Raw genomic sequence first — 55183 nt, forward strand, 5'->3', positions numbered from 1 at the left:
CGATGGCGCAGACCGCCGAGGGCGCGCTCGACGAGGTCAGCAACAACCTGCAGCGCATGCGCGAGCTCGAAGTGCAGAAGACCAACGGCACCTATTCGGACAGCGACAAGGCCAACATCAAGTCGGAGCAGGATGCACTCGCCAAGCAGATTGCCAATGTCCTGACCAACACCACCTTCAACGGCGTCAAGCTGTTCGATGGCAGCGCCGGCACCAATACCGGCAAGGTCTCGATCCAGGCAGGTGCGAATGCCAGCGACAAGATCGAGTTGAACCTGGGCACCAGCCTCACCGATGTCGCGACCGGCTCCGGCTCGGCCGCGCTTGCCGGCGGCGTCGGCACGGTGGTCGTTTCGACGACGACGGGTACCATACCGAACACGACCACCACGGTTGCGGCAGCGGGCACGCTGCAGAATTACGACGATGCGATCTCGCTCGTCTCGAACCGTCGTGCCTCGCTCGGCGCGTCGCAGAACCAGCTGCAGTCGGCGGTCAACAACCTTACCTCGAACGCGACCAACCTGTCGGACGCCAAGAGCCGTATCGAAGACACCGATTTCTCGGCCGAAACGACCGCGCTGGCGAAGGCACAGATCCTCAGCCAGGCATCGACCGCGATGCTCAGCCAGGCAAACCAGAGCCAGCAGAGCGTCCTGAAGCTTCTCGGCTAACCCACTTACCGACGTCGGCACCGCCCCCCCACGGGTGTCGGCGTCGGTCGGATCCGTCCCGCGTCACCGCGAGGCGGCATGAAACCCCGGTGGCCTCGGCCGCCGGGGTTTCTGTTTATAGGGCACCGCGCGTCGTGGTCGGCGCGGGCTTTCCGGTGCGGCTTCAAGCCGGTACGCTCGTCCTCATGTTGCTGATCGTTGGAACCGTGCGCCTGCCAGCAGACCATATGGACGCGGCGCGACCGGTCATGAAGCGGATGGCCGACGCCAGTCGCGCGGAGGACGGGTGCGTCGAGTACGGCTATGCGGAGGACGTGTTCGAGCCCGGCCTCATCCATGTGAAGGAGATGTGGACCGATCAGGCCGCGTTGGACCGCCATTTCGCGTCAGTACACATCGCTGCATGGCGTGCAGCCTGGTCGAGCCTCGGCATCGGCGATCGCAACTTGCGCGTCTACGATGTCGGCGAACCGCGCGGGACTTAAGCGTGCGCTACATCTGCCTAGCAAGCGCCTTCTTTAATTTTGCATGTGCGGACGCCTTGATCTGGCACACCCTCGCCGAGCCCACGCCGAAGACTTCGCCGATTTCCTCGAGGTTCAGTTCCTCGACGTAATAGAGCTGGATCACCTGCGCCTCGCGTTCCGGTAACGCGGTGATCGCGGCGATCAAAGCCTCGCGCATGTCGCTGTCGGCGAGCTGCTCGAACGCATCCGGCGTGTCGTCGGCGAACCAAGGCAAGTCGTCCGCGTACATCTCGTCGATCGAATCGAAGCGGATCGCGTCGGCGGTGACGTAGTCGGTGCGGAGTTTCTCGATCGTCACGCCGATATGCTGCGCGATCATGTCTTCTCCCGGAGCTTTTCCCGTGCGGGCGGTCAGCGTCGAGATCGCCTCGGCGTACTGGCGACGGCGACGCATGGCGCCACGCGTCGATGTGGCCTGGCGGCGGAGTTCGTCGATCATGCTGCCGCGCAGGCGGGTGATGAGGTAGGTCTTGAACGGCATGCCGCGCTCGTCGAAATTCGCGGCGGCCTCAACCAGTGCGACCAGGCCGACCTGGATCAGGTCCTCGACCTCGACGCTGCTGCTCATGCTGCCGTGGACGTGCCAGGCTATCCGGCGGACGAGGGGGAGGTGCTGCTTCACCAATTGGTCCGCGTCGCCGCCCGGGCGTTGGTGCGGGCGGTAGGTGAGGGGCTGGCCTGCGAAGGGCTGGGCATCCGCGAACGCGCCACGCATCGGGAGCGCGCTCATGCTGCGAGCGCCTGTTGCGAGGCACCGATGACCGCGACGACTTCGACCGCCTTCTCCTCGGGCACTTCGAAGAACGACATGACCGGCGTATCGGGCAGGCACGTCCGCACCAGCTTGCGGATGGCGATGCGGATGGTCGGCTGGACGACCAACGCGAACGGTTTCGCCTCGGCGATCAGCGGTTCGGCGGCGCGTTGCAGCGCCTCGACGATGCGGCGGCCGAGATCGGGTTCGATGACGTGGCGGCGCGATTGATCGGCGCGCATCGCCTGGCCGAGCAGACCTTCCAATTGACCCTCCAACGTCATGACGCGCAGCGGTTCGCGCACGCCGCACAGTTTCTGGATGATGAGCGCGCCGAGCTCCGGACGGATCGTCTCGATGATCTCCTCGGCGTCCTGCGTACGCTGCGCCGCGACCGCGATCGCGCCTGCAATGCGACGGAATTCCTTGAGCGGGACGTTCTCGGCGAGCAGACCCTTCAGGACTTGCGTCAACGTCGTGATCGGCAGCGGCGCGAGCGCGGCGACTAGCTGCGCGGCACGTTCCTTGAGGCCGTCGAGCAGCGCCTGCACTTCGTCCTGGCCGAGCAGTTCGGAGGCGTTCTGGCCGAGCATGTGATTGAGGTGCGTCGCCATCACGGTGCCGGGGTCGACCACGAGATAGCCGGCGCCGGTCGCGGCATCGGCATCGCTCGCATCGACCCAGGTCGCGTCGAGCCCGAAGGTGGGGTCCTTGACCTTCTTGCCGAACAGGTCGCCGAACGCCTGCCCCGTATCGAGCGCGAGCATCTCGTCGGGCGATACTGTGTCCTCGCCGACGACGACGCCGTTGACCAGAATGCGGTAGACGTACGGGGCCAGGTTGATGTCGTCGCGAACGCGGACCTGCGGCACGACGAAGCCGAGTTCCTTCGACAGCTGGCGACGTACGCCGGTGATCCGGCTCATCAGCGGCGAGCCGCGACGCTCATCGGCAAGGGGGACCAGTCCGTAACCGATGTCGAGATTGACCTGCATGCCGTCGGTGACTTCCTCCCAGCCGATTTTCGACTGGTCGATCGTCTCGACGGGGACGACCACGACCGGGGCAGGGCGACGCTCGATCTGACGCAGCTTCCATGCGGCGAACCCGGCGATGGCCGCGGCGGGGAGGATCACCATGTGCGGCATGCCTGGCAGGATGCCGAGCAACGCGAGGATGACCGCAACCGGCGTCCAGGTGCGGGGGCTACCGAACTGGCCACCGATCTGGCCGGCGAGATCCTTGTCGGAGGTGACGCGGGTGACGATCGAGGCGGCGGCGATCGACAGCATCAGGCTCGGCAGCTGCGCGACGAGCGCGTCGCCGATCGCGAGCAGGATGTAGTTGTGCGCGGCGTCGGCGATCGTCATGCCGTGGCTGACGGGGCCGAGGATCAGGCCGCCGATGATGTTGGCGGCGAGGATCAGCATGGCCGCGACCGCATCGCCCTTCACGAACTTCGACGAGCCGTCCATCGAGCCGTAGAAATCGGCTTCGGTCGAGACATCGACGCGGCGTGCCTTGGCTTCATCAGGGGTGATGAGCCCGGCGTTTAGGTCGGCGTCGATCGCCATCTGCTTGCCGGGGAGGGCGTCGAGCGTGAAGCGCGCGCTGACTTCGGAGACGCGGCCGGCGCCCTTGGTGACGACGATCATGTTGATGATCATCAGGATCGCGAAGACGAAGATGCCGACGACGTAATCCCCGCCGATCAGGAACGTGCCGAACGCCTCGATGACGTGGCCCGCCGCGCTCTCGCCTTCATGGCCGTGGACCAGCACGATGCGGGTCGAAGCGACGTTCAGGCCGAGACGGAACAACGTCGCGAACAGGAGGACGGTCGGGAAGGCGGAGAAGTCGAGCGGCTTCTGTGCGTTGAGCGCGACCATCAGCACGGCGAGGCTGATCGCGATGTTCGCCACGAAGAAGATGTCGAGCATGAACGCCGGAATCGGCACGACCATGACCAGCACGAGCAGCAGGATCGCGAGCGGCAGGACCGACGCCCTGGCGTTGGAGAGGATGCGGTTCATGGCTTAGCCGCCCAACCTTGCGAGCATCATGTAGGCCAGGCGCGCGGTGTCGGGCGTCGGCCGTAGGATGCTGGCGGCGGCTTGCGTGGTACGGCCGGTGAACTTGTTCATCGCCGTGGTCGCCCAGGCAAGCGCGTCGTCGGCGCTTTCGTTGCTGCCGGTGATGACCGTGCTGCCGTTCATGTCGAGCGCCTGCGCAGCGTAGTTGGCGGGCGTCGCGGTCGCGGACGCACCGGCGGCGGCGCCACCGAGCTTGTCGGCGAAGCGGTCGTAGATCGCCGACAGCGTGCGCGGCTGGTTGTTCGAATCGTAGAAGACGTTGTGGTTCGCGCGCGCGGCGGCGGGGAACAGCGCCGCGCCGCTCGCCTGCGGGTTGGCCTGCATCGTCTTGAGGAACTTGGTCGCGCCGCCGAGGCCCATGAAATGCGCCATATAGAGGTCGGTGCCCGAGGCGGGACGGCCGAGCGTGCCTTCGAGCGACGCCTTGTTGTCCGAGGCGTATTCGGCGGCCATCAGCGAGGCGGCATTGGGATCGTTGCGCAGCGCGAGGATCGCCGCCTTGGTGCCGGCATCGCCGACCGAGAGGCGGCCGCTCGACGACTGGCCGATGCTGTCCGCGGCCCAGGCCATGCCGTGCTCGGCGCCGTGCTTCTTGACGACGGAGAGCCAGCTCTGTTCGATGAACTGATAGAGGCCCGATGCGCTCGACGTGCCGGCCTTGGCGTTGGCGTTCAGCCCGCTCTCGAGCTTTGCCTGGCCCAGCAGATAGTCGAAATCCACGCCCGTCTTGCTGCTCGCAAGCGCGATCGCGGACTGGATCCGGCCGGTAGTGATAGGATTGACGGTCATGCCCGTGTGCGGTGCCCCTGATTCAGGGGGTGCTGAGCAAGGGGCGTGCCAGTTTTGGTGCTTGGGGCTGCAACTAAGTCCGTCACCCCAGCGAAAGCTGGGGTCTCGTGCGGCAAGGGCGCGCTTTATTACGTGGATACCCCATGACGGATGGGTTGGGGCGACGCGTAGCGGCAGTATGACGGATTTTTGGGGAAGGGCGGCCGTGTCGGGCGCGCGCGATGTTACGCGTATGCCGCCCTGAGTCCCGGCCGATAGCCGGCAACGGCACCATCGCCGGTCAGGGTTTGCAGGCGGCGGCGAACATTTGCCGCCATCAAATTGGTGTAGATCCGGCAGGTCTCGTTGAGCCGGTTCGCCTCGTCCGCCAGCTCGCGGATCTCCGAGCCTGCAGGACCGGTACCGAGCAGGGCGACCTGTTCGATCCCGGCAAGCTTGTCGGCGGTCGCGCGCTCTAGGCTGGCGACGTCGTTCGACTTCAGCGCGGCGATCTCGGCATGCAGCGCGTCGATTACGCGGATCAGGGCATCACGCCGTTTCATTGGAATTCCACGAGAGCTTGAGCGCCATCAGCCGGTCGGCGATGGTGGCGGGGAGGATCGGGAAGGTGCCGCTGGCGATCGCCTTCTTGATCTCGGCAACCCGGCTCGCATCGATCGGCGGCGCCGAGGCCATCGACTTTGCGAGCGCGATCGAGTCCGAAACCACCGACGCAGGCGCCTTCGCCTGGAGCTGTACGGGCGTCTGCACCGTCGTCGTCGGCGTCGCGGCGGCGACGCGCGCGACGGAGCGATCTCCTGCTACTGACGGCTTCGCGCCGATCGAGTCCACCATGTCCGCATCCTCTAAATTGCGCTGACATCAGGAGAAACGGCCGCACGGCAAAAACCTTTAGGTAAATTAATCTGTTGACCGAAAATTAGTTCGACGAATTAGTTCGACCAGCCGGGCAGCGTCGCACGGCCGGCGTCGACGGCGATCGCCTGGACCGGCGTGCGGGTGTCGTCGACCTTGACCATGAAGCGCCCGCCGGGGGCCGCATCGCCCATCGCGACGCCTTCGCGACTGATCGAGAAGCCCTCGGTGCCAGCCTCGATCACGATCGGATCGCCGCGCTTGATGACCGGCGCGACCTTGGCAGCGGGCACGAACGACGCGGCGATTGCGGCGGGCGCGTTCGCCGGGCGGATGACCGGCACGAAGATCCGCCATGCCGGCCCAGCGCACGACACGACGACCGCATCATGCTGTTCGGATCGCCACGACAGCGACACGGTCGGGCAGGTCGCGAGCCGAAGCCGCGCGTCGACCGACGTGCGTGCGCCCCCCTCGGCACCGGTCGGGCGGCCGGTAAACGCGGCGACCGAGCGATCGAGCGCGGCGGTATCCTGGAAGCTCGCGGCCATGAGCAGGAACGGGATGATCATTGTGCTGTCCTAAGCGGTTCGCCGACAAAGGCGACGGAGACGATGGCGGCACGGCGGCCGGGCTTGGTGGCGGTGATGATGGCGACACGCGATGGCGCGACTGCGGCGAGTGCGGCGGCGACGGTGCGTGCGCGGTCGGCGGCGAGAATCGCGGCGCTGCCGGTGACGCGGTCGATATCGGCAGGCGTGCCGTCGGTCGAACCGGTGACGGTGAGCATCACGCGGGGGTCACGCGCCGCTTCCCGCGCCCAGGCGACGAGCGCGCCGGGGGTGGTCGGCAGGATCGCCGAGCCGGGTGCGAAATCGAGAATGCCCGCGGCAGCGACGGGCATCGGCGTCGGCTCGGTATCGTTCGCGCCGAAGCCTTCGCGGATGCCTTTTGCGAGGTCCTTTCCGCCGATATGCTGCGTCGCCTGCACCAGCACGAGGAAGCCGACCAGCAACAAGGCGAGGTCGGCGAGCGTGATCAGCCAGAGCGGCTTGCCGGTCGGCGCGTCCGGATATTCGCTGGCGTTCATGCGACGGTTGCCAGGGTCGGCGCGACATAGCCACGCGGCGTTTCGCGTTCGGCGAGCGCCACGAGCGGCGCTTCGATACGCGCGCGCTCGAATGCTTCGTTGCGGCCCTGCGCGCGCAGGCGGTTGGCGATCGGCATGAAGAGGAGGTTGGCGAACAGCGCGCCGTACAGCGTCGCGAGCAGGGCGACCGCCATCGCGCCACCGATCGCGCCGGGATCGCTCATCGTCGCGAACATCTGCGCGAGGCCGATCAGCGTGCCGACCATGCCCATCGCGGGCGCGACTTCGGCGGCGCCCGACCAGACGTCGGCGGCGGCGACGTGGCGTTCGATCCGCGCGCGACGGCGGTGCTGGACGAGCGTCGCGACGTCGCCTGCCGACGCACCGTCGACGATCGCGGCGATCGCGGCGGCGACGTCGGCGTCCGTGATGACCGAGCGATCGAGCGCCATCACGCCGTGACGCTTGGCGATGCGGGCGAGCGCAGTGATCTGGAGCAGCAGGGTGTCGGCGTCGAACCGTCCGCGGCCTAGCGTGGTGACGGCGGCGAGCGCGCGGCCGAGGTCGCGAAGCGGCGTGCGGAGGACGACCGCGAGGACGGTGCCGCCACCGACGATGGCGAGCGCTGCGGGGTCGAGCAGTTGGGCGAGCGTGATCATGTGTGCGGGGCGATGCAAGGGGCGGGCCAGTTGGGGACTGGTTGGCTTCGGCGTCATGCCGGACTCGTTCCGGCATCCACCGTTCCGCGTACTCGCTAGCCTCGAGTGTGTGGAGCGGTGGACCCCGGAACAAGTCCGGGGTGACGGAGTGGGTGGGGCGGGCGCCGTGGTCGTGCGCGCTTTTCACGAGCACCACCCCGGCGAAGGCCGGGGCCCAATTGGGGGACGTTGCTAACTGCGGACGCGCTTCGTTACTGCGACCTCTCCAATTGGGCCCCGGCCTTCGCCGGGGTGGTAGCTCTGATTTGGGAAGGGGACGCACGCCACTTTGGTGAACGGTGCTGCAAACATCGCAAGCGGCTTTTCCCACTTCCTTGTTCTCCCGCGAAGGCGGGAGCGCAGGCTGGATCCCCGCCTTCGTGGGGAAACAAGGGCGCGCGGGACAGCCGTTCGGTTTGCCGCCCCGGCCGAGCCAGCCGGCAACCGCCTTGCCGCCCACCCCTGCAACACCGGCAATCCATTGCCGTTCGCCTTGCCGCCCGCCTGCCTCCGACCGGCAAACCACCATCCCCCACCCGCGAAACGAAAACTGGCACGGCCATTGCTTATGTCCGGTTGCGCAATCGGTGCGCCAGGAGACGGGCTTGTGTCAGGCGACACGCTTTTCGGAGTTCACGGGGCGGCACTCGAGGTGCGGTCGCAGCGCATGGGTGTGCTGGCGTCGAACATCGCCAACGCCTCGACGCCCGGCTTCAAGGCGCGCGACATCGATTTCCAGGCCGCGCTCGCCTCCGTCGAGAATGACGGCAGCACGAACGCCGCGACCAAATACCGGATCCCGACGCAGACCTCGATGGATGGCAACACCGTCGAGCTGAGCCAGGAGCAGACCGCCTTCGCCGAGAACGCCGTCCAGTATCAGACGACGCTGTCGTTCCTGAACGGGCGGATCGGCCAGATCACGCGCGCGCTGAAGGGGGAATAAGATGTCCAACCAGCCCATGACGATCTTCCAGGTGGCCGGCCGCGCGATGTCCGCGCAGCTGATCCGGATGAATACGACCGCGTCGAACCTCGCCAATGCGGGCGGCACGACCGGCTCGGCCGAGACCGCGTACAAGACGATGAAGCCGGTGTTCCGCACCAGCTTCGACGCCGCGAGCGGCATGTCGACGGTCGATGTCGAGCGGGTCGTCACCGCCGGCGACGCGCCGACCAAGCGCTACGATCCCGACAATCCGATGGCCGACAAGGATGGCAACATCTTCGAAGCGGCGGTCGATGAAACCCGCGAGATGGTCGACATGATGGAGACCGCCCGCAGCTACCAGAACAACATCGAAGTGATGAACACCGCAAAGTCGCTCATCATCGATACCCTCAAGCTAGGCCGCTGATCATGGCAACCTCCTTCGATACCACGCTCAACACCCTCGGCATCACGCGCACGTCGACCGCCGCGGCGGCGACCACCACCACCAAGTCGTCCAGCTCGCTCGGCCAGTCCGACTTCCTGAAGCTGATGACCGCGCAGATGCAGAACCAGGACCCGTTCAACCCGGTCGACAACACCCAGATGGTCGCGCAGATGGCGCAGATCTCGACCACGTCGGGCATCTCCGAGATGAACACGACGCTGAAGGCGATGGCCGACAAGCTCGGCGTCACCAGCACCAGCGACGCGCTGTCCTATGTCGGCAAGACCGTGTTGACCGAGGGCAGCACCGCCTATGGCCGATCGGCGGGCGGTATCGCCGGGTCGGTCGAGCTGGCCGGCGCCGCGACCGACGTCAACGTCACGATCAGCGACGCGAACGGCGCGGTGCTGAAGACGATGTCGCTCGGCAAGCAGGCTGCCGGCACGATCGGCTACGACTGGGACGGCAAGGACACCGCCGGCGCGGATGCCGGCAGCGGCCCGTTCACGGTCGCGGTCAACGCGCAGAGCAACGGTACCACGGTCGGCGCGACGAGCCTGGTCTGGGCGCCCGTCCAGTCGGTGTCGACCACCACCGGCGCCGCCGTCCTCACGCTTCCCGGCCTCGGCGAAGTGCCCGCCACCGCCATCCGCCAGATCGGCTGAACCCAGACTTTCCAGGAGCTAAACCGCCATGTCTTTCTACACTTCGCTCTCGGGTCTGCAGGCGTCTCAAGCCGAGATGTCAACGATCTCGCACAACCTCGCGAACGTCGCGACCAACGGCTTCAAGAAGAGCCGCACCGAATTTGCCGACGTGATCGCCTCGAGCGTCTCGGTCGCGCCATCGCAGCAGATCGGCTCGGGCGCGATCGTCCAGGCCAATCGCCAGCAGTTCGCGCAAGGCAGCCTGATCCAGACCTCGAACAGCCTCGATCTCGCGGTGTCCGGCGACGGCTTCTTCGCGGTCAAGCCGAGCATCGAATCCGCCTCGATCAACTATACGCGCAACGGCGGCTTCCTGGTCGATTCGAACCGCTACGTCGTCGATTCGCAGGGTTCGCATCTGCAGGTGTTCCCGGTCGATGGCTCGAGCGCGGTGGTCGCGACCGGTTCCGATTCCGCGGTGAGCCTGCGCCTCCCCGAGACGAGCGGTACGCCGGTGCCGACCTCGGCGGTGACGATGACGCTCAACCTCAATGCCAATTCGGCGCTGCCGACGACGGCGACGTTCGATCGGTTCGACCCGTCGAGCTATAATCAGTCGGCGCAGACCACGGTGTACGATGCGAGCGGCAACGCGATGACGCTGACCAACTATTTCAAGCGCACGTCCGCGCCGACCACGACCGACGCGAACAGCACCTGGGAAGTCCACAGCTTCGTCGGCGACAAGGAGCTGACCACCGGCGGCACCGCCGGGACGTCGATGACGTTCGACTCTACCGGCAAGATGACCGCACCGACCGGTGCGATCGCCTATGACCAGTTCACCACCGCGAACTCGACCGATCCGCAGGCGATCGCCTTCACCTTCGGCAGCGGTACGACGCAGCTGTCGAGCGCGTTCAACGTCGCCTCGCGCACGCAGGATGGCAAGGCGGTCGGCCAGATCCAGGGTGTCACGGTCGACGAGAAGGGCCTCGTCAATGCGAGCTTCTCAAACGGCGACACGCAGGTGCTGGGCCAGGTGATGCTCGCCAACTTCTCCAATCCCGAAGGCTTGCGCCAGCTCGGCAGCAGCTATTGGCAGTCGACCGGCATCTCCGGCGAGGCCAAGCTCGGCGCGGCGGACACCAACGGTTTCGGCAAGCTGATGTCGGGGACGATCGAGGGATCGAACGTCGACATCACCGAGGAGCTGGTCAACCTGATCGCGGCCCAGCGCAACTTCCAGGCGAACTCGAAGGCGCTCGATACCGCCAACCAGATATCCGAAACGATCTTCAACATCCGCAGCTAAGCACAGACACGCAGGGGACCCTGAATGGACAAGCTGGTCTACACCGCGGCGACGGGCCTGCGCGCGCACATGGCGGCGCAGGCGGCGATCGCCAACAACATGGCGAACGCGTCGACCACCGGATTCCGCGCCGATCGCGTGGTGTTCGATCGGCTGAACCTGAAGGGCGACGGCTCGACGATCGAAGCGCGCGCGCCGACCTCGGAAGAGGTGACCGACGCCGATCGTTCGCCGGGTGCGATCCAGCTGACCGGGCGTCCGCTCGACGTCGCGATCACCGGCACCACGGCATGGCTCGCGGTGCAGGCGTCGGACGGGTCGGAGGCGTATACCCGCCGCGGCGATCTGGAGGTTGCACCGTCCGGCGTGCTGCAGACCGGCGACGGGCATCCAGTGATCGGCTCGGGGGGGCCGATCACCCTGCCGCCCTACCAGTCGCTGACGATCGCAGCCGACGGGACGATCTCGATCGTGCCGCAGGGTGGCGATGCGAAGAACCCGCAGGTGATCGACAAGCTCAAGCTCGCCGACACCAAGGGGTCGGACACGGTGAAGGGCCTCGACAATCTGCTGCGCGTGCGCGGCGGGGGCGCGCTGCCCGAAGACATGGACGCCAAGGTTCAGGGTGGCGCGATCGAAGGATCGAACGTCAACATGACGCAGGCGCTGGTCGACATGATCGAGAACCAGCGGTCCTACGAAGTCCAGGCCAACATGATGAAATCCGCCAAGGAAATCGACGAAAGCGGTGCATCTTTGATGCGCCTGCCGAGCTAGAAGGAACAGACCGATGTCATCCGCAGCCATGCATATCGCGCGCACCGGGCTCGACGCCCAGGACATGCGCATGCGCGTCATCTCGAACAATCTCGCCAACGTGAACACCACGGGGTTCAAGAAGGACCGTGCGGCGTTCGAGACGCTCGCCTACCAGACCATCACCACGCCCGGTACGCAGAGCACCGCCGAGACCAAATACGCGACCGGCCTCAACCTCGGCACCGGCGTCCGGATTCAGGGCACCGCGCGGATGGACACGCAGGGCGCGATGCAGACGACCGGCAACAGCCTCGATCTCGCGCTCGACGGCGACGGCTATTTCCAGGTGCAGATGCCCGGCGGCACGCTCGGCTATACCCGCGCCGGCAATTTCTCGCGCTCGGCGGAAGGCCTACTGGTCACCAGCGAAGGCTATCAGGTGCAGCCCGGCATCACCGTGCCCGAGGGTACGACCGGGATCACGATCGGTTCGGACGGCACCGTGTCGGCGACCGTCCCCGGCCAGACCGAGGCGAGCCAGATCGGCCAGATCCAGGTCGCGAACTTCCCGAACGGCGCAGGCCTGCAGGCGACCGGCGACAATTACCTGGTCGAGACCGCAGCGAGCGGCGCGGCCAATGTCGGCGTCGCGGGCCAGGACGGCCGCGGCAACATCAAGCAGGGCATGCTGGAGGCGTCGAACGTCAACGTCGTCGAGGAACTCGTCGACATGATCGAGACGCAGCGCGCGTACGAGGTCAATTCGAAGATGATCTCGGCGACCGACGACATGCTCAAATACGTCAACCAGAACATCTGATCCGGACCATGGCATCCAAGGCTCCCACTCCGTTCCGCTTTAGCGCGCACTGGATCGAGATCACGCTCGCCGCGGTCGCCGGTGCGCTCATCGTCGCCGGGCTCAGCCCGTCGTCGGCGGACGCCAGCCTCTTCGGCAAGAAGGCGCCGCCCGAGGATTTCTCGGTCGCGCGGCCTCTGCCGGTCCAGCCGGTGCCGGTCGTCGCGACGGGCTCGATCTTCCAGGCGCAGGACGGCTACGCGGCCCTCTATGAAGGGTGGCGCGCGCGGAAAGTCGGCGATCCCCTGACGATCGTGCTGGTCGAGCGGACCGCCGCGTCGAAATCGTCGGGCTCGAAGCTCGACAGCAGCGGGTCGGGCAGCATCACGCCGCCGACCACCGGGTTGCTCAATTTGTTCAACAAGACCGACGCGACGCTCAGCGGTGGCCGTACCTTCAACGGCACCGGTGCCGCCGACCAGGCGAACTCGCTGTCGGGCGAAGTCAGCGTGACGGTCGCGCAGGTCTATCCCAACGGCACGATGCTCGTGCAGGGGCAGAAGCGCGTGACGCTCAACCGCGGCGACGAGTTCCTGAAGATCAAGGGGCTGGTCCGCACCGCCGACATCGACGCGAACAACCGCATCCTGTCGACCCGTGTGGCCGACGCGCAGATCTCGTACACCGGCAAGGGCGACGTCGCCCGCGCCGGCCGCCAGGGGTGGCTCGGCCGCTTCTTCTCCGTCGTCAGCCCGTTCTAAGGCCTTGACCATGCGCTTCCTGCTCGCCCTTTTCGCATCGCTCCTGATCGCAGGCCCGGCCTCCGCCGACCGGATCAAGGATCTGGGCGGGTTCCAGGGTATCCGTTCGAACCAGCTGACCGGCTACGGCATCGTCGTCGGCCTGCCAGGCACGGGCGACGACAATCTCGAATACACCGTGCAGTCGTTGAAGGCGGTCGCGTCGCGCTTCGGCCTGCAGCTGCCGGCGACCGCGAACCCGGGCATGAAGAACGCGGCAGTGGTGATGATCACCGCCGAACTGCCGCCGTTCGCCAAGCCCGGCCAGCGCCTCGACATCACCGTCGCCTCGATGGGCAAGGCCAAGTCGCTCCGCGGTGGCAGCCTGATCATGACGCCGCTGCTCGGTGCCGATAACCAGATCTACGCGATGGCGCAGGGCAACCTCGCAGTTGGCGGATTGGGCGCAGAAGGTGCGGACGGGTCGAAGATCGTCGTCAACGTGCCCTCGACCGGCCGCATCCCCGAGGGCGCCACCGTCGAACGCGCGGTCGCGACCGGGTTCGACAGCGCGCCGACGCTCACCTTCAACCTCGCGCGTGCCGATTTCACCACCGCGCAGAACGTCGCGGGTGCGATCAACTCGAAGCTCGGCTTCGGCAGTGCGCAGGCGATCGACGCGGTGTCGGTGTCGGTCCGCGCACCGATCGGCGCCGACGTCCGCGCCACGCTGATGTCGACGATCGAGAATCTGGACGTCGTGTCCGCCGAACCCTCCGCCAAGGTGATCGTCAACGCGCGCACCGGCACCGTCGTCATCAACTCGGCGGTCCGCGTCGGGCCCGCGGCGATCACGCACGGCAAGATGACGGTGCGGATCGACGAGAAGCCGCAAGTCAGCCAGCCCGCGCCGTTCAGCCAGGGCCAGACCGCGATCGTCCCGAACAGCCGCGTCGCGGTCGAGGAGGAGCGTCGCCCGATGTTCCTGCTCGCGCCCGGCCCCAAGCTCGCCGACATCGTCAAGGCGGTGAACGCGATCGGTGCATCGCCGGCCGATCTGGTCGCGATCCTCGAGGCGCTGAAGGAAGCCGGCGCGCTCAAGGCCGAGTTGATCGTCCTGTGAGCGCGATCACGCCCACCCCGTCCGCGACACTGTCGGCGACGACGGCGACCACCGGCATCTCGACCGACACGAGTCGGCTGAAGTCGAAGGACAATCTCGAACAGGCGGGCCAGAAGTTCGAGGCGGTCTTCACCGGCATGATGCTGAAGAGCATGCGCCAGGCGAAACTCGCCGACCCGCTGTTCGATTCGAAGGCGATCGACACCTTCACCGACATGCAGGACGGGCTGATCGCGAAGTCGATGGCCGAGCACACGCCGCTCGGCATCGGCAAGGCGATGACCGATTTTCTCGCCAAGTCTCAATCCGATCTTAACCAGGGTGCGGCAGACTCGCCGCCATGAGCGATCTCCTTTCGATCGGCGCCTCGGGCGTGCGCGCGTATCAGACCGCGCTGTCCACGGTGTCGGAGAACATCGCGAACACCGGCACGGCGGGCTACACCCGGCGCACGACGAATCTTGCCGAAGTGTCGTCGGTCGGCGGTGGCCTCAACGCGCAAAAACTGGTCAGCAGCAGCGGCGTCACGGTTACCGGCATCGCGCGCAGCGCCGATGCGTACCGATCGCAGGCAGTCCGCTCGGCAGGTACCGATCTTGCCAAGACCGAAGCCGGTGTGACCTGGATGAACCGGATCGAGACCGCGCTGAGTGGCAACCAGCTTGGCGACCGGCTCACCAGCTTCTTTACGTCCGCGCAGAAACTTGCGGCCGATCCGACGTCGGAGCCAACTCGGGCGGTAATGCTCGAATCGGCGGGCACGGCCGCGGCGGCGTTTACCGCGACCGGGCAAGCGCTCGATACCGCAGTGGCCGATCTCGATTCGACCGCATCGCAAGCCGTGCAGTCGCTCAATTCGCTGGGCACTGCGCTCGCCAAGATCAACGACGGCATCGCGCGTAGCGCGCCGGGATCGACGACCGCGGCGCAGCTCGCCGACCAGCGCGACCAGGTGCTCGAACAGATGAGCACGATCACCGACATCAATACGTCGTTCGACGATCTCGGGCGGACGACCGTGCGGCTCGGCGGCGCGGCGGGCGCGGTGTTCGTCGCCGGCGGCGATAGTGGGCAGGTGTCCTATGCGCGCAATGACGAGGGCGTGGTGCAGTTCGCGGTCACGCGCGGCAACGTCACCTCCGCACTGTCGCCAACCGGCGGTGCGCTCGCCGGTTTCGCGGAAGGCGCGCAGCGAATCGATGCCGCACGCGAATCGCTGAACGCGATCGCCACGGACTTCACGTCGAAGATCAATGCCGTCCAGGCGCAGGGCCGCGATCTCGATGGCAATGCGGGCGCGGCGCTGTTCGCGACCGGCGACACGCCGACCGACATCAGCGTCGCGGTTGATGATCCGCGCGGCATCGCTGCCGCAAGTGCGACCGGTGGCACGCGCGATGCTTCCAATCTCACCGCGTTGCAGGCAGTCCGCACGAGCGGCGGCTTCGAGGCGCGCACCACGACGCTGATCGCCGGCAACGCCGCCGCGCTCGAACAGCGTAAGGTGGTGGCCGACGCCCAAAGCGCGATCCGCGACGGCGCGGTCAGTTCGCTCGCCTCCTCTTCGGGCGTCGATCTCGATAGCGAAGCGGTCGACCTGCTGCGCTTCCAGCAGGCCTATCAGGCGTCGAGCCGCGTGATCCAGACCGCGCGCGACACGTTCCAGACCATCCTCGATCTACGGTAACGCGCATGCAGATCGCCACCAGCCTCTTCTATGATCGTTCGACGACGGCGATGAATTCGCTCAGTGCGAAGGCGGAGGCGTTGCAGAACCAGATCTCGACCGGCGTCAAGCTGACGGCGCCATCGTCGGACAGCGCTGCGTATCAGCGGCTCGCCGGGATCAAGCGCGAGACGGTCAACGACAAGGCTTATGCCGCCAATCTTGGCACTGCCGAATCGGTGCTGAAGCAGGGCGACACCAGCCTTACCGCGATCACCGACCAGCTGCAGAGCGCGACCGAGCTGGTGACGCAGGCGAAGACCGGCACGCTGAACGCCGCCAACCGCAAGGCGATCGGCGAGCAGATCGCGGGGATCGTTGCGACGCTGACCAACCTCGCCAATGCCAAGGACGCGCGCGGCCAAGCGCTGTTCGGTGGTGGCGACGGCGCCCCCGCAGTCGCGACCGACGGCAGCTATGCGCTCGCCGCGAAACCCGTCTCGGGCATCCCGATCGGCGACGGACAGAGCGTCCAGGCGAACGAGACCGCCGCGCGCATCTTCACGGTCGGCGGCAAGACCAAGGCGGACGGCAGCATCGAGGGCGGCACCAATACGCTCGCCATGCTGTCGGCGATCGCGACCGCGCTGCAATCGGACGATTTCAAAACGAGTTCACTCGATACATCGCTCGCCGACATCACTGCCGCATCGGATCAGGTTTCCACGGTGCAGGCCTCGCTCGGTGCGCGTGCCGCCCGAGTCGATTTGGAGACGTCGCGGCTGACCGATGTCGCGGCTGACCGCGAAGCGACTCGGTCGGGGCTCGAAGATACCGACATCACCACCACGGTGGTCGAATTGCAGAAGACGATGACGATCCTGTCGGCGACTCAGGCGAGCTTTACCAAGCTGTCGGCGCTGTCACTGTTCGATTATCTTCGCTGAGCGATTTTATTGGCGCGCAGATGCGTCTTGGTAACCGGTTGGCTACGAAATCCGGTTAATTCTCTGGCTACGTAAGTTGCCGTTGTCGGCCCTGGGGGAATTTCGCACACCATGTTTCCGGTCATCGGCATCGTCGTCCTGCTCGTCATGGTGTTCGGCGGATTCGCCTTCACCGGCGGCGCGCTCGGCCCCGTCATGGAGGCCATCCCGCACGAGATGCTGATCATCGGCGGTGCCGCCGCCGGCGCGCTGATCATCGGCAATTCGGGCAAGGAGCTCAAAGGCCTCGGCGCCGGGCTGGGCAAGGTCTTCAAGGGCCCGAAATACAAGAAGCAGGACTATCTCGACGTCATCTTCCTTGTCAGCAAGCTGATGAAGATGCTGCGGATGGACGGGCCGATCGCGCTCGAGCCGCATGTCGAGGATCCGCAATCGTCGGCGGTGTTCACCGAATATCCCAAGCTGCTGAAGGACAAGGCGCTCATCAACCTGATCGCCGATACGCTGCGCCTGGTCGTGGTGTCGTCGGGGACGCTCGACGTGCACGCGGTCGAGGAGGTCATGGATCACTCGATCAAGACGCATCATCACGAGGAGGAGGCCGCGCACGGCACGCTTGCAAGCCTGGCCGATGCGCTGCCGGCGCTCGGCATCGTCGCGGCGGTGCTGGGCGTGGTGAAGACGATGGGCTCGATCGACAAGCCACCGTCGATCCTGGGGGCGATGATCGGCTCGGCGCTGGTCGGTACGTTCATGGGCGTGCTGCTGGCGTACGGCATCGTCGCGCCGCTCGCGAACCGGCTGAAGCAGGTGCTCGATGCCGATGCGTCGATCTACGACGTGGTGAAGCAGATCATCATCGCCTCGCTGCACGGCCATCCGCAGCCGCTGGTGATCGAGGCCGCGCGCTCGGGCATCGCGCACAAGAACCAGCCGGGCTTCGCGGAAGTCTTCGACGGCTTGCGCGGTAAATAGGGCATGGCCGCGCGCGCGCCCCACGGTACGAACCAACCGCCCAAGGTCATCGTCAAGAAGATCTATATCGAGGGGCATGGCGGCCATCACGGCGGCGCGTGGAAAGTCGCGTATGCCGATTTCGTGACCGCGATGATGGCGTTCTTCCTGCTGCTGTGGATCGTCGGCGCGACCACCGAGAAACAGCGCAAGGGTATCGCCGATTACTTCGCGCCGACCATCCTCAACACGCGCTCGCTCGGGATCGGCGGGGGCGGGCTGTTCGGCGGCGAATCCATCCTCGACAAGAATCGCATCGGGCCGAAGCCGGGGCAGACCAGCATGGCACAACTCGCGATTCCCGACGCGGGGCTGGGTGGACCGTCTGCTGGGACCGGGCCGAAGGGGTCGCTGAAGAGTCGCAACGCGCTGACCAAGGAAGACCAAAAGAATTTCCAGGCGCTGCGCCGGCGTGTGCTCGGCGAGATGTCGGGCAATGCGAAACTGTCGCGCCTGCAGAGCCATGTCCGCTTTGTCCCGACACAGGACGGGATGCGGATCGATCTGGTCGACGATGCCAATTATTCGATGTTTGCGAGCGGTACCACGGCGCTCGACCCGGAAGCAGCGGCACTGATCGGGATGATCGCCGGCTCGGTGCAGGGCATGCAGAACCCGATCATGATCCGTGGCCATACCGACAGCGTGCCGTACGGCGATCCGCGCGCGATGAACAACTGGATGCTGTCGTCCGGGCGCGCGGAAGCGACGCGTCGGCGCCTGCTGTCGGGGGGCACGCCAGAGCAACGCTTCGAGCGGATCGAAGGCGTCGCCGACCGCGAACCGCTGATCGCCAAGGATCCTGCCGATCCGCGCAACCGGCGCGTGGCGATCACGTTGCTTTACCGACGCGGCGTATTCGGGAAGTAGCGTGCCGGGTTGCGATTTCGCAACGGGTCCGGATGTGGACGGCGCGATGTACAGGACCGTGGTCGACTTCGACGTCTGTTCCAGGGCTCCTGTAACCTATGGTTGGGCAGCGCAGGCGCTCACGGCTGCTGTGTTTCCGGGGATCGCCCTACCGGTGATACCGTAAAACGGACGTCGTATCTTACGCGAAACGAAAAAGGACCGACGTCGCAAGACGCCGGTCCTTTTTCGTAGACGATAGCGCTATCGCTTACTCGGCGGTGGCAGCTTCCGTCTTGCGCTTGCGCGCCGCTGCAGGCGTAGCCGCTGCATCGGTCTTGCGCGGACCGGGCTTGCGACCCAGGCCGATCTTCTTGGCCATCGCACGACGGCTCTCCGAATAATTCTCGGCGACCATCGGATAGTCCGGCTTCAGGCCGTAACGTTCGCGATACTCGGCCGGCGTCATGCCGTGCGTTGCAAGGTGACGGCGCAAGGTCTTGTACGACTTGCCGTCGATCATCGAGATGATGTGATCCTTCGACGCGAGCGACTTCCGCGAGGATACCGCAGGCGTATATTCGGTCGCCGCTTCGACCGGTGCGGCCTCGGTCGATGTTCCCAGCAATGCCGAGACGGTGTCGTGCATCTTGCCCAGAAAGGCAGGAACGTCTTCGGCCGAACTGCGCGTATTCGGGTTCCCCAGCCAAGCAATCGTGAGCTCGGTTGCGAGTTCGACAGCGTTCAGGTCGGTGTTATCTTCGGCCATGTTCAACTCCATTGACTGCGGACGCCGTAACCCCCTGAGACATTACGATCAACCGCCCAAATGGCCGATACAGACGATAAATTGTAAAATCGAATATGACGGCATGTCCACGAACACACTAACTTCAGTTACATTGCTTTGGGTCACAGAGGAGTCCGCCGGTAACGGCGACAACGCAGAACGGCGTCGTCGTGTCCGCGTCGAACCGAAACATCGAGCTTATTCGGCAAAGATCTTTTGCTTGGACGTTCGGCAAGGTGTTGCTGGTCGTGCGTCCCGCAGCGACGTCGGGCGGGTTAGGTCAGGCTTGCGCGACCGCCAGCATGCCGCTCGAGGCGTCCGCCGAGCTCGAGTTCGAGCAACACCATCTGCACGATGGCGGGCGGCAGATGCGACTGGCGGATCAACTCGTCGACCGCTACGGGTACCGGGCCAAGCAGGGCTTCGATACGGCGGCGGTCCGTATTGGTGGCGTCTTCGGGTGGCGATCCTGCATAGGCGTCGATCGGGGAGCGGACCGAACGCGGGTCGAACGGGCGGATCTGTTCGAGGATGTCGGCGGCGGACTGCACCAGCGTGGCGCCTTCGCGGATCAGCAGGTTGCAGCCTTGCGCGCGGGGATCGAGCGGACTGCCGGGGACGGCCATGACTTCGCGGCCGGATTCGTTGGCGAGGCGCGCGGTGATCAGCGAGCCGGATTTGGGGACCGCCTCGACCACCACCGTGCCGATCGCGAGGCCGGCGATGATGCGGTTGCGCGAGGGGAAGTTGCGCGCCTTTGGCTCGGTGCCGGGGGGCTGTTCGGCGAGGAGGAGGCCTTCGCTGGCAACGCGTTCCTGCAGGCCGGTGTTGTCGGGCGGGTAGGCGATGTCGATGCCGCTGGCGATGACGCCGATCGTGGCACCGCTGGAGCCTGCACCAAGCGCGCCGATATGCGCGGCGGTGTCGATGCCGCGAGCGAGGCCGGAGACGATCGTCGTGCCTTCTTCGGCGAGTTGCAGCGCGAGTTGGCGGGCGAAGCGGCACGCGGCGGCGGACGCGTTGCGCGCGCCGACCATGGCTATGCAGGGGCGGGAGGCGTGGTTGATGTCGCCGCGGAAGATGAGCGCCGGCGGGGCGGTCTCGATTTCGGCGAGCAGGCGGGGATAGTCGGGCTCGTCGAGGAAGAGGTAGCGTGCGCCGAGTCTCGTGGTGGCGGCGATTTCGCGTTCGGCGAGGCTGGCGTCGGCGATCCTCGGAGCGCGGCCCCCACCTCGCGCAGCCAGCATCGGGAGCGCGTCGATGGCGGCGTCGGCGCTGCCGAAGCGGGCGATGAGCTGGCGATAGGTGACCGGTCCGATCCCGGTCGTGCGGATGAGCCGAAGTCTTGAGACCGTCGGGTCAGTCACTCGTTTTCCGGCTAGAGCCGATCCGCGGTTCGGTGCCGGAGAACAGGCGTTCGACGTTCTCGCGGTGTTTCCACAGCACGATCAAGGCGAGCGCGAGGAGCAGCAGGACGAGGTCAAAGCGACCGAACAGCGCTGCGGCAAATGGGGCGCTGAGCGCGGCGGCCATGCCGGCGACGGAGGATATGCGCAGACCCGCGAGCAGGCCGAGCCAGACGACCGCGTAGACCAGCCCGAGCGGCCAGTGCAGCGCGACGACGATCCCCATCAGCGTCGCGACGCCCTTGCCGCCCTTGAACTTCAGCCAGACGGGGTAGCAATGGCCGATGAACGCGCCAGCAGCCGCGAGCAGCGCGTTGCCGGGGAACAGGTATGCCACCAGCAGCACGGCGACTGCACCCTTGGCCATGTCCAGCAGCAACGTCGCGGCGGCGAGGCCTTTCCGTCCCGTGCGCAAAACGTTGGTCGCGCCGATGTTGCCCGAGCCGATCGTGCGCAGATCGCCTGCGCCGCCGAGCCGCGTGAGGATGACGCCGAACGGGATCGAGCCGAGCAGATAGCTCAGCACGAGCGATAGCGTGGGCGCGACCCAGAGAATTTCCGTCTGCAACTATGTCCCCCGTTCTGGAGGGGCTTATAAACGACCCGGGGCGGACGGCAAATGGGCGTCTCACGAGGTTAAGGGCCGGACCGCCAAAATCGCTTCGTCATGCCGGGCTTGTTCCGGCATCCACTGTGCCGCGTCCTCGGCAAGGCTTGGTTTGCGGCACGGTAGACCCCGGAACAGGTCCGGGGTGACGGAGCGTTGAGGAGTGGTCTCACGCAATCACCGAAGTCGGTCTGGCCTAGTTTGCGCCGGCTGATCCGTTCTAAGGACCAGACATGGACCAACGCCCCATCCTGTTTTTCGATTCCGGCGTCGGCGGGCTGTCGATCGTCGGTCCGGCTCGCGGGGCGCTGCCCGAAGCACCGTTCGTCTATGCCGCCGACTCGGCCGGTTTTCCGTACGGGACCAAGAGCGAGGCGGAGATTGCGGCGCGGGTGCCGGTGTTGCTGGGGCGGCTCGCAGAACGATATCGGCCGCGGTTGATCGTGATCGCGTGCAATACCGCATCGACGATCGCTTTGCCGGTAGTGCGCGCGGCGCTCGACCTGCCGGTGGTCGGGACGGTGCCCGCGATCAAGCCGGCCGCGCTGCTGTCGAGAACGCGAACGATCGGCGTGCTGGGGACCGAGGCGACGGTGCGGCAGGCCTATGTCGATGATCTTGCCGCGAGGTTCGCGGGCGATTGCACGGTGCTGCGCTACGGGTCGGCGGCTCTGGTCGAGATGGCCGAGGCGAAATTGCACGGCCGAGTCGTCGCGCCGGAACGCTATGCCGCGGTGCTCGATGGCTTGTTTTCGCAACCCGGTGGCGGCGCGATCGACGTGATCGTCAACGCCTGCACGCACTTTCCGCTGGTCGAGGCAGAGCTTGCGGCCGCTGCACCCGGCGTGCGCTTCGTCGATGGCGGACCGGGGATCGCGCGGCAGATCGTGCATCTCATGCAGGGCGAATCATGGTCGGGAGCGGGGGAGGGCGTTGCCGTCTTCACCCGGTTGGGCGACGAGGAGCGCGCGCTCGGAGCCGCCTTGGCGGCGCACGGGTTTGGCAGGATCGAGCAGCTTTAAGCGGTAACCTGGGACAATGTGCCACCTTGCGTCGTAGCCGCATCGTGGCAATGTGCTGCCAGGATGAGGAAAGCGATCACCGTAAGAGCGGTATTGCGCTGGAAACGAGTGAAAGCGAGGCGTAGTGCCCCAAGTCATGATTACCGACGGCAAAACGGCAACGGACGGCATCAGTGGTCCGCGAGTCGATTATTCGCGCGTGTTCACGCAGGCGATCGACCGGTTGCATGCCGAGGGCCGCTACCGCGTGTTCATCGACATCCTCCGCAACAAGGGCGCGTTTCCGAACGCGCGTTGTTTCGCCGGGCATAACGGGCCTAAGCCGATCACCGTGTGGTGCTCGAACGATTACCTCGCGATGGGCCAGCACCCGAAGGTGATCGCGGCGATGGAAGAGGCGCTGCACGACGTCGGTGCAGGCTCGGGCGGCACGCGCAACATCGGCGGCAACACGCATTACCATGTCGATCTGGAGGGCGAACTCGCCGACCTGCACGGCAAGGAAGCGGCTTTGCTGTTCACGAGTGGCTATGTCTCGAACGAAGCAACCTTGGCGACGCTCGCCAAGGTGCTGCCTGGCTGCATCATCTTTTCCGACGAGCTGAACCACGCGTCGATGATCGCGGGCATCCGGAATTCGGGCTGCGAGAAGCGGGTGTTCCGCCACAACGACCTGGCGCATCTTGAAGAGTTGCTGGCCGCGGAAGACCCGGCTGTGCCGAAACTGATCGCGTTTGAGAGCGTGTATTCGATGGAGGGTGACATCGCGCCGATCTCCGCGGTGTGCGATCTCGCCGACCGGTACAACGCGCTGACCTATTGCGACGAAGTCCATGCGGTCGGGATGTACGGCGCGCGCGGCGGCGGCATTTCGGAGCGGGACGAGGTCGCGCACCGGATCACGATCCTCGAGGGGACGCTGGGCAAGGCGTTCGGCGTGATGGGGGGCTATATCGCCGCCGATCGGACGATCGTCGACGTGATCCGGTCGTACGCGCCGGGGTTCATCTTCACGACCTCGCTGTCGCCGGTGCTGGTCGCTGGCGTGCTGGCGAGCGTGCGGCATCTGAAAAGCTCGAGCGTCGAGCGCGAGGGGCAGCAGGCTTCCGCGGCGATGCTCAAGGCGATGCTGAAGGATGCCGGGCTGCCGGTGATGATCGGCGATACGCATATCGTGCCGCTGATGGTCGGCGATCCGGTCAAGGCGAAGAAGATCAGCGACGTGTTGCTCGCCGAGTACGGCGTGTACGTGCAGCCGATCAACTACCCGACCGTGCCGCGCGGCACCGAGCGGCTGCGGTTCACGCCGGGCCCTGCGCATACCGAGGCGATGATGCGCGAGTTGACTGACGCGCTGGTGGAGATCTGGAGCCGGTTGGACTTGCGCAAGGCGGCGTGAGGCTCAGTCGACGACGATGACGATGTTCAACTCGGGGATCGCGATAGGCTGGCCGAACGGGATCAGCCGTTTGTCTTCGTAATCACCGGCGCGGGGCTTGGCCATCACGTGCGTCCGACGTGCGTTGATATCGACGACCCAGTAATGTGGCACGAACGCTTCGGCATAGTCGCTCCGTTTGGCGCCGAGATCGAGCGCAAGGCTCGTATCGGCGATCTCGACAGCGAGGAACAGCGCAATGCGGTCGAACAATGTCGCGCGCAGATCGGGGTCGCGTAGCACCGCCACATCCGGTTCGCGCAGCGTGTCGGCGGTCAGGCGGACGGTCGGTTCCTGCCCGACGATCCATTCGGTGCCGAGCGCGGCGAAGGCAGACTGCAAGCGCAGGAAAGCGATGCGCTGCGCGTTCCAGTGCGGTACGTTTGCCGGCGACATCCGCATAATCTCCCCGTTTACCAGTTCGACCTTGCCCAGCCAGTCGGCGATCGGCGGATGCCGGACGAGTTCCATGAACTCGGCGGTGGTGAAACGCGCGGGCCCGGAAGCCAATTGAGTGATGTGTTCGGCAACGCTCATGGTGTCAGTATAGCATTTTCCGCACCCGAGTCACAGCATAGCCGCCAGCATCGTCAGGACGCCGAGGCCGAGCGACAGGGGCATGCGCAATGCTATCCAGCCGGGTGGCGCAATGCCGGCGCGGACCAGTGCGCGGTCGACGAGCAGCGCGGCGATCAGGCCGATGCCGAGCACGACCAGCGACGGGCCGGGCCAGCGTAGGCCGACCATCCAGGGCCAAGCGGTGACCAGCGCGATCAGCGACGGCGCGACGCTGGCGAACCAGAGCCAGCGCGGCGGCGAGTCGGTGCGCGCGGCGAGGCCCCACCAGAGGCCGCCGAGGAAGCTCAGGATCAACGCGGCATAGGCGTAGGCGATCGCCAGCGCGGAGTAGCGGCTTTGCGGATCGCCGCTCAGCAACAGCGCGACCGCTCCGAGTTGGGGGAGCAAGCCGCTGAGGCCGAGCAGGCGCGCGATCGGCGGGATGCCGCCCGTCGCGGCGGGTCGCGCTGTCATCAGATCGGCATCAGACGCGCGCGACCACGCCGGTGGCGACGACCGGTCCGGTCGGCAGGCCGGTCGGTGAGCCGCCGAGCGGTTCGACCGAGATCGCGAGCGTTGCGCCGGGGGCGATGCGACCGCGGTCGACGCCCTTTGGTGCCAGCACGGTCGGACGGCCCGACAGCAGGCCGAGCGAGTGCGGTACGCCGTCGCCGCCGATCACCCAGAGTTCGGCGACACGCGCGTTCGGCACGCCGGGACCTGCCGCGACCCGCAGGCCACCATTAGCGGGATCATAGACCGCGGGGATGGGCGACTTCGCATCGCCGAGCATCGCCACGAGTACGCTGGCCGGTCGCGGAACCGCGGTCGGTTGCGACACAGGCACGGTCGGCTCGGGGCGGAGCATGACGAACAGGAGCAGACACGCCGCGATCGCGCTGGTGAAGGCAGCAAGCGCTGGCCACGGGAAGCGGCTGGCCTTGGCAGGCCCCGTCGTGCCGATCGTCGTGGTGCCGATCGACACGCCGTCGAGACTGGCCTCGATCCGCGCGGCTATGTGAGACGGCGCAGCGCGTTCGGGCCACAGGTCGAACAAAACGGCCAGGCGCGACCGCCACCATTCGACCTGCGCGGCGAAACCGGGCTCGGCGAGAACGCGGCGCAGTGCTACACCGCGCTCTTCGCCTTCGAGCAGGCCGAGCGCAAGTTCGGCGGCGGCAACGTCCTCAGGCACGCCGGTGTCGGTGGTCGGATCAACCATCAAGGCAATCCTTCAGGCGGGCGAGGCCGCGGCGGACCCAGCTCTTCATCGTGCCGAGCGGCACGGCGCGCTTGATCGCGAGTTCGGCGTAGGTGACGCCGTCGAAGAAGGCGGTGCGGATCGCGTCGCGCTGTTGCGGTTCGAGACCGTTCAGACACTCGATCAGTTCGCGCGATGATTCGCGCGCCAGCATCCCCGCCTCGGCGCCCTCGCCGGGGTCCGCTACGTCGGGCGCGTCGTCGAGCGGGCTCGTGCGGCGAACGCCCTGCGCGCGCTGCCAGTCGATGGCGCGGTTGCGTGCGATCGTCGCCAACCAGGTTATCGGGCTCGCGCGGCCGGGTTCCCAGGCGCCGGCGCGTTTCCAGATCGTGAGATAGACCTCGTGCAGCACATCCTCCGCGGCTTGGGCGTTGCCGCAGATACGATGGGTGATGCCGAAAAGCTTCGCGCTGGTCAGCGAATAGAGCTCGCGAAATGCGTCGCGGTCCTCTTGCCCGGTGCGCAGGAGCACCTCGGAGAGATGCGCGCGCGCGGCGTCCGCATTTGAAAAGGCCATGGTCACGATCCGGAACCTAGCGGCTAAGTCGCTCGCGGCAATAGCCTTCGCCGGGCTTGACGGTGAGGCAGTCGGTTTGGCCGGAGAGATATTTCAGCCCGGTCGCGTTGCCGTTGGTCGGGCGCAGGGTTTCGCGGATGCCGCCGCGATCGAAGGATATGGTGTCGCCGGTCGCGATGCCGTCGAACTTGCCCTTGTTGTCGAGGTCCCACTGCATGGTCAGCGCGTAGTGGCCGGGGGTGGCGGTCGGCGCGACGTCGAGGACCATGCCTTCGACGCCGATCCAGCGGCCGGTAAAATTGGGCGCTTTGGGCTTTGGGGCAGCGACCTTGCTCTCGACCGAACCGGCGGAGGTCATGTTGCCGTCGCTGCTGGTATCGGGGGCAGGGCCGGAGCAGGCGGTCAGCGCGGCGGCGGCGGCGAGCAGGGTTAGGGCTTTCATAGCGCTTCTCCTTGGGGGGCGAGGTGGACACTCAATCTTTCGATCCTCCCCCGCAAGGGGGAGGTGGCGCCGAAGGCGACGGAGGGGGAGGGCACGGAACAGATGTTGCGCTTACCTCCCCCTCCGTCTGGCGAGCGCCAGCCACCTCCCCCTGGCGGGGGAGGATCGTTGTGTTCGGAAGGCTAACGTCGCGAACAGGTGTGGCAAATCCGCGCTCGGGTCGGTATGGGGCTGGGCACCCGATCCCCCGTCACAGGATTACGCCAGGTGCGCATCGCCATCGCGTCCGATCACGCCGCCGTTTCGTTGAAAGCGGTGCTCGCCGCCTGGCTGCGGGAAGCGGGTCACGACGTGCTCGATCTCGGGCCGGAGGGCACGGCCAGCGTCGATTATCCCGATTATGGTTTCAAGCTCGCGTCGGCGATCGCCGATGGTCGCGCGGATCGCGGTATCGCGCTGTGCGGCTCCGGGATCGGCATCTCGATTGCCGCCAATCGCAACCCCGCCTGCCGCTGCGCGCTTGTCTCCGAACCGCTGTCGGCGAGCCTTGCGCGCGTGCACAACGACGCCAACGCCATCGCGATGGGCGCGCGCCTGATCGGCGAGGAAATGGCCAAGGCGTGCGTCGAAGCCTTCCTGTCCGCCGAATTCGCCGGCGGCCGTCATCAACTCCGTGTCGACAAACTTTCCACAAAGGTCCCCGCATGAGCACTCAGCCCCGCGAACTCCACGACGTCCAGCCCGACGGGTTTTTCACGCGCGGTCTGGCCGATGCCGATGCCGCCGTGTTTGCCGGCGTCGCGGCCGAACTGGACCGCGAGCAGACGCAGATCGAGCTGATCGCGTCCGAGAACATCGTCTCGAAGGCGGTGCTCGAGGCGCAAGGGTCGGTGTTCACGAACAAGTACGCCGAAGGCTATCCGGGCAAGCGCTATTACCAGGGCTGCGCGCCGTCGGACATCGTCGAGACGCTGGCGATCGAGCGGGCGCGCGCCATCTTCGGCTGCGGGTTCGTCAACGTGCAGCCGCATTCGGGTGCGCAGGCGAACGGAGCGGTGATGCTGGCGCTGGTCAAGCCCGGCGACACGATCCTCGGCATGAGCCTCGATGCGGGCGGTCACCTGACGCATGGCGCGAAGCCGGCGATGTCGGGCAAGTGGTTCAACGCCGTTCAGTACGGTGTGGATGCGACCACGCATTTGATCGACTACGATCAGGTTGAAGCTTTGGCGGTCGAGCATCAGCCGAAACTGATCATCGCGGGCGGCTCGGCGTATCCGCGCGTCATCGACTTCGCGAAGTTCCGCGCGATCGCGGACAAGGTCGGCGCGTATTTCATGGTCGACATGGCGCATTTCGCCGGGATCGTCGCGGCTGGCCTGCACCCGACGCCGTTCGGCCACGCGCATGTCGTGACGACCACCACGCACAAGACTCTGCGGGGCCCGCGCGGTGGCATGATCATGACCAATGACGAGGCGATCGCGAAGAAGATCAACTCGGCGGTGTTCCCTGGGCTCCAGGGTGGGCCGCTGATGCACGTGATCGCGGCGAAGGCGGTCGCGTTCGGCGAGGCGCTGCAGCCCGACTTCAAGAGCTATATCGCCGCGGTCGTCGAGAACGCGAAGGTGCTGGCGGCGACTCTCAAGGAGCGCGGCTCGGATGTCGTCTCGGGCGGCACCGACACGCACCTCGCGCTGATCGACCTCACCCCGCTGGGGATCACCGGGCGCGATGCGGACGAGGCGCTGGAGCGCGCGGGGATCACCTGCAACAAGAACGGCATCCCCAACGATCCGCTGCCGCCGGTCAAGACCAGCGGCATCCGCGTCGGCTCGCCCGCAGGCACGACGCGCGGGTTCGGCCCGGCCGAGTTCCGCGAGATCGGCAACATGGTCGCCGACGTGCTGGACGGCCTCGCGAAAAAGGGCGAACACGGGGACCCGGAAGTCGAGGCGGACGTTCGGACGCGTGTTCGTGCACTCTGCGCGCGCTTCCCGATCTATCAAGGATAAGTAGCATGTCGAAGATCGATGACCTTCAGAACGACATCAAGGCGACCCCCGGCCTCGGCAAGAGCATGGCCAAGTGGAGCGCACTCGGCGCGGTCGTGGCGATCCCGGTGCCGGTGATCGGCCCGATCTTCGGCGCACTCGCGGGCGCGGGCTACGCGTACTACAAGGGCAAGAAGAAGGTCTGAATGCGCTGCCCCTTCTGCGGACATGAAGACAGCCAGGTAAAGGACAGCCGCCCCACCGAAGACGGGGCGGCGATCCGGCGCCGGCGGCAATGCGAAGGGTGCGCCGCGCGTTTCACGACGTTCGAGCGCATTCAGTTGCGCGAGCTGTTCGTGTTGAAAAGTGAGGGCAGACGCGAGCCGTTCGACCGGGAGAAGCTGCTTCGGTCGTTGTCGATCGCGACCAGGAAGCGGGCGATCGAGGCGGGGCGGATCGAGAAACTGGTGAGCGGGATCCAGCGGCGGCTGGAGACGCTGGGCGAGAACGACGTCACGTCGAAGCGGATCGGCGAAATGGTGATGGACGGGCTCAAGGGGCTCGATTCGGTCGCGTATATCCGGTTTGCTAGCGTGTATCGGGACTTTAGCGAGGCTAAGGACTTCGAGGCTTTTGCCGGGAGTGTGGAGGAGATTGGGCGGGCTGAGTAATCTTGGCTTGTCTCGCGGCCCAAGCGAGGCACCCTTCGACTTCGCTCAGGGCGAACGGAGGGGGGTAGGGCGGGCGTGATGGCCGTCCTCGATAGTAATCCAGCTCCCAACCCCGTTCGTCCTGAGCGAAGTCGAAGGACTTGTCTCAACGCCACACCCCCGCGTAAGCCGAGAGCATGACATTCTGGGCCTATGTGGTGCGCTGCGCCGACGACAGTTATTACACCGGACACACCGATAACCTGGAGCGCAGGATCGGACAGCACAACCTCGGCGAGATATCGGGATACACGCAGACGCGTCGCCCGGTGACGCTCATGTGGTGCCAGGATTTCGGCAGCCGGCAGGAAGCGCTCGCAGCGGAGTTCCAGGTCAAGGGCTGGTCGCGGCGGAAGAAGGAAGCGCTTGCGCGTGAGGATTGGGCGGATCTGCACGATGCGGCGATCCCCCCGCGGGAGCGAGCCCTTCGACTTCGCTCAGGGCGAACGGAAGGGGGGGAGGGCATCCCTTCGGAAGAGGGGAGGCACGTCATCTCGGGTGGTGAGACCCACGACCGATCGGAAGAGGGGAAGGGGCCCCCATCTCCCCCTCCCGTTCGTGCTGAGCGAAGTCGAAGCACCTTGGCGGAAGAAACCCCACCCCCCGTCATCGTCCTGGTCCGCCCCCAACTCGGCGAGAACATCGGCAAGGCCGCACGCGCCATGCTCAACTTCGGGCTCACCGAGATGCGCCTCGTCTCCCCCAGAGACGGCTGGCCCAACCCCTCCGCCGGCCCGGCCGCCAGCGGTGCCGACATCGTGCTCCAGAACGCAAAGGTGTACGACAGCGTCGCCGCCGCCACCGCCGACTGCGGACAGGTCTACGCCAGCACGGTCCGCAAGCGCGGCGTGACCAAGCCCGTCGTTACCCCGGAACAGGCTTCGACCGAGATCCACGCCGCCCCCGGCCGCTCCGCGATCCTGTTCGGGCCCGAGCGTTCCGGCCTCGAAACCGACGACGTCGCGGTGGCGCGGACGATCATCACGGTGCCGATCAATCCGGAGTTCGGGTCGCTCAACCTCGCTCAGGCGGTGATCCTGGTCGCGTATGAATGGTCGAAGGGGCTGACCGCGGAACGAGGTTTGTCGCAGCCGTCGATCAACCCGATCATGCCGCCCGCACCGCAGGAGGAGCTCGACGGGATGATCGGGCAGCTCGATACGATGCTGATGGGGGCGGGATTCTTCCATCTGCCCGACAAGATGCAGTCGACGCGGCGGACGCTGCGGACGCTGCTGACGAAACCGGGCTGGTCGAGCCAGGAGATCCGGACTCTCCGCGGGGTGCTGTCGTCGCTGGCGGGGAAGAGGCCGCGGGTCTAAGTTTCCGACTGACCCACCAGCCTCCGTTCGCCCTCTTTCCGTTCGCCCTGAGCGAAGTCGAAGGGTGTGCCCCAAGCAAAGGTGCTTCGACTTCGCTCAGCACGAACGGGTGGGGTTAGCGGCGGTCGAACGCAGCTAGCTCATACGCGATCGAGGCTTCGACCAGCGTCTCCCACAAGTCCGCGATCGCCGCGTCGGGCAAGCCGAGCTTCATCGCCTCGGCGCGCGCGTTCTCGATCACCTGCGTCTTGCGCGCTTCGTCGCGGACATGCCCGCGCTTGGGCTTGATCCGCGCGGCGGCGTCCATGTACGCGAAACGCCTCGCGAGCAGCGTGACCAGGTCGCGGTCGAGCGCGTCGACGCCTGCGCGGACCTCGGTCATGGTCATACAGTCTGGGCCGGATAAGATGGTCATGCGCCGCCTCTTGCCGAGCCGTTTGCACCCTGTCCAGCTTGACTCTCGGCCCCTCTCCGTCTAGGCGCCCGCCTTCGCAATGGCCCTGCACCCCGGTGAAGCGGTGGCCCTGCCTTGTCCGGACCTTGTGTCTCACGACGACCAGCAGAGCGATACCGGGACCAACGTTGTTTGCTTTTGCAAAGGTTATATTATGTCGAAGCGTCAAAGCGCGAAGTACAAACTCGATCGCCGTATGGGCGAGAACATCTGGGGTCGCCCCAAGTCGCCGGTCAACAAGCGCGAATACGGCCCGGGCCAGCATGGCCAGCGCCGCAAGGGCAAGGTCAGCGATTTCGGTATCCAGCTGCGCGCCAAGCAGAAGCTCAAGGGCTATTATGGCGACGTGACCGAGAAGCAGTTCCGTGCATGCTACCACGAGGCTGCGCGTCTGAAGGGCGATACCTCGCAGAACCTGATCGGCCTGCTCGAGCAGCGCCTCGACATGATCGTTTACCGCGCCAAGTTCGCACCGACGATCTTCGCGGCACGCCAGATCGTCTCGCACGGCCACATCCGCGTCAACGGCGTGAAGTGCAACATCGCCTCGCGTCGCTGCTTCGTCGGCGACGAGATCACGCTGGGTTCGAAGGCGCAGGAAATGGCGCTGGTTATGGAAGCCCAAAGCCTCGCCGAGCGCGAGATCCCCGACTATGTCGCCACCGACGGCGCGGCCAAGGTCACCTTCACGCGCGTCCCGACGCTCGACGAAGTGCCTTACCCGGTGAAGATGGAACCGAATTTGGTGGTCGAGTTCTACTCGCGCTAATCGCGAGGAACGAAGAACCACCAAACGGCCGGCGGTGCTCAGGCACCGTCCGACGACGTAGCTTTGCCACGGCGCGGTTTGGAACAGAAAAGGGCGGTCCCGTTGGGGCCGCCCTTTTTCGTTGCCCCTTTTCGCCTCGTGGACATGCGCGCCGGCCTTTGCCAGAACGCGCGCAACCAAACGGGAATACGACCATGCGCGCTGCCATCCTGCCTCTCCTGCTACTTGGGACAGCCGCGTCCGCGCAGACGTCTTCTTCGATCTCGGTCGAGACGCTGAAGACCGTTACGCAGGTGCTGTCGTCGGACGCTTACGAGGGTCGCGCACCGACTACGCCTGCTGAGGCAAAGACGGTCGCGTATATCGTCGAGCGGATGAAGGCGGCGGGACTGAAGCCCGGCAACAAGGGGTCGTGGACGCAGGACGTGCCGATGGTGGAAATTACGGCCACGAACGTGCAGCCTTACGTGTTCACCGGCGGCAAGGCGCCCGTCAGCCTCGCCTATCGCACCGACATGGTCGCGGGCACGTACCGCGTGGCGCCGAAGTCCGCGGTGGCGAACAGCGACGTCGTATTCGTCGGTTACGGCATCACCGCGCCCGAAAAGGGCTGGGACGATTATGCCGGCACCGACGTGACGGGGAAGACCGTGGTCATCCTCATTAATGACGCCGATTGGCAGACGATGTCGCGCGAGGGGCCCTTCGAGGGCCGGGCGATGACGTGGTACGGGCGCTGGCCGTACAAGTTCGAGAATGCGGCGAAGCACGGCGCGGCGGCGGCGATCATCGTCCATGATACCGAGCCGGCGGCGTATCCGTGGGCTGTCGTGCAGTCGTCCTGGACCGGGCCGCAGCTCGAGCTTGACGAGAAGGGCGATCATCTCGACCAGTCGCAGATCGTCGGCTGGATGCAGCGCGCGGCCGCTGAGCGCGTGTTCGCGAGCGCGGGCAAGGATTACGCGACGCTGGCGGCCGCGGCCAAGGTGAAGGGGTTCAAGGCGGTGCCGCTCGGACTGAAGCTGTCGGGGGGCTTCACCAACACGATCAAGCGGCAGGCGTCGGAAAACGTCATCGGCGTGCTGCCGGGGACGGCTGCTCCGAACGATTACGTGATGTATTCTGCGCATTGGGACCATCTCGGGCTCTGCGATCCCGTCGATGGCGACGACATCTGCAATGGCGCTGCGGACAACGCGACCGGTGTTGCTGGGCTGATCGCGCTGGCCGAGGCGCAGGCTAAGGCGGGCCCGGCCAAGCGCTCGATCGCGTTCCTCGCGGTGACGGCGGAGGAATCAGGGCTGCTCGGCTCGCGCTATTATGCCGAGCATCCGATCTATCCCCTCGCGCATACCGTCGGCGGCGTGAACATGGACGTGCTGAACGTCGACGGCCGCGCGAAGGACTTCGTACTGACCGGCGCGGGGAAGTCGGAGATCGAGGATCTGGTGAAGCCGTTCATCGCCGCGGAGGGCCGCGTGATCGGCGTCGAGGCGAACCCGGAGCGCGGCGGTTATTACCGCTCGGATCACTTCAGCTTTGCCAAGCTGGGCGTGCCGATGCTCGATGGCGGCAGCGGCGAGGACCTGGTCGTCGGCGGGGCGGCGGCGGGGCATGCTGCGCGCGAGGATTATGTCGCGCACCGCTATCACAAGCCGGCGGACGAATATGACGCGAAGTGGGACTGGTCCGGTGCGGTCGAGGACCTGACGATCTATTACGGGCTGGGCCGCAAGCTCGCGGACGATACCAGTCTGTGGCCGAACTGGTATAAGACCGCCGAATTCCGCGGCATTCGTGACCGCGATCGCGCAGGAGCCAAATAACGTGACGACCACCACCCCCGCCGAATGGGCGCACCACAAGGCCGTTTGGATCGGTTTCCCGAGCCATGCGGACCTGTGGCTGGAAGATCTGGAGCCGGCGCGGGACGAGGTCGTCGCTTTCGCCAAGGCTGTGCATGCCGACGGCAAGGGCGAGACCGTGATCCTGGTCGCCGCGGACGTCGGTTCCGCGACCACCGCCAAGAAGCTGGCGCCGTTCGCGGATGTGGTGGTCGAGCCGTTCGGCGATATCTGGCTGCGCGATACCGCGCCGATCATCGTCGGCGACGGCAGTGCGCGCGACTTCCGGTTCAATGGCTGGGGCGGGAAGTACGACCTGCCCGGCGATGATACGATCGGGCAGCGACTGGCGGCGAGCCGGCACAAGCGGGTCGAGGCGTGTGACTGGGTGCTCGAGGGCGGTGCGATCGATGGGGATGGCACTGGGACGGTCGTGACGACCGCGCAATGCCTGCTCAACCGCAATCGCAATCCGTCGCTGAGCAAGGCGGAGATCGAGGCGCGGCTGGCGTCGGATCTCGGTTACACTCGAGTAGTCTGGCTGGGCGACGGATTGGTCAATGATCACACCGACGGCCATGTCGACAACCTCGCGCGGTTCGTAGGCGAGGGGCGCGTGGCGATCCCGAAGGCGACCGACAACGATCCGAACTGGCAGGTCTATCAGAACGCGGCGCGGGACGCCGAGGCGGCCGGGCTGGAGGTCGTGACGATCCCGTCGCCGGGCCGTGTGCTGCGCGACGAGGAGGTCGTGCCGGCGAGCTATATGAACTTCTATATCGGCAATGCCGCGGTGGTGGTGCCGTTGTACGGCGCCGAGAACGACGCCGCGGCGGTGGCAGCGATCCAGGCGCTTTTCCCGGACCGTGAGGTCGTCGGGCAACGTGCGGATCATATCCTGACGGGTGGCGGGAGCTTCCACTGCATCTCGCAGCAGATCCCGGAGTAAACACCCACTTCCGTTCGTCCCGAGTAGCCATCGAGTAGCTCCGCAAGGAGCGTATCGAGACGGCGTATCGAAGGACAGGTTGGCGCGCGGAACCTGTACCTCGATACGAGCCGTCGATACGCCCAAGCGGGCTACTCGGTCTCTACTCGGCACGAACGGTATAGGAGTTGCCGGGTTTGTCCCGTGCCCTAAACCAACCACCACCCCGGCGAAGGCCGGGGCCCAGTTGGGAGACGTCGCCAATGGAGGACCGGCCTTCGTTACGCCAACCTTTCCAATTGGGCCCCGGCCTTCGCCGGGGTGGAAGTCAAATAGGCAGGCTCAGCGGCTCCAGCGCGCCCAGATTGCGGTGGGCAGCGTCAGTCCGCGCGCTTCTTCGCGGACGCCGAGTTCGCCGACTTCGACCTTGCCCGGCAGGTCCGCGAACACCTGGTTCAGCAACTCGCCGATCGCGAGCGCAGACATCCGCACCGCGTAGACCGTCAGGAACAGGAACCGCGAGTTCTCGTCGAGCAGCTTGCGGCAGTCGGCGATCAGCTTGGGCAGGTCCTCTTCGAGCCGCCACACCTCGCCCTCTGGCCCGCGGCCGTATTTCGGCGGATCGAGCAGGATGCCGTCATACCGCCGCCCGCGGCGGACCTCGCGCGCGACGAACTTCGCCGCGTCGTCGGTCATCCAGCGGATCGGTGCGTCGGCCATGCCCGAGAGTTTCGCGTTGGCCTTGGCCGCCTCGACCGACTTCTTGGACGCGTCGACGTGCACCATGCGGACGCCCTTGGTCGCCATCGCCAGCGTGCCGACGCCGGTATAGCCGAACAGGTTCATGCATTCGGGCGAATCGAGCCCGGCGACACGCTCGCGCATCCAGCTCCACACCGGCGCCATGTCGGGGAAGAAGCCGAGATGGCGGAACGGGGTGGTCTGTGCGGTGTAGGACACCTCGTTCCACTTTAGCGTCCAGCCTTCGCGGGGGACGGGTTCCGAAAATTCCCAGCGGCCGCCGCCGTCCTCGTCCGAACCGGGGACGAATTCGCCCTGTGCCGTCCAGTCGGTCGAGGCGGGCGCCCACATCGCCTGCGGTTCGGGGCGGATGAAGCGGAAGCGGCCATAGCGTTCGAGCTTCTTGCCGTGTCCGGAGTCGATCAGGCCGTAATCCGCCCAGGGTTCGCCGATGAGGGTTTCGAGTTTCATGCCGACGGCTTCGCGCGCTCGGTGATGTAGGCGGTGATCGCGTCGAAGGTCGCGGGCAGCGTGGCGTAGCGCTCCTCGCGGTCGAACAGGTCGCCGACTCGCGCGGGCAGAGAGGGACGCACGCCAGTAGCGCGCTCGACCGCATCGCCGAACTTGGCGGGGTGCGCGGTGGCGAGTGTGACGATGGGAACGCCGGCGGGGACTTCGGTGCGCAACGCGGCGGCTAGGCCGATCGCTGTGTGCGGGTCGATCACTTGGCCGGCGTGCTCATGTGCCCAGCGCATCGCCATCGTCATGTCGTCGAGGTCTATGCGCTCGCTCTGGAACAGCGCCGAGGCACCCTGCGACTGGGCGTTGGTAAGACGCATCGCTCCTGAGGATTCGAAGCCGGCCATCTGAGCGGCCAGCGCTGCGCCATCACGGTCGCCGAGGTCGAACAACAGGCGTTCGAAGTTCGAACTCACCTGGATGTCCATCGATGGGGTCGGGGTCTGCTGCACGCCGCCCTTCGAATAATCGCCGGTGCTGAGCGCGCGGTGGAGGATGTCGTTGACGTTGGTCGCGACGACCAGCTTGGCCACCGGAAGCCCCATCTTCGCCGCAACATAGCCGGCGAAGACGTCACCGAAATTGCCGGTCGGGACCGCGAACGCGACCTCGCGGTCGGGCGCGCCGAGGCGGACGGCGGCGTAGAAGAAATACACCACCTGCGCCATCAGGCGGGCCCAGTTGATCGAGTTCACCGCCGACAGCGCGAACTTGGTCGAGAAGGCGCGATCGTTGAACATCGCCTTCACGAGCGCCTGCGCGTCGTCGAAGCTGCCTTCGATCGCGATGTTGTAGACGTTGGGGCTGAGCACCGTGGTCATCTGGCGGCGCTGCACGTCGGAGATGCGGCCGACCGGGTGGAGCATGAAGATGTCGATGCCCGCGCGCCCGGCGACCGCGTCGATCGCGGCCGAGCCGGTGTCGCCGCTGGTCGCGCCGACGATCGTCAGGCGCTTGTCCGTGCCGGCGAGGAAGCGCTCGAAGAACAGCCCGAGCAGCTGGAGCGCCACGTCCTTGAACGCGAGAGTCGGGCCATGGAAGAGTTCGAGCAGCCATTGGTCGTGGTCGAGCTGCACGAGGGGGACGACTGCGGCGTGCGAGAACCGGCCATAGGCCTGCTCGCAGAGCGACTTCAGTTCCTCGCGAGTCATCGCGTCGCCGACGAACGGGGCCATCACCGCGACGGCGGTGTCGACGTACGACAGGCCCGCGAGTGCGGCGATCTCGTCGCGGGTCATCGTCGGCCAGGCATCGGGGAGGTAGAGCCCGCCATCGGAGGCGAGGCCGGCGAGCGTCGCGGCTTCGAAATCGAGGACGGGGGCCGAGCCGCGGGTGCTGATGTAACGCATGGCCAAGCCGGTTAGCGAATGGGGGAGAAGGCGACAAGCTTTCGGGCGAGTACGGTGGGCGATCCCGTCAGTCCCCAGTCCCCAGTCCCCTATCACCAATTCCCAGTCGCATACCTCAGCCGGCAGTCCGTTGCCCCTAGCCCCATTCCGTCACCCCAGCGAAAGCTGGGGTATCTCACGAGCCAGATGACGCGTGCCACACGGGATATCCCAGCTTTCGCTGGAATGACGGTGGTTGGTTTGCCGCGTTATCGAACGTCTGGCCCGGTTCGGGACCTACGGCGCAGCGCGAGGGTGTAGATGATCGCGGCGATGGCGGCGAAAAAGAACCATTGGCCGGCGTAGGCGAAGTGGTTGTTTGGGACCGAGGCGATGTCGGGCTTGCCGTTTGGTGAGAGGCCAGGCCCCGTAAGATTCGATGGCGGCGTGTCGGCGACCAGCATCAGGCGCTGCGGGGTGTGATCGAACAGCGATCCGATCAGCGATCGGCCGTCGGGGGCGTGGCTGACAAAGCCGGACACCTTGCCGCCGGGCCAGTTCACCTTTGCCATCGGATCGCGCGTCGTGCCGAGCTGGACTACCATGCCGGGGCCCTCCGCGCCGGTCCTGCATTCGGCGATGGCGCGGAAGCCCGATTTGCCGGCGCCGGCGAGTTTTATCTCGGTCGGCTGGAGGCAGAGACCCGAGGCGCGGCGGAACAGGAGCGTTTCGTCGGGGAAGCGCGGGAAGGCCATTGGCGGCTTGGCAGGGTTGGCGGCGAGCTGGGCGAGGAACGCTTCCTTTTTGGGGAGGCGGTCGAGGAGTTGCCACAGGCCGAGGCCGATCATCGCCGCGATCGCGAGCGTGACGAGGATAGTGGGGATGACGGGGATGCGTCTGGTCACGGGTCGATTCGGCCTTCGCGGGCTGCGTTGCGGTATTCGGCGGACATCAGCGCGCCCTTCGCGGCGCGGAGGGACAGCACGACTCCGCCGGCGGTGAAGGGTATCCAGATCAGCATGTGCAGCCAGAGCGGCGGGTGGACCTTGAGTTCGAGCGTGATCGCGAGGATCACGACGAGGGCGCCGAGGATCAGGGTGAGGAAGGCGGCAGGGCCGTCGCCGACGTTGAACTTGGTGAAGTCGAGGCCGCAATTTGGGCAGCGGTCGGCGAAGTTGGACCATTTCGCGAAGAGGGTGGGCTTGCCGCAACGGGGGCACAGACCTTTTAGCGCGACCTGGGCGATCGTGGGGGCGTTGGCGAGAGGGTATTCTTCGGTCATGGGGTCAGCGCTCTCCCTTGTTTCCCCCGCGAAGGCGGGGATCCAGACTGGGCTCCCGCCTTCGCGGGAGAACAAGGTTAGGGCGGAACCCGCAATTTGTGCCAGTCCCGTATCCCAACACGCCACCACCCCGGCGAAGGCCGGGGCCCAATTGGGGGACGCCGCTAACTGTGGACAGCGCTTCGTTACTGCAACCTTGCCAATTGGGCCCCGGCCTTCGCCGGGGTGGTGGCCGCAGTGGTGGCAGTGGATGGAGTGGTAAAAGCTCACCCCCCGTGGACGGGTGCGCCCCAGCCGCCCCAGACGTAGACGGTGACGAACAGGAACAGCCACACGACGTCGACGAAATGCCAGTACCAGGCCGCCGCCTCGAAGCCGAAATGCTGGCGCGGCGTGAAGTCGCCGCGGTACGCGCGGACCAGGCAGACGATGAGGAAGATCGTGCCGATCAGCACGTGGAAGCCATGGAAACCCGTCGCCATGAAGAACGACGCACCGTAGTTGATGCCCTTGAACGGGAACGGCGCGTGGACATACTCATACGCCTGGATCGAACTGAACAGCGCGCCGAGGATCACCGTCAGCCACAAGCCCTTAAGCACGCCGTCGCGGTTGCCGACGCCTATCAGGCCCCAGGCCCCCGTCTTCTCGCCGCCGCGCTGGTTGTGGATCAGCGCGTGGTGCGCCCACGTCACCGTGGTGCCCGAGGTCAGCAGGATCAGCGTGTTGAGCAGTGGCAGTTCGAACGGGTTGATGACCGTGAGGCCCTTCGGCGGCCACTGCGCGACGATCGCCGCACCGCCTTCGACGGCGCGCGTGACGCTGCCGTCGGCGTAGGTCATCGCGGTCGGGAACAACGAGAAGTCGAAGAACGCCCAGAACCAGCCGACGAAGAACATCACTTCGGAGGCGATGAACAGGATCATGCCGTAGCGGAAATGGAGCTGGACGACCGGCGTGTGATCGCCTGCGTGCGCTTCCTTGATGACCTGCGCCCACCAGCTGTAGAAGGTGAAGAGCAGCCCGGTCAGGCCGATGAAGAAGATCCAGCCGCCGCCGTTTGGCTTGTCGATATGGCCGCCGTGCATCCACATGATGCCGCCGACCGCCATGATCAGCGCCGAGAACGAGCCGACCAGCGGCCAGATGCTCGGCGGCAGGATGTGGTAATCATGGTTCTTGGCGCCGGCCATCGGTACTCCCCTATTTTCTTTGGCGACGTTCTAGCTGGCTGTTTTCGCAGAATCCACCGGGTAAAACGTATAGCTGAGCGTGATCGTCTGGATATCGGCCGCGTCGGGGTCGGTCAGGATCTTCGGATCGACGAAGAAGATCACCGGCATCCGTGCGGTCTCGCCGGGTTTCAGCGTCTGCTGCGTGAAGCAGAAACACTGGATCTTGGTAAAATACTTGCCGGCCTGTGCGGGCTGGACGTTGAACGTCGCGGTGCCGGTCAGCGGCTTGTTCGACGTGTTGGTCGCGGTAAAGAACGCCATATCGCGCGCGCCGATATCGATCGTGTCCGAGCGATTTTCGGGGGCGAACTTCCATGGCAGCTTCGGGCTGACGTTGGTGTCGAAGTCGATCCGGATCTGGTGGTTCACGGCGCCGGGGGCGACAAGGCCACGGTTTGTAGTGCCGTTAAGCCCGGTCGCGGCGCAGAACAGGCGGTAGAGCGGCACGCTGGCCCAGGCGAGCCCGGTCATGAAACAGATGAAGAGCACCGCGAGCGCCGCCGTGCGGTTGGTCCGCGACATGGCCCTCCACGTGGCCATCAGTGCGGCATCCCCGCGCGGATCTTGGCGATCGAGATGGCGAAGACGAGGATGACGAACGCACCGAGCAGCAGCGCCATGACGCGCGCGCGACCGCGCTGGCGGCTGCGGATCAGGTCGGGATCGGGCAGGCTCATGCGAACCACCGGTCGACGACCAGCGCGCCGAACATCACGAACAGATACAGGATTGAGTATTTGAACAAGGCCTTCTCCGGCTTCATCAGGTCGTCGGCATGCGTGGTGCGCTTGGCGACGCGAACGGCGAGCAGCGCGAACCAGCCGGTGAGCAGGACAGCCGCGACGCCGTAAATCGCGCCGGTAAGCCCGAGCGGCCAGGGTAGGATTGCAACGGCCGCCATCGGGATCGTGTAGAGCCCGATCTGCGTCCGCGTGGTCCGCTCGCCCGAGACTACGGGGAGCATCGGTACGCCGGCGGCGGCGTAATCGCTCTTCATGAACAGCGCGAGTGCCCAGAAATGCGGCGGCGTCCAGAGGAACACGAACAGGAACAGGAGGACGGGGAGCAGCGCGATGTCGCCGGTCGCCGCGGCCCAGCCGATCAGCGGCGGGAATGCGCCCGCGGCACCACCGATGACGATGTTCAGCGGCGTGCGGCGCTTGAGCCAGACGGTGTAGACGAGGACGTAGAACAGGATCGATACGGTCAGGATCGCCGCGGCCACCGCGTTGACTGCGAATCCCATGAACAGCACCGAGAATGCACCGAGGCCGACGCCGAAATGCAGTGCCGCCTGGCGTTCCATGCGGCCATCGGGGAGCGGGCGTTTCTGCGTGCGGCGCATGACCGCGTCGATGTCCGACTCGTACCATTGATTGAGCGCCCCCGCCGCGCCTGCGCCGAGCGCGATGCAGAGGATCGCGGTGAAGCCGATCACCGGGTGCACCGACGTCGGTGCGGCGAGCATGCCGCACAGGCCGGTGAAGACGACGAGCGTCATCACGCGCGGCTTGGTGAGCGCCAGGAAATCGCGCCAATGCGCCGGTGGCAGGAGGGGGGTGGCAGGAGTCATGGTTCGGGTACGCTATACGCGTTGGAAAGGCTTGAGGAAAGCGGCGTGGCTTGGTGGCGCGCGCATGATCGTCGTCGCGTGATTGCCTACCACCGTCACCCCAGCGAACGCTGGGGTCTCCCGCGTTGGGCGATACGGGAGTCCCACGATGAGACCCCAGCTTTCGCTGGGGTGACGGAAGGGGGGTGAGCCAAGTGAGTCCCTCCTGCCTCCTTGCTCTCCCGCGAAGGCGGGAGCCCAGGCTGGGTTTCCGCCTTCGCGGAGACACATGGTCTGGCTTGAAGGCGGCACTTCAACAAAAAACGCCCCGGGTTTCCCCGAGGCGTTCTCTGGCTTGGCTGGCCCCGACACGGGAGTAAATCCCGTGTCGTCGGACGCGGCGTTGCCGCGCCGGCCGGTCGGATGCGTGCGGCTGGGCCGCACCGGCGCGTAGCTGGCGCTACGTCGCCTCACATCCTCAGTCGATCCGCGGCAACGTCTCGAACTGGTGGTATGGCGGTGGCGAGGAGATCGTCCACTCCAGCGTCGTCGCGCCGTCGCCCCAGGGGTTGTCGCCCGCCGGCTTGCCTGCGACGAGCGACCAGATCAGGTTGACGAAGAACACCACCATGCCCGCGGCCATGATCATGTAGCCAACCGAGGCGACCGTGTTCCAATGCTCGTACTGCGGCGTGTAGTCCGGGATACGGCGCGGCATGCCCTGGAGGCCCAGGAAATGCATCGGGAAGAACATCACGTTCACGCCGATAAAGAACACCCAGAAATGCAGCTGGCCGAGGAACTCGTTGTACATCTTGCCGGTCATCTTCGGGAACCAGTAATAGAACCCGGCGAACAGCGAGAACACCGCACCCAGCGACAGAACGTAGTGGAAATGCGCCACCACGTAGTACGTGTCCTGCATGTAATCGTCGATGCCGCCGTTGGCGAGCACCACGCCGGTCACGCCGCCGACGGTGAACATGAAGATGAAGCCGATCGACCACACCATCGGCGTCTTGAAGGTGAGCGAACCACCCCACATCGTCGCGATCCACGAGAAGATCTTGATGCCGGTCGGCACCGCGATGACCATCGTCGCCGCGGTGAAGTACATCTTGGTGTTCACGCTGAGCCCGGTGGTGAACATGTGGTGCGCCCACACGACGAACCCGACCACGCCGATCGCGACCATCGCATACGCCATGCCGAGATAGCCGAAGACCGGCTTGCGGCTGAACGTCGAGATGATCTGGCTGACGATGCCGAAGCCCGGCAGGATCATGATGTAGACTTCGGGGTGGCCGAAGAACCAGAACAGATGCTGGTACAGCACCGGATCGCCGCCGCCCGCCGGATCGAAGAAGGTCGTGCCGAAGTTGCGATCGGTCAGCAGCATCGTGATCGCCGCGGCGAGCACCGGCAACGCCAGCAGCAGCAGGAACGCGGTGACGAGCATCGACCACACGAACAGCGGCATCTTGTGCAGCGTCATGCCCGGCGCGCGCATGTTGAAGATCGTCGTGATGAAGTTGATCGCGCCGAGGATCGACGATGCGCCTGCGAGGTGGAGCGCGAGGATCGCCATGTCGGTCGACGGCCCAGGCTCGCCGTAGGTCGAGAGCGGGGCGTAGAGCGTCCAGCCGTTACCCGCGCCACCGAAGAACGGCGAGGCCAGCAGCAGCGTAAAGGCGGGGATCAGCAGCCAGAACGACACGTTGTTCATGCGCGGGAACGCCATGTCCGGCGCGCCGATCATGATCGGCACGAACCAGTTGCCGAAACCACCGACCATCGCCGGCATGACCATGAAGAACACCATGATCAGGCCGTGCGCGGTGATCAGCACGTTCCAGAGATGGAGCGATTCGTCGAGGCTGGCGGGACCGCCGTGCAGCATCGACGCCCAGCCCTGGAGATACTGGATGCCGGGATGCGCGAGCTCGGCGCGCATGAGGCCCGAGACCGAGCCGCCGATGATCCCCGCGACGATCGCGAAGATCAGGTACAGCGTGCCGATGTCCTTGTGGTTGGTCGACATGAACCAACGCGCGAAGAAGCCGGGTTTGTGATCGGTGTCGTGGTGGTCGTGCGATTCGTGCGCGACGAACGCCGACGGATGGAGAGCGGTGTCGGTCATCTTACTGTCCCGCGTTGCCGGCGCCGGCCGGGTTTGAGGTGGCGCCCTGCGTCGTCGCGGGGGCTGCGGTTGTCACGTTTTCCACGGGGCCGGTGGCGTTGGCGGTTTCCGCGGCCTCCTCGACCTTCGCCGCGGAGCCATCGGCGCCGGGCTGCGGGATGACCTTGTCGGACGCCTTGCCGGGGGTCGGCATCGTGCCGCCCTTGGCCTTGACCCAGGCCGCGTATTCGGCGGGCGGAACCGCCTCGACCGCGATCGGCATATAGCCGTGGCGCGCGCCGCAAAGCTCGGAGCACTGGCCGAAATACAGGCCGGGCTTGTCGATCGTGAAGCTGGTCTCGTTCAGACGACCGGGGATCGCGTCGAGCTTGATCCAGAACGCGGGCACCGCCCAGCTGTGGATCACGTCGTTCGAGGTGGTGATCAGGCGGATCGGCACGCCGACCGGGAGGACGATGCGGTTGTCGGTGGCGAGCAGCTTGGGGCCGTCGGCATCGGTGCGGCCACGCTCGCCCGCGGCGACGTCAGCCTTTTCCTTCAGCATGTTGGCGGTGATCTCGAAGCCGCCATTGTCCGGATACTGATAGGTCCAATACCATTGGTTGCCGATCGCCTTTAGTGTCACGGCACCCGAGGGGGCCGGTTTGAACTGCGCTTGCAGCAGCCCGATCGACGGGACCGCGATCAGGACGAGGATCACGACCGGTGCGAGCGTCCAGAGGATCTCGATCGCGGTGTTATGGCTGGTCTTCGATGCGACCGGGTTGCGCGCCTTGCGATAGCGGAACGACACCCAGAAGAGGAGCGCGAGGACGAACAGCGAGATGATCGTGATCGTCGGCACCAGGATCGAATTGTGCATCCAGTGCGCGAACTGGCCGTTCTTGGTCACCTGTGGCTGGAGCCCGAACAGGCCGTCGGTGGGCTGGCCGATCATCGGCTTGACCGTCATCGCGGGGGCGCCGTCCATCGCCAGCTCCGGGCTGGACGGGTTGGCGGTCGGCGTCGCGGCCGATGTGGTCGGCGCGGTGTTTGACACACCGGCGGGTGCGGCAGCTGCCTGCGGTGTAGGCGTGGCAGCCGGCTGGGCCGCATGCCCGGCGACACCACCGAGACTCGCCAGTGCGAGCCCCGCTGCCATCGCAAATCCTCTCATCCCCATCTTGCGCATCGTTTTTCTTGACCCCGGTTTATAGCGAACCCGATTCCGGACGCGCGGATGTCTGCTTATGATTTGGGTAGAGCTATACCCAGCGGGGGGGCTCGCCTCAAGCATTGTCTGACCTTGAGCGCCGGCTGGCCCGATCCAGGCATTCCGTCATGCCGGACTTGTTCCGGCATCCACCGTTCCGCAAGCTCGAGAGGATTGGGTTTGCGGAACCGTGGACCCGGAACGAGTCCGGGGTGACGGAGTGGGTGGGGAGCGTAGGTGTACTTCGGCGCCGGTTCTCGTTGCACGTGGTTTCCCGCGCTCGTATCAGCGCGGGCAGACCATTTGGAGCGATGACCCGCGATGACCGAAGACGACGTGCTCGCCGAATTTCGCGCTGCCGAAGCGTTGCTCGAAGGGCATTTCATCCTGTCCTCCGGCCTGCGCAGTTCGCGCTACCTGCAATGCGCGCGGGTGTTGATGGATCCCGCGCGTGGCGCCCGGTTGTCGGAAGCGCTGGTGGCGTCGATCCCGGCCGAGCTGCGTGCGCAGATCGATATCGTGGTCTCGCCGGCGATGGGCGGCGTGATCGCCGGCCATGAGATGGGCCGCGCGCTTGGTGTCGAGGCGGTATTCCTCGAGCGGCCCGACGGCGTGTTCGAACTCCGCCGCGGGTTCCGCTTGGCGCCGGGCCAGCGCGTGCTGATGATGGAGGACGTCGTCACCACCGGGCTGTCATCGCGCGAGGCGATCGCGGCGATCGGGCGCGCGGGCGGCGTGACCGTGGCGGCGGCGGCGCTGGTCGATCGCTCGAACGGGACGGCGGATCTGGGCGTGCCGTTCTTCCCGCTGATCCGGCTCGACGTGCCGACCTATCCGGCGGATGCGTTGCCGCCTGAGCTGGCAGCGATCCCGGCGATCAAGCCCGGCAGCAGGGCTGCGGCATGAGCCCCTCCAGCAACGACCACCTTCGCCTTGGGGTGAACATCGACCACGTCGCGACGGTGCGGAACGCGCGGGGGGCGGGGTATCCCGATCCGGTGCGTGCGGCTCTGGTCGCGGCGGCGGCGGGGGCGGACGGGATCACCGCGCATCTGCGGGAGGATCGCCGGCACATTACGGATGACGACATCGCGCGATTGTCGGCTGAACTGACGATCCCGCTCAACCTGGAGATGGCGGCGACCGACGAGATGCTCGGCATCGCGCTACGCCACAAGCCCCATGCCGCGTGCATCGTGCCGGAAAAGCGCGAGGAGCTGACCACCGAGGGTGGGCTCGACGTCGCCGGGCATTACGACCGGATGGCGCGGCTGGTCGATACGCTGGCCGAGGCGGGCATCCGGGTGTCGCTGTTCATCGAGCCGGATGCGCGGCAGATCGAGGCGGCGGTGCGGCTCAAGGTCCCGGTGATCGAACTCCACACCGGGCTGTACGCGGAACTGTCGGGCGACGCGCGGACGACGGAACTGCGGCGGTTGACCGACGCAGCGGCGCTGGCGGCGAAAAACGGCATCGAGGTGCATGCGGGGCATGGCCTGACCTACGACAATGTCGCGCCGATCGCGGCAATCCGGCAGGTTCGGGAGCTGAACATCGGGCATTTCCTGGTGGGGGAAGCGCTGTTCGTTGGGCTTGGCGAGGCGGTTCGGCTGATGCGCGAGGCAATGGATGCGGCGCGGTAATCCTCCCCGGCACGGGGAGGGGGACCATGCGCAGCATGGGGGAGGGGGCCCACCGCGAACGTATCGCTCGTGGAGCTCCCCCTCCACCCCGCCGCTTCGCGTCGCGGTCCCCCTCCCCGTGCCGGGGAGGATTTCGTGATCATCGGGCTCGGGTCCGACCTGTGTAATATCGAGCGGATCGCGGCGTCGATCGAGCGGTTCGGGGAGCGGTTCGAGCAGCGGGTGTTCACCGATGTCGAGCGGGCTAAGGCGGCACGGCGGCCTTTTACCAAGGCGGGGACGCTGGCGAAGCGGTTTGCTGCCAAGGAGGCTTTTTCCAAGGCGGTGGGGACCGGGTTTCGGGCGGGCGTGTTCATGCGCGACATCGGCGTGGTCAACGCACCGAGTGGCGCGCCGACGTTGGCGTTGACCGGGGGTGCCAAAGCGAGGCTTGACGCGTTGACCCCCGAAGGCCACGCCGCGCGCGTGCATTTGACGATGACCGATGATCATCCGTGGGCGCAGGCCTTCGTGATCATCGAAGCTATACCTCTGATATCCCCGGACATGCGCCAGGATACGAATCGATGAAGGACGCGGCGTTGGACGGCAACGAGTTCCAGGAAAAGCCCCTCGTGCAGACCACCGCGGCGGATACCGCGCCACTGGCCGGCACCACACCGGAAACGACCCGCCGCCGCGGCACCGATTGGTGGGGCGAGGTGAAGGGCATCTTCTGGCTGATCCTGGTCGTGCTCGGCTTCCACAGCTTCATCGCCAAGCCCTTCTATATCCCCAGCGAATCGATGCTGCCGGGGCTTCGGATCGGCGACCGGCTGGTGGTGACCAAGTTCGCGTACGGCTGGTCGTTCGTGTCGCCGACGATCCCGAATCCGGTCGCGATCTTCAAGGGCGTCGTGCTGCGCCAGCAGGAAGACAGCTGGAGCGTGTCGCTGCCGTTCATCCACGGCCGCCTGTTCGGCTCGCTGCCGACGCGCGGCGACGTGGTGATCGTGACGCCGCCGGGGACGCACAACGACTATATCAAGCGCGTGATCGGCCTGCCGGGCGACAGACTGGCCGTGCGCGGCGGGATCGTGTTCCTCAACGGCGTCGCGGTGAAGCGCGGCCCGCGGCACGACACGCTGATCCCGGTCGACACCAACAGCCCGTGCAGCGAGATCGACTATCCTGGCGCGCGCGCGACGCTGCCCGACGGACGCGAGATGTGCCGCCTGCCGACTTATACCGAGACGCTGCCGAACGGTCGTCGCTACGAGACGATCGATCTGGAGCCGGACAGCCAGGGCGACAATTTCGCGGAGATCACGATCCCTACGAACCATGTCTTCCTGATGGGCGACAACCGCGATCGCTCGGCCGACAGCCGGTTCGCGCTGAGCCAGCTCGGGCTTGGCGGACCCGTGCCGTATGAGAATCTCGGCGGCCGTGCGGAGTTCATCACCTTCAGCCTCGACGGCGATGCGACGTTCAATCCGTTGAGCTGGTGGGGCTCGCTGCGCTCGGATCGTGCAGGTACCTCGCTGCACCCTGCCAAGGTCAACTGAGATGGCTGAGACCAAGACCGTCGACGAGCTTAGCCCGGTCGAAATGCGCGATCCGTTCCTGCGCAAGGAACTGAAGCGTGCGATGATCTGGCTCGGGCTCGCCTGCGTGATCGCGCTGCTGATCGTGCTGGTACAGCCGTTGCTGATCATCTTCGCGGGCGTCGTGTTCGCAGCGTTGCTCGACGGCGGCGTGCGGCTGCTTGGGCGGGTGCTGCCGATCGGGCGCGGTTGGCGGTTGCTGATCGTCGTGCTGCTGACGTTCGCGTTCCTCGTCGGGACGTTCATTCTGACCGGCGTGCAGGTGACCGAACAGGTGACGCAGCTGCGCTCGACGCTGGAGTCGCAAGCCAATCGCTTCACCACTTATCTGACCTCGCAGGGGCTGATGCCGGGCGCGTCGGACGTCAACGGGATCGTCAAGCAGGCGCTCGGCTCGGTCGGGCGGGTGACATCGTGGGTCGGCACCGCGATCGGCGCGATCACGAGCATGTTCATGATCCTGATCCTCGGGCTGTTCATCGCGATGGACCCGGGGACGTATTCGCGCGGGCTCCAGTGGGTGGTGCCGATCGACCTGCGTCCCGAGTTCGCCAGGACGCTGGTCAAGATGGGCGAGACGTTGCGCAAGCTGCTCGCGGGGCGCCTGCTCGGCATGGCGGTCGAGGGTGTCGCGAGCGGCATCGCGCTGGCGGTCGGCGGCGTGCCGATGGCGATGTTGCTTGGCATTATCGCGGGTATCCTTGCGTTCATCCCCAACGTCGGCGCGATCGTGACCGGCGTGCTGATGGTCGCGGTCGGGTTCAGCGCGGGCGTCGATACGGGGTATTGGGCGATCGGGACGTATCTCGTGGTGCAGACGATCGACGGGTATGTGATCGTGCCGATGGTGGCGAAGCGCACGGTCGACCTGCCGCCGGCGTTGACCTTGGGCGCACAGATCATGGCGAGCGCACTGTTCGGCATCCTCGGCCTCGCGCTGGCCGACCCGATGACGGCGATGATCAAGACCGCGCTAGAGCGGCGTTCGGAGCGCGAAGAGGAGCAGGTGGAAGCTGGTGAGGCTACGGCCTGACCTGGTTTGACGCCCCCTTCCTCTTAATCCGGGTTCATAGCCCACCCCCGTCATCCCCGCGGACGCGGGGACCCATACTGGCAAACCCCTGAGGATATGGGTCCCCGCGTCCGCGGGGATGACGGGGGTGGAGAGCTACCGCCTTACCAGTTGGTCGAAGAGCGTCAGGTAGAGTTGGGCTGAGTCGGCGCCGGGTTGCGCAACCGGGCTTGGTCGCTGCCGAACCGGGACAAGCCATGCGTCCAACGCTGCAACGAGTGCTGATACATCCTCACGAGGTACAACCGTGCCGCGGTCGGGCCGGTCGATGATCTCTGCTACCGCCGCGCTCGAGTCGGTCGAGATTACCGGCGTGCCGACCGACAGCGCCTCGCGCAACACGCCCGGTACGCCCTCGTAGTCGGAGGTCAGCGCCAGCACGGTCGCGCGCGCCATCACCGGCAGCGGATCGCTGCTGTGGCCGAGCAGGAGGACGCGGTCTTCCAAACCCAGCGTGCGAATCCGAGCCTCGATCGCTCCCCGTTCGCTACCCTCGCCGAGAATGACGAGCGGTGTCGCCTGGTCCACCAGCAGCGGCAGCGCGGCGATCAGGCGGTCCCAGCGCTTCTGTGGTTCGAGCCGGCCGACGCCAAGAATGAAACGCGCGGGCAGATCGGGTAGCGCGCCGGGGACCGGCATAGCGGGTGGGTTCGGAATGACGCTCGTTCGCCCGACCATGCGGGTTGCCAACGCGGCCTCGGCTGCGGTTGCAGGAGTCATCGCGACGAGATGGTCGAGGAAGCTTCCGTGCCGTGCCAGCCAGATCTGGTGCGCGGCGTGCATCACCCGGCCATGATCCGCCCGCGCAGGGGCATTGGACATCTTGGCGACGATCGGCGGACAGGCCTTGCCGAGCCGCAGCCGGGTCCAGGCGGCGATGCCGGTGTAAAAATTGCCCGGGCAGAAGATCACGTCCGGCGCGAGACGGCGGACGACCCCCGGCAACGCGAGCAGCTGCGACGGCGCGATGATCTCAAGTCCCTCCGGCAGTTCTGCCGCCAGCGGCCCGGAAATATCCTCGATCGCCAGTGTGACGCGCCGCCCTGCCGCCAGCCAGCCCCGCGCGAGGCGGAGCTGCGCGCGTTCGACCCCGCCGCCGCGCAGGTCCTCGGCATAGGTCAGGATGTGCCGCGCGGTCGGTGGTCCGCTCAGGAGTGACATATGGGGGTCATCATGATGCGCGATTGATAGAGCGGAGATCGCGACCGAATGAAACCGACTTTGCGTGCACGCGTGCCGACGGGCGGCTATTGGGCCGATCGAGGGGCGACGGAATGGCTTGAGGACCGGCGATTGAACATGCGTGCGAAAACGGCTGACTCTGAAGGCTATGCGGATATCGCGCGTGCGGGGCTCGAACCGCTCAAGACGATCGGCAGCCGCTGGCCGGCGATCATCGGTGCGGTGCTGACGCTGGCGATGATCGCCGGGCTGGGGCGCGAGCTGCTTGGGCATGGGTTGGTGGGACTCACGCGCTCGGTGCCGCACGATCCGCGCTTCTATCTGTGTTTCGCACTGCTCTACATGTCGCCGCCGACCGGGGATTACGTCATCTTCCGCCGGTTGTGGGGCATCCCGCTCGGTGGCTTGGTCGCGCTGATCAAGAAGCGAATCGCGAACGAAGTCGTGTTCGGGTACTCGGGCGACGCGTATTTCTATGCCTGGGCGCGGGCGAAGGCGCGGATGGTGGCGTCGCCGTTCGGCGCGGTGAAGGACGTCACGATCTTGTCGGCGATCGCAGGCAACGCGATCACGCTGTTGCTGGTGGCGATCGCGCTGCCGCTCGGTCGACATCTGCTGACGCATGATCAGTTTCGGACGGTGCTCGGGTCGGCGGGCGTGACGTTGCTGATCTCGCTGCCGTTCCTGATCTTCTCGCGCCGCGTGTTCTCGTTGCCGCGGGCGAAATTGTGGTGGGTGTTCGGGGTCCACTGCATCCGGTTGCTGTGCGGATCGGTGCTGATCGCGTTCGCGTGGCATTTCGCGCTGCCGGGGGTGCCGATGGGGATGTGGCTGTTCCTCGCCGCCGGGCGCCTGCTCGTGTCGCGCCTGCCGCTGGTGCCGAACAAGGACCTGTTGTTCGCCAATATCGCGATCCTGCTGATCGGGCAGGATCAGGCGCTGTCGGAATTGATCGCGTTTACGGCAGCGGCGACCTTGCTCGTGCATGTCGGTCTGATCGTGCTGTTCGGCATCCACGCGGCACTCGATCGGATTCGTGCATGATTCGCTATGGCTTGGCTCTGGTTGCTTCGGTCGTTTTGGTGGGATCGGCGGGCGCGCAGGTTCTGGGCAGCGATGCGGCGGCGTGCCGGCCGGGAGAAGGGCCGGCGATCGCGGTCGAGATCACCGGGTTGAAGGACCGCACGGGCGAACTGAAGCTCGAACTCTATCCCGGCGAGGAGGCCGATTTCCTGAAGGACGATCGCGCGCTGATCGCGGCGGGCAAGACGTTTCGGCGGGTGAGCGTGCCGACTCCTGCGGCCGGACCGACGACGATGTGCATCCGGGTGCCGCGGCCGGGCAACTATGCGCTGTTGCTGACGCATAACCGCGACGGGAAGAACAAGTTCAGCTTCTGGACCGACGGCGCGGGGTTCGCGAGCAACGTGAAGCTGGGACGATCGCGGCCTAAGGTCGAGCAGGCGCTGGTCGAGGTGGGCGCCGGCGTGACGACGGTGCGGATCACTGCGCAATATCTGCGCGGGCTCGGCGGGTTCGGGCCTGTCACGCCATGAGGGCCGAGAGGTGAGGATCGTCGACGTCAACGAGTTCTACTCGCCGACCGGCGGCGGCGTGCGGACCTATGTCGACCGGAAGATGGGGATCATGGCGGATCTCGGCCATGAACTGATCGTCGTTGCACCCGGCAAGGAGGACCGTGTCGAGGAACGGCCGGGCGGCGGGCGGATCATCTATCTCAAATCGCCGGGTATGCCGTTCGATCGCAACTACGGGCTGTTCTGGGATCGGTCGGCGGTGCACCGGGTGCTCGACGATCTCGATCCCGACGTGGTCGAATGCTGCTCGCCGTGGCGGCCGGCGTGGTTCGTCGGCGACTGGCCCGGTTCGAACGGCACGCGCGCGGTGAAGGCGTTCTTCATGCACAATGACAATATCGCGGCGTATGCGCAGCGCTGGTTCGCGGGCGTCGCCAGCCATGACCAGATCGAGCGTGGGTTCGCCTGGTACAGCCGGTACATGAACCGCTTCCTCGAGAAATACGACGTCGTCGTCACCAATGGTCCGGCGCTGGAGAAGCGGTTGCGCGCGCGCGGCGTCCGGATCGATGCTGCGATGCCGCTGGGGATCGAGCGGGGGCATTTCTCGCCCGACCTGCGCGATACGCGGTTGAGGGCGGCGTTGCTGCGGCAGTGCGGGTTGCCGGAGGACGGCATGCTGTTGCTCGGGCTCGGGCGGCATCACGGCGAGAAGCGCTGGCCGCTGGTGGTCGACGCGGTGGCGCGGGCGGGCGCGAGCCTGCCGGTCGGGCTGGTGCTGATCGGCGCGGGTGCGCAGACCAAGGCGATCCAGCGGCGGATCGGTGGGTCGCCGCATATCCGGATGTTCGCGCCGGTATATGATCGCGAACGGCTCGCGCGGATCATGGCGAGTTGCGATGCGCTGATCCACGGGTCGGAGGCGGAGCCGTTCGGGTTGGTTGCGTCGGAAGCGATGGCGTCGGGCCTGCCGCTGATCGTGCCGGATACGGGTGGGTGCGCCGAGGTCGCGGACCGCCACGCCAGCGAGCTTTATGCGGCGCGCGATGCGGAGAGTGCGGCGGCGGCGATCGGGCGGTTGTTCGTGCGCGACAGAGCGATGCTCAGGCGGGCGGCGGCGGTGGCGGCGCGGCATGTGCGCAGCGACCGCGAGCATGCGGTCGAACTCATGGACTATTATGCGGGGCTGGTCGCGGCGAAGCAGGGGCGCGGGCTGGCGGCGTGAATGCGGTGAAGCGCGTGCCGGGGATCGGGATCGGGTCGTAACCGGCGTGGCGTGCTGCGGTGGCGAGTGCGCGGTCGAGGCTGGCGTCGCCGCTGGTTGCGGGACCCTCGCCGCCGGTGAGGATCGTCGATCCGTCGAGTTGCAGGCGTGCTCGCGAGATTAGGTGGAGCGCGTGTTCCTGGGTCGCGTCGAGCAGGTGCGTGCTGCGGAAATAGAAGGGGCCGGTGGCGAAGGCCGGGTCCGGCAGGCGATTGGCCGCGGGCAGGATTTGTGGGGATAGCGTTGCGATCGGGCCTTCGACTCCGTGTTGGTCGAGCGTGCGGCCGACCGCGTGGCCTTCGCGCAGGGCGTGGGTGAGCGACAGGCCGTCCGAGTCCGCCAGGGCCGCGACCGAGGGGGCGAGGCCGGCGGTGGCGAAGATCGCGACGGCGATCCGCCACGCGCGGCTCGGGGGTGGGATCAGCGACAGGCGGACGAACAGGGCTGGCAGGGCTGGGAGGAGATATTGCCGCCAGGTCGGGAACGGCAGGAGGGCGGCGATCAGCCCGGCGAGGATCAGCCAATCGAGGAGTCCGACCGTGCGGCGGCGCCAAGCGTCGCGGGCGACCAAGGCTAGTGCGGGCAGCGCCGCGCCGAGTGCGAGGAACTTGAGCGTGTCGATCGCCTTGGCGGGGAGCGACATCTTCCAGGGGCGCAGCGCGTAATATTCGGCGGGGCCGCGGGCCGGGAAGGTGACGGTGCCGAACACGAACCCGGCCGGGCTGCTGGCATAGGTCCATGCGACGAAGGCGACGACCGGGAGCGTGCCGAGCAGGATCGCGATGGGGCGGTGGCGGCGGTGGACCAGCGCGTAGAGGCCGTAGGCCAGCGCTGGGAACGCGTAGGAGATCTTCGCGGCGGCGGCGCTGGCGACTAGGAGGCCAGCGAGCGCTGCGGTGGCGCGCGTCGTGGCGGGGCGGACGATCAGGGGGAGTGCGGCCGCGAGCAGCGCGGCGGGGAGCGCGTCGTTGCGCGCGGTGCCGATGCTGAAGAGGAGGATGTCGCAGGTGGCGAAGAGCGCTGCGGCGGTGAGGGCGGCTTTGGGTTTGGCGTCGAGGGTTCGGGCGGCGGTGTGGACGCAGACTATCGTCGCGACGCCGAGCAGGGCGTTGAGGATGCGGAGCGCTGGCCAGGTCCAGCTTTGGGCCAGGGCTGCGATGGGGGCGAAGAGATAGGGTTGGAGCGGGGTCTGGAGGTAGGCGAAGTCTCGGTAGGGGAGCAGGCCGTGGGCGGTTAGCGCGGCCGCGGCGACGTATTGGGATTCGTCGTGATCTACCGGGCGGAGAAGGGCGAGGGTGACGAAGAGGATCGCCAGCGCTGTTAGCATCAGAAGTATGTTCACCCGCGAAGGCGGGTGCCCAGGCTGGGCACCCGCCTTCGCGGGCGAACAAGGTTGGGGAGCGGCGTGCTCCATTACTCGGCCCCACCCCGGCGGAGGCCGGGGCCCAATTGGGGGACGGTTATGAGTGAGGACGGCGCCCCGTTACCTTGGCCTTCCCAATTGGGCCCCGGCCTTCGCCGGGGTGGTGTAACCGTGGGCAAGGTTAGGCTTTCACCGCGGTCAGAAAGTAATCGAGGTTCGTCGAATCGCCGAGTGTGAACCCCGTCGCCGGCGAGAAACTCAGCCCCCGCGTATCCGTCACGCGGAGACCTGCGTCCTTCAGTAGCGCGGTGAGCTCCTCGGGCGTGAGGAACTTGTTCCAGTCGTGCGTGCCCTTGGGAATGACGCCAGCGCCTTCCGCCACGGTGATTATCGCCAACCGCGACAACGGCGTGCGGTTGGGCGTCGACAGGATCAGCAACCCGCCTTCGGCCAGCGTCCGCGCTAGGCCGCGGACGAAACCGGCGGGGTCGCTGACATGCTCGATCACCTCCAGGCTGGTGACGAGATCATACTGCCCGACCAGCCCCTCGACTCCCCCCGCGCGGTAATCGATCACCAAACCGCTCTGGCCTGCATGTATCTCTGCAACCGCGATATTCTCTGGCGCTGCATCGATCCCCGTCACCGCCGCGCCGAGCCGCGCAAGCGGTTCGCACAGCAATCCCGCGCCGCAGCCGACGTCGAGCGCGGTCTTCCCCTCCAACGGCGTGAAGCTCGTCCCATTCCCGGACCAATGCGCATCGAC

Annotated in this window: 63 protein-coding genes (2 of these 63 cut by a window edge); 33 read left to right on the top strand and 30 right to left on the bottom strand. The window is 66.3% G+C overall.

Translation table 11 applies throughout. The features are described 5' to 3' along the window. On the top strand, window positions 1–674 hold the 3' portion of the coding sequence (locus AC3D24_RS14130) for a flagellin N-terminal helical domain-containing protein (protein WP_489031592.1). Its footprint begins 214 nt before the window's first position; only the last 674 of its 888 coding nucleotides appear in the window; the start codon falls outside the window, past its left edge; the stop codon is at window positions 672–674. 89 nt (window positions 675–763) lie between these two features. Beyond that, window positions 764–1159: a putative quinol monooxygenase gene (locus tag AC3D24_RS14135; protein WP_489031594.1), complete on the top strand. Its 396-nt coding sequence runs from the start codon at window positions 764–766 to the stop codon at window positions 1157–1159. Between the two features lie 7 nt (window positions 1160–1166). On the opposite strand, the gene AC3D24_RS14140 is transcribed toward AC3D24_RS14135, so the two are convergent. The 8 genes from AC3D24_RS14140 to AC3D24_RS14175 form a co-directional block, all read right to left on the bottom strand. Continuing rightward, the gene (locus AC3D24_RS14140) at window positions 1167–1931 is read right to left on the bottom strand and encodes a FliA/WhiG family RNA polymerase sigma factor (RefSeq protein ID WP_489031596.1); all 765 of its coding nucleotides are present in this window, start codon (window positions 1929–1931) and stop codon (window positions 1167–1169) included. Then, window positions 1928–3988: a flagellar biosynthesis protein FlhA gene (gene flhA / locus AC3D24_RS14145; RefSeq protein ID WP_489031598.1), complete on the bottom strand. Its 2061-nt coding sequence runs from the start codon at window positions 3986–3988 to the stop codon at window positions 1928–1930. Before flhA ends, AC3D24_RS14140 begins: the two co-directional genes overlap by 4 nt. A gap of 3 nt (window positions 3989–3991) precedes the next feature. Further along, window positions 3992–4837, bottom strand: a complete 846-nt coding sequence (locus tag AC3D24_RS14150) for a lytic transglycosylase domain-containing protein (RefSeq protein WP_489031600.1) — start codon at window positions 4835–4837, stop codon at window positions 3992–3994. A 224-nt stretch (window positions 4838–5061) separates the two neighbouring features. Continuing rightward, window positions 5062–5379: a flagellar protein FlgN gene (locus AC3D24_RS14155; RefSeq protein WP_489031602.1), complete on the bottom strand. Its 318-nt coding sequence runs from the start codon at window positions 5377–5379 to the stop codon at window positions 5062–5064. Continuing rightward, window positions 5366–5671 carry a flagellar biosynthesis anti-sigma factor FlgM gene (flgM, locus tag AC3D24_RS14160; protein ID WP_489031604.1) on the bottom strand — a complete coding sequence of 102 codons (306 nt, stop codon included), beginning with the start codon at window positions 5669–5671 and terminating at the stop codon, window positions 5366–5368. Before flgM ends, AC3D24_RS14155 begins: the two co-directional genes overlap by 14 nt. 98 nt (window positions 5672–5769) lie before the next feature. Beyond that, complete coding sequence (locus AC3D24_RS14165) at window positions 5770–6264, bottom strand: flagella basal body P-ring formation protein FlgA (protein WP_489031606.1); 495 nt, start codon at window positions 6262–6264, stop codon at window positions 5770–5772. Next, window positions 6261–6782: a hypothetical protein gene (locus AC3D24_RS14170; protein ID WP_489031607.1), complete on the bottom strand. Its 522-nt coding sequence runs from the start codon at window positions 6780–6782 to the stop codon at window positions 6261–6263. The genes AC3D24_RS14165 and AC3D24_RS14170 overlap by 4 nt, the downstream gene beginning before the upstream one ends. Beyond that, on the bottom strand, window positions 6779–7441 hold the full coding sequence (locus AC3D24_RS14175) for a motility protein A (RefSeq protein WP_489033164.1): 663 nt from the start codon (window positions 7439–7441) through the stop codon (window positions 6779–6781). The genes AC3D24_RS14170 and AC3D24_RS14175 overlap by 4 nt, the downstream gene beginning before the upstream one ends. A 646-nt stretch (window positions 7442–8087) precedes the next feature. On the opposite strand from AC3D24_RS14175, the gene AC3D24_RS14180 reads away from it, so the two are divergent. The 13 genes from AC3D24_RS14180 to AC3D24_RS14240 all read left to right on the top strand — a co-directional run bounded on the left by AC3D24_RS14180 (window position 8088) and on the right by AC3D24_RS14240 (window position 18739). Further along, window positions 8088–8426, top strand: coding sequence for a flagellar basal body rod protein FlgB (locus tag AC3D24_RS14180; RefSeq protein ID WP_302847292.1), 339 nt, complete (start codon window positions 8088–8090; stop codon window positions 8424–8426). A gap of 1 nt (window position 8427) precedes the next feature. Further along, entirely contained in the window at window positions 8428–8838 is a 411-nt protein-coding gene (flgC, locus tag AC3D24_RS14185) for a flagellar basal body rod protein FlgC (RefSeq protein ID WP_489031609.1), read from the top strand. A gap of 2 nt (window positions 8839–8840) precedes the next feature. Then, window positions 8841–9524: a flagellar hook assembly protein FlgD gene (locus AC3D24_RS14190; RefSeq protein WP_489031611.1), complete on the top strand. Its 684-nt coding sequence runs from the start codon at window positions 8841–8843 to the stop codon at window positions 9522–9524. A gap of 28 nt (window positions 9525–9552) precedes the next feature. Then, window positions 9553–10821 (top strand): flagellar hook protein FlgE, encoded by a 1269-nt coding sequence (locus tag AC3D24_RS14195; protein WP_489031613.1) that lies wholly within the window; start codon window positions 9553–9555, stop codon window positions 10819–10821. A gap of 24 nt (window positions 10822–10845) precedes the next feature. Further along, a complete protein-coding gene (flgF, locus tag AC3D24_RS14200; protein ID WP_489031615.1) occupies window positions 10846–11598 on the top strand; it encodes a flagellar basal-body rod protein FlgF in 753 nt (250 codons plus the stop codon). A gap of 13 nt (window positions 11599–11611) precedes the next feature. Further along, window positions 11612–12400 carry a flagellar basal-body rod protein FlgG gene (gene flgG, locus AC3D24_RS14205; protein WP_489031617.1) on the top strand — a complete coding sequence of 263 codons (789 nt, stop codon included), beginning with the start codon at window positions 11612–11614 and terminating at the stop codon, window positions 12398–12400. Between the two features lie 8 nt (window positions 12401–12408). Further along, complete coding sequence (locus AC3D24_RS14210; RefSeq protein WP_489031619.1) at window positions 12409–13140, top strand: flagellar basal body L-ring protein FlgH; 732 nt, start codon at window positions 12409–12411, stop codon at window positions 13138–13140. Between the two features lie 10 nt (window positions 13141–13150). Then, complete coding sequence (locus AC3D24_RS14215; protein WP_489031621.1) at window positions 13151–14242, top strand: flagellar basal body P-ring protein FlgI; 1092 nt, start codon at window positions 13151–13153, stop codon at window positions 14240–14242. Then, window positions 14239–14586, top strand: coding sequence for a rod-binding protein (locus tag AC3D24_RS14220; protein WP_489031623.1), 348 nt, complete (start codon window positions 14239–14241; stop codon window positions 14584–14586). Before AC3D24_RS14215 ends, AC3D24_RS14220 begins: the two co-directional genes overlap by 4 nt. Next, window positions 14583–15929 carry a flagellar hook-associated protein FlgK gene (gene flgK, locus AC3D24_RS14225; protein WP_489031625.1) on the top strand — a complete coding sequence of 449 codons (1347 nt, stop codon included), beginning with the start codon at window positions 14583–14585 and terminating at the stop codon, window positions 15927–15929. The genes AC3D24_RS14220 and flgK overlap by 4 nt, the downstream gene beginning before the upstream one ends. A gap of 5 nt (window positions 15930–15934) precedes the next feature. After that, window positions 15935–16855, top strand: a complete 921-nt coding sequence (locus AC3D24_RS14230) for a flagellin N-terminal helical domain-containing protein (protein WP_489031627.1) — start codon at window positions 15935–15937, stop codon at window positions 16853–16855. A 111-nt stretch (window positions 16856–16966) separates the two neighbouring features. Further along, window positions 16967–17830: a flagellar motor stator protein MotA gene (gene motA, locus AC3D24_RS14235; RefSeq protein WP_380782465.1), complete on the top strand. Its 864-nt coding sequence runs from the start codon at window positions 16967–16969 to the stop codon at window positions 17828–17830. 3 nt (window positions 17831–17833) lie between these two features. Continuing rightward, entirely contained in the window at window positions 17834–18739 is a 906-nt protein-coding gene (locus tag AC3D24_RS14240; RefSeq protein ID WP_489031628.1) for a flagellar motor protein MotB, read from the top strand. A 250-nt stretch (window positions 18740–18989) separates the two neighbouring features. Here AC3D24_RS14240 and AC3D24_RS14245 read toward each other — a convergent pair whose 3' ends face one another. The 3 genes from AC3D24_RS14245 to plsY all read right to left on the bottom strand — a co-directional run bounded on the left by AC3D24_RS14245 (window position 18990) and on the right by plsY (window position 21482). Next, complete coding sequence (locus AC3D24_RS14245) at window positions 18990–19487, bottom strand: Ros/MucR family transcriptional regulator (protein WP_489031629.1); 498 nt, start codon at window positions 19485–19487, stop codon at window positions 18990–18992. A 296-nt stretch (window positions 19488–19783) separates the two neighbouring features. Then, a complete protein-coding gene (gene dprA / locus AC3D24_RS14250) occupies window positions 19784–20875 on the bottom strand; it encodes a DNA-processing protein DprA (protein WP_489031631.1) in 1092 nt (363 codons plus the stop codon). Further along, window positions 20868–21482, bottom strand: a complete 615-nt coding sequence (gene plsY, locus AC3D24_RS14255) for a glycerol-3-phosphate 1-O-acyltransferase PlsY (RefSeq protein WP_489031632.1) — start codon at window positions 21480–21482, stop codon at window positions 20868–20870. Before plsY ends, dprA begins: the two co-directional genes overlap by 8 nt. Window positions 21483–21754: 272 nt before the next feature. Here plsY and murI point away from each other — a divergent pair, with 272 nt between their 5' ends. Further along, window positions 21755–22543, top strand: coding sequence for a glutamate racemase (gene murI / locus AC3D24_RS14260; protein WP_489031634.1), 789 nt, complete (start codon window positions 21755–21757; stop codon window positions 22541–22543). A 136-nt stretch (window positions 22544–22679) separates the two neighbouring features. After that, complete coding sequence (gene hemA, locus AC3D24_RS14265) at window positions 22680–23942, top strand: 5-aminolevulinate synthase (protein ID WP_489033165.1); 1263 nt, start codon at window positions 22680–22682, stop codon at window positions 23940–23942. 3 nt (window positions 23943–23945) lie between these two features. Here hemA and AC3D24_RS14270 read toward each other — a convergent pair whose 3' ends face one another. Genes AC3D24_RS14270 through AC3D24_RS14290 form a run of 5 tightly spaced genes read right to left on the bottom strand, consistent with a single transcriptional unit; the run spans window position 23946 to window position 26759 of the window. Next, window positions 23946–24518, bottom strand: coding sequence for a Uma2 family endonuclease (locus tag AC3D24_RS14270; RefSeq protein WP_489031636.1), 573 nt, complete (start codon window positions 24516–24518; stop codon window positions 23946–23948). A gap of 30 nt (window positions 24519–24548) precedes the next feature. Beyond that, the gene (locus tag AC3D24_RS14275) at window positions 24549–25013 is read right to left on the bottom strand and encodes a DUF3429 domain-containing protein (RefSeq protein ID WP_489031637.1); all 465 of its coding nucleotides are present in this window, start codon (window positions 25011–25013) and stop codon (window positions 24549–24551) included. 10 nt (window positions 25014–25023) lie between these two features. Further along, the gene (locus AC3D24_RS14280; RefSeq protein WP_489031638.1) at window positions 25024–25761 is read right to left on the bottom strand and encodes an anti-sigma factor; all 738 of its coding nucleotides are present in this window, start codon (window positions 25759–25761) and stop codon (window positions 25024–25026) included. After that, the gene (locus tag AC3D24_RS14285) at window positions 25754–26317 is read right to left on the bottom strand and encodes a sigma-70 family RNA polymerase sigma factor (protein ID WP_489031640.1); all 564 of its coding nucleotides are present in this window, start codon (window positions 26315–26317) and stop codon (window positions 25754–25756) included. The genes AC3D24_RS14280 and AC3D24_RS14285 overlap by 8 nt, the downstream gene beginning before the upstream one ends. A gap of 16 nt (window positions 26318–26333) precedes the next feature. Next, complete coding sequence (locus AC3D24_RS14290) at window positions 26334–26759, bottom strand: hypothetical protein (RefSeq protein ID WP_489031642.1); 426 nt, start codon at window positions 26757–26759, stop codon at window positions 26334–26336. Window positions 26760–27026: 267 nt separating this feature from the next. Here AC3D24_RS14290 and rpiB point away from each other — a divergent pair, with 267 nt between their 5' ends. The 5 genes from rpiB (at window position 27027) to AC3D24_RS14315 (ending at window position 30785) form a co-directional block, all read left to right on the top strand. Continuing rightward, entirely contained in the window at window positions 27027–27467 is a 441-nt protein-coding gene (rpiB, locus tag AC3D24_RS14295) for a ribose 5-phosphate isomerase B (protein WP_489031643.1), read from the top strand. Next, window positions 27464–28774, top strand: a complete 1311-nt coding sequence (glyA, locus tag AC3D24_RS14300) for a serine hydroxymethyltransferase (protein ID WP_489031645.1) — start codon at window positions 27464–27466, stop codon at window positions 28772–28774. Before rpiB ends, glyA begins: the two co-directional genes overlap by 4 nt. A 5-nt stretch (window positions 28775–28779) precedes the next feature. Beyond that, on the top strand, window positions 28780–28959 hold the full coding sequence (locus tag AC3D24_RS14305) for a hypothetical protein (protein WP_107964462.1): 180 nt from the start codon (window positions 28780–28782) through the stop codon (window positions 28957–28959). Then, window positions 28960–29424, top strand: a complete 465-nt coding sequence (gene nrdR / locus AC3D24_RS14310; RefSeq protein WP_380783380.1) for a transcriptional regulator NrdR — start codon at window positions 28960–28962, stop codon at window positions 29422–29424. Between the two features lie 176 nt (window positions 29425–29600). Beyond that, complete coding sequence (locus AC3D24_RS14315; RefSeq protein WP_489031647.1) at window positions 29601–30785, top strand: TrmH family RNA methyltransferase; 1185 nt, start codon at window positions 29601–29603, stop codon at window positions 30783–30785. A 115-nt stretch (window positions 30786–30900) separates the two neighbouring features. Here the strand turns inward: AC3D24_RS14315 and AC3D24_RS14320 are convergent, their stop codons facing one another. Then, window positions 30901–31200, bottom strand: coding sequence for a chorismate mutase (locus AC3D24_RS14320; RefSeq protein ID WP_489031649.1), 300 nt, complete (start codon window positions 31198–31200; stop codon window positions 30901–30903). A 193-nt stretch (window positions 31201–31393) separates the two neighbouring features. Between AC3D24_RS14320 and rpsD the strand changes: the two genes are divergently transcribed. From rpsD to AC3D24_RS14335, 3 genes are all read left to right on the top strand, one after another. Then, window positions 31394–32008: a 30S ribosomal protein S4 gene (gene rpsD, locus AC3D24_RS14325; RefSeq protein WP_056053294.1), complete on the top strand. Its 615-nt coding sequence runs from the start codon at window positions 31394–31396 to the stop codon at window positions 32006–32008. 194 nt (window positions 32009–32202) lie between these two features. After that, a complete protein-coding gene (locus tag AC3D24_RS14330) occupies window positions 32203–33834 on the top strand; it encodes a M28 family peptidase (protein ID WP_489031651.1) in 1632 nt (543 codons plus the stop codon). A 1-nt stretch (window position 33835) separates the two neighbouring features. Next, window positions 33836–34801 (top strand): agmatine deiminase family protein, encoded by a 966-nt coding sequence (locus AC3D24_RS14335; protein ID WP_489031653.1) that lies wholly within the window; start codon window positions 33836–33838, stop codon window positions 34799–34801. A 321-nt stretch (window positions 34802–35122) separates the two neighbouring features. Here AC3D24_RS14335 and AC3D24_RS14340 read toward each other — a convergent pair whose 3' ends face one another. From AC3D24_RS14340 to coxB, 10 genes are all read right to left on the bottom strand, one after another. Continuing rightward, window positions 35123–35992, bottom strand: a complete 870-nt coding sequence (locus AC3D24_RS14340; RefSeq protein ID WP_489031655.1) for a class I SAM-dependent methyltransferase — start codon at window positions 35990–35992, stop codon at window positions 35123–35125. Further along, complete coding sequence (gene thrC, locus AC3D24_RS14345; protein WP_489031657.1) at window positions 35989–37389, bottom strand: threonine synthase; 1401 nt, start codon at window positions 37387–37389, stop codon at window positions 35989–35991. Before thrC ends, AC3D24_RS14340 begins: the two co-directional genes overlap by 4 nt. Window positions 37390–37637: 248 nt before the next feature. Further along, window positions 37638–38273, bottom strand: coding sequence for an SURF1 family cytochrome oxidase biogenesis protein (locus AC3D24_RS14350; RefSeq protein WP_489031658.1), 636 nt, complete (start codon window positions 38271–38273; stop codon window positions 37638–37640). Further along, window positions 38270–38650 carry a DUF983 domain-containing protein gene (locus AC3D24_RS14355; RefSeq protein WP_489031659.1) on the bottom strand — a complete coding sequence of 127 codons (381 nt, stop codon included), beginning with the start codon at window positions 38648–38650 and terminating at the stop codon, window positions 38270–38272. Before AC3D24_RS14355 ends, AC3D24_RS14350 begins: the two co-directional genes overlap by 4 nt. Before the next feature lie 266 nt (window positions 38651–38916). After that, window positions 38917–39843 (bottom strand): cytochrome c oxidase subunit 3, encoded by a 927-nt coding sequence (locus AC3D24_RS14360; protein ID WP_353466867.1) that lies wholly within the window; start codon window positions 39841–39843, stop codon window positions 38917–38919. Between the two features lie 30 nt (window positions 39844–39873). Beyond that, complete coding sequence (locus tag AC3D24_RS14365; RefSeq protein WP_489031660.1) at window positions 39874–40407, bottom strand: cytochrome c oxidase assembly protein; 534 nt, start codon at window positions 40405–40407, stop codon at window positions 39874–39876. A 17-nt stretch (window positions 40408–40424) separates the two neighbouring features. Beyond that, complete coding sequence (locus tag AC3D24_RS14370) at window positions 40425–40562, bottom strand: hypothetical protein (RefSeq protein WP_165886435.1); 138 nt, start codon at window positions 40560–40562, stop codon at window positions 40425–40427. Continuing rightward, window positions 40559–41458, bottom strand: a complete 900-nt coding sequence (locus tag AC3D24_RS14375) for a heme o synthase (RefSeq protein ID WP_489031661.1) — start codon at window positions 41456–41458, stop codon at window positions 40559–40561. The genes AC3D24_RS14370 and AC3D24_RS14375 overlap by 4 nt, the downstream gene beginning before the upstream one ends. A gap of 457 nt (window positions 41459–41915) precedes the next feature. Then, the gene (gene ctaD / locus AC3D24_RS14380; protein ID WP_489031663.1) at window positions 41916–43577 is read right to left on the bottom strand and encodes a cytochrome c oxidase subunit I; all 1662 of its coding nucleotides are present in this window, start codon (window positions 43575–43577) and stop codon (window positions 41916–41918) included. Between the two features lies 1 nt (window position 43578). Then, window positions 43579–44718 carry a cytochrome c oxidase subunit II gene (coxB, locus tag AC3D24_RS14385; RefSeq protein ID WP_423323806.1) on the bottom strand — a complete coding sequence of 380 codons (1140 nt, stop codon included), beginning with the start codon at window positions 44716–44718 and terminating at the stop codon, window positions 43579–43581. Between the two features lie 372 nt (window positions 44719–45090). Between coxB and pyrE the strand changes: the two genes are divergently transcribed. The 5 genes from pyrE (at window position 45091) to AC3D24_RS14410 (ending at window position 49031) form a co-directional block, all read left to right on the top strand. Further along, the gene (gene pyrE, locus AC3D24_RS14390) at window positions 45091–45675 is read left to right on the top strand and encodes an orotate phosphoribosyltransferase (protein ID WP_489031664.1); all 585 of its coding nucleotides are present in this window, start codon (window positions 45091–45093) and stop codon (window positions 45673–45675) included. Beyond that, the gene (locus AC3D24_RS14395; protein WP_489031665.1) at window positions 45672–46412 is read left to right on the top strand and encodes a pyridoxine 5'-phosphate synthase; all 741 of its coding nucleotides are present in this window, start codon (window positions 45672–45674) and stop codon (window positions 46410–46412) included. Before pyrE ends, AC3D24_RS14395 begins: the two co-directional genes overlap by 4 nt. A gap of 135 nt (window positions 46413–46547) precedes the next feature. Further along, on the top strand, window positions 46548–46982 hold the full coding sequence (acpS, locus tag AC3D24_RS14400) for a holo-ACP synthase (RefSeq protein ID WP_056053250.1): 435 nt from the start codon (window positions 46548–46550) through the stop codon (window positions 46980–46982). Then, entirely contained in the window at window positions 46979–47959 is a 981-nt protein-coding gene (gene lepB / locus AC3D24_RS14405) for a signal peptidase I (protein WP_489031667.1), read from the top strand. The genes acpS and lepB overlap by 4 nt, the downstream gene beginning before the upstream one ends. 1 nt (window position 47960) lies before the next feature. Continuing rightward, on the top strand, window positions 47961–49031 hold the full coding sequence (locus AC3D24_RS14410) for an AI-2E family transporter (protein ID WP_489031668.1): 1071 nt from the start codon (window positions 47961–47963) through the stop codon (window positions 49029–49031). A gap of 135 nt (window positions 49032–49166) precedes the next feature. Here the strand turns inward: AC3D24_RS14410 and AC3D24_RS14415 are convergent, their stop codons facing one another. Beyond that, window positions 49167–50231: a glycosyltransferase gene (locus tag AC3D24_RS14415; RefSeq protein WP_489031669.1), complete on the bottom strand. Its 1065-nt coding sequence runs from the start codon at window positions 50229–50231 to the stop codon at window positions 49167–49169. Window positions 50232–50369: 138 nt separating this feature from the next. Here AC3D24_RS14415 and AC3D24_RS14420 point away from each other — a divergent pair, with 138 nt between their 5' ends. From AC3D24_RS14420 to AC3D24_RS14430, 3 genes are read left to right on the top strand one after another with little or no spacing between them, the layout of a single operon-like run. Beyond that, on the top strand, window positions 50370–51296 hold the full coding sequence (locus AC3D24_RS14420) for a hypothetical protein (RefSeq protein WP_489033167.1): 927 nt from the start codon (window positions 50370–50372) through the stop codon (window positions 51294–51296). Continuing rightward, window positions 51293–51808 carry a DUF2141 domain-containing protein gene (locus tag AC3D24_RS14425; protein WP_489031671.1) on the top strand — a complete coding sequence of 172 codons (516 nt, stop codon included), beginning with the start codon at window positions 51293–51295 and terminating at the stop codon, window positions 51806–51808. Before AC3D24_RS14420 ends, AC3D24_RS14425 begins: the two co-directional genes overlap by 4 nt. 10 nt (window positions 51809–51818) lie before the next feature. Continuing rightward, window positions 51819–53015, top strand: coding sequence for a glycosyltransferase (locus AC3D24_RS14430; protein WP_489031673.1), 1197 nt, complete (start codon window positions 51819–51821; stop codon window positions 53013–53015). Here AC3D24_RS14430 and AC3D24_RS14435 read toward each other — a convergent pair. After that, complete coding sequence (locus AC3D24_RS14435; protein WP_489031675.1) at window positions 52957–54381, bottom strand: DUF2029 domain-containing protein; 1425 nt, start codon at window positions 54379–54381, stop codon at window positions 52957–52959. The two genes, AC3D24_RS14430 and AC3D24_RS14435, sit on opposite strands and share 59 nt — an antisense overlap. 217 nt (window positions 54382–54598) lie before the next feature. Continuing rightward, on the bottom strand, window positions 54599–55183 hold the 3' portion of the coding sequence (gene ubiG / locus AC3D24_RS14440) for a bifunctional 2-polyprenyl-6-hydroxyphenol methylase/3-demethylubiquinol 3-O-methyltransferase UbiG (RefSeq protein ID WP_489031677.1). It continues 156 nt past the right edge of the window; only the last 585 of its 741 coding nucleotides appear in the window; the start codon falls outside the window, past its right edge; its stop codon occupies window positions 54599–54601.

Source organism: Sphingomonas sp. SL1004 (genome assembly GCF_057815015.1).

Coding starts and splice junctions, on each gene's coding strand:
- AC3D24_RS14165 (WP_489031606.1), bottom strand. CDS start 6,264: ATGATCATCCCGTTCCTGCTCATGGCCGCGAGCTTCCAGGATACCGCC.
- AC3D24_RS14395 (WP_489031665.1), top strand. CDS start 45,672: ATGAGCCCCTCCAGCAACGACCACCTTCGCCTTGGGGTGAACATCGAC.
- AC3D24_RS14365 (WP_489031660.1), bottom strand. CDS start 40,407: ATGTCGCGGACCAACCGCACGGCGGCGCTCGCGGTGCTCTTCATCTGT.
- AC3D24_RS14215 (WP_489031621.1), top strand. CDS start 13,151: ATGCGCTTCCTGCTCGCCCTTTTCGCATCGCTCCTGATCGCAGGCCCG.
- motA (WP_380782465.1), top strand. CDS start 16,967: ATGTTTCCGGTCATCGGCATCGTCGTCCTGCTCGTCATGGTGTTCGGC.
- AC3D24_RS14370 (WP_165886435.1), bottom strand. CDS start 40,562: ATGAGCCTGCCCGATCCCGACCTGATCCGCAGCCGCCAGCGCGGTCGC.
- flgK (WP_489031625.1), top strand. CDS start 14,583: ATGAGCGATCTCCTTTCGATCGGCGCCTCGGGCGTGCGCGCGTATCAG.
- AC3D24_RS14270 (WP_489031636.1), bottom strand. CDS start 24,518: ATGAGCGTTGCCGAACACATCACTCAATTGGCTTCCGGGCCCGCGCGT.
- thrC (WP_489031657.1), bottom strand. CDS start 37,389: ATGCGTTACATCAGCACCCGCGGCTCGGCCCCCGTCCTCGATTTCGAA.
- AC3D24_RS14425 (WP_489031671.1), top strand. CDS start 51,293: ATGATTCGCTATGGCTTGGCTCTGGTTGCTTCGGTCGTTTTGGTGGGA.
- AC3D24_RS14410 (WP_489031668.1), top strand. CDS start 47,961: ATGGCTGAGACCAAGACCGTCGACGAGCTTAGCCCGGTCGAAATGCGC.
- AC3D24_RS14280 (WP_489031638.1), bottom strand. CDS start 25,761: ATGGTTGATCCGACCACCGACACCGGCGTGCCTGAGGACGTTGCCGCC.
- AC3D24_RS14175 (WP_489033164.1), bottom strand. CDS start 7,441: ATGATCACGCTCGCCCAACTGCTCGACCCCGCAGCGCTCGCCATCGTC.
- pyrE (WP_489031664.1), top strand. CDS start 45,091: ATGACCGAAGACGACGTGCTCGCCGAATTTCGCGCTGCCGAAGCGTTG.
- AC3D24_RS14290 (WP_489031642.1), bottom strand. CDS start 26,759: ATGAAAGCCCTAACCCTGCTCGCCGCCGCCGCCGCGCTGACCGCCTGC.
- flgM (WP_489031604.1), bottom strand. CDS start 5,671: ATGGTGGACTCGATCGGCGCGAAGCCGTCAGTAGCAGGAGATCGCTCC.
- AC3D24_RS14360 (WP_353466867.1), bottom strand. CDS start 39,843: ATGGCCGGCGCCAAGAACCATGATTACCACATCCTGCCGCCGAGCATC.
- AC3D24_RS14375 (WP_489031661.1), bottom strand. CDS start 41,458: ATGACTCCTGCCACCCCCCTCCTGCCACCGGCGCATTGGCGCGATTTC.
- AC3D24_RS14190 (WP_489031611.1), top strand. CDS start 8,841: ATGGCAACCTCCTTCGATACCACGCTCAACACCCTCGGCATCACGCGC.
- AC3D24_RS14285 (WP_489031640.1), bottom strand. CDS start 26,317: ATGGCCTTTTCAAATGCGGACGCCGCGCGCGCGCATCTCTCCGAGGTG.
- AC3D24_RS14275 (WP_489031637.1), bottom strand. CDS start 25,013: ATGACAGCGCGACCCGCCGCGACGGGCGGCATCCCGCCGATCGCGCGC.
- hemA (WP_489033165.1), top strand. CDS start 22,680: ATGATTACCGACGGCAAAACGGCAACGGACGGCATCAGTGGTCCGCGA.
- nrdR (WP_380783380.1), top strand. CDS start 28,960: ATGCGCTGCCCCTTCTGCGGACATGAAGACAGCCAGGTAAAGGACAGC.
- AC3D24_RS14330 (WP_489031651.1), top strand. CDS start 32,203: ATGCGCGCTGCCATCCTGCCTCTCCTGCTACTTGGGACAGCCGCGTCC.
- AC3D24_RS14195 (WP_489031613.1), top strand. CDS start 9,553: ATGTCTTTCTACACTTCGCTCTCGGGTCTGCAGGCGTCTCAAGCCGAG.
- AC3D24_RS14355 (WP_489031659.1), bottom strand. CDS start 38,650: ATGACCGAAGAATACCCTCTCGCCAACGCCCCCACGATCGCCCAGGTC.
- flgG (WP_489031617.1), top strand. CDS start 11,612: ATGTCATCCGCAGCCATGCATATCGCGCGCACCGGGCTCGACGCCCAG.
- AC3D24_RS14155 (WP_489031602.1), bottom strand. CDS start 5,379: ATGAAACGGCGTGATGCCCTGATCCGCGTAATCGACGCGCTGCATGCC.
- AC3D24_RS14320 (WP_489031649.1), bottom strand. CDS start 31,200: ATGACCATCTTATCCGGCCCAGACTGTATGACCATGACCGAGGTCCGC.
- rpsD (WP_056053294.1), top strand. CDS start 31,394: ATGTCGAAGCGTCAAAGCGCGAAGTACAAACTCGATCGCCGTATGGGC.
- AC3D24_RS14305 (WP_107964462.1), top strand. CDS start 28,780: ATGTCGAAGATCGATGACCTTCAGAACGACATCAAGGCGACCCCCGGC.
- coxB (WP_423323806.1), bottom strand. CDS start 44,718: ATGGCAGCGGGGCTCGCACTGGCGAGTCTCGGTGGTGTCGCCGGGCAT.
- AC3D24_RS14210 (WP_489031619.1), top strand. CDS start 12,409: ATGGCATCCAAGGCTCCCACTCCGTTCCGCTTTAGCGCGCACTGGATC.
- AC3D24_RS14435 (WP_489031675.1), bottom strand. CDS start 54,381: ATGCTAACAGCGCTGGCGATCCTCTTCGTCACCCTCGCCCTTCTCCGC.
- AC3D24_RS14150 (WP_489031600.1), bottom strand. CDS start 4,837: ATGACCGTCAATCCTATCACTACCGGCCGGATCCAGTCCGCGATCGCG.
- AC3D24_RS14240 (WP_489031628.1), top strand. CDS start 17,834: ATGGCCGCGCGCGCGCCCCACGGTACGAACCAACCGCCCAAGGTCATC.
- glyA (WP_489031645.1), top strand. CDS start 27,464: ATGAGCACTCAGCCCCGCGAACTCCACGACGTCCAGCCCGACGGGTTT.
- AC3D24_RS14415 (WP_489031669.1), bottom strand. CDS start 50,231: ATGTCACTCCTGAGCGGACCACCGACCGCGCGGCACATCCTGACCTAT.
- ctaD (WP_489031663.1), bottom strand. CDS start 43,577: ATGACCGACACCGCTCTCCATCCGTCGGCGTTCGTCGCGCACGAATCG.
- flgC (WP_489031609.1), top strand. CDS start 8,428: ATGTCCAACCAGCCCATGACGATCTTCCAGGTGGCCGGCCGCGCGATG.
- AC3D24_RS14230 (WP_489031627.1), top strand. CDS start 15,935: ATGCAGATCGCCACCAGCCTCTTCTATGATCGTTCGACGACGGCGATG.
- murI (WP_489031634.1), top strand. CDS start 21,755: ATGGACCAACGCCCCATCCTGTTTTTCGATTCCGGCGTCGGCGGGCTG.
- flgF (WP_489031615.1), top strand. CDS start 10,846: ATGGACAAGCTGGTCTACACCGCGGCGACGGGCCTGCGCGCGCACATG.
- AC3D24_RS14245 (WP_489031629.1), bottom strand. CDS start 19,487: ATGGCCGAAGATAACACCGACCTGAACGCTGTCGAACTCGCAACCGAG.
- flhA (WP_489031598.1), bottom strand. CDS start 3,988: ATGAACCGCATCCTCTCCAACGCCAGGGCGTCGGTCCTGCCGCTCGCG.
- AC3D24_RS14420 (WP_489033167.1), top strand. CDS start 50,370: ATGCGTGCGAAAACGGCTGACTCTGAAGGCTATGCGGATATCGCGCGT.
- lepB (WP_489031667.1), top strand. CDS start 46,979: ATGAAGGACGCGGCGTTGGACGGCAACGAGTTCCAGGAAAAGCCCCTC.
- AC3D24_RS14340 (WP_489031655.1), bottom strand. CDS start 35,992: ATGAAACTCGAAACCCTCATCGGCGAACCCTGGGCGGATTACGGCCTG.
- AC3D24_RS14140 (WP_489031596.1), bottom strand. CDS start 1,931: ATGAGCGCGCTCCCGATGCGTGGCGCGTTCGCGGATGCCCAGCCCTTC.
- AC3D24_RS14315 (WP_489031647.1), top strand. CDS start 29,601: ATGACATTCTGGGCCTATGTGGTGCGCTGCGCCGACGACAGTTATTAC.
- AC3D24_RS14170 (WP_489031607.1), bottom strand. CDS start 6,782: ATGAACGCCAGCGAATATCCGGACGCGCCGACCGGCAAGCCGCTCTGG.